Annotated in this window: 41 protein-coding genes and 4 pseudogenes (1 of these 45 running past the window's edge); 23 read left to right on the top strand and 22 right to left on the bottom strand. The window is 64.4% G+C overall.

The window, feature by feature from the left end:
* Both AC1DF3_RS25365 and AC1DF3_RS25360 read left to right on the top strand, forming a co-directional pair.
* Positions 1–296, top strand: a pseudogene (locus AC1DF3_RS25365) (hypothetical protein); the annotation flags it as partial.
* Entirely contained in the window at positions 293–1,288 is a 996-nt protein-coding gene (locus AC1DF3_RS25360) for a tripartite tricarboxylate transporter substrate binding protein (RefSeq protein WP_286537598.1), read from the top strand. The pseudogene AC1DF3_RS25365 and the gene AC1DF3_RS25360, both read left to right, overlap by 4 nt.
* A gap of 15 nt (positions 1,289–1,303) precedes the next feature.
* On the opposite strand, the gene AC1DF3_RS25355 is transcribed toward AC1DF3_RS25360, so the two are convergent.
* Genes AC1DF3_RS25355 through AC1DF3_RS25345 form a run of 3 tightly spaced genes read right to left on the bottom strand, consistent with a single transcriptional unit; the run spans position 1,304 to position 3,759 of the window.
* Positions 1,304–1,996 carry an aromatic-ring-hydroxylating dioxygenase subunit beta gene (locus tag AC1DF3_RS25355; RefSeq protein WP_478141241.1) on the bottom strand — a complete coding sequence of 231 codons (693 nt, stop codon included), beginning with the start codon at positions 1,994–1,996 and terminating at the stop codon, positions 1,304–1,306.
* 15 nt (positions 1,997–2,011) lie between these two features.
* Entirely contained in the window at positions 2,012–3,304 is a 1,293-nt protein-coding gene (locus AC1DF3_RS25350; protein WP_478141240.1) for an aromatic ring-hydroxylating oxygenase subunit alpha, read from the bottom strand.
* Positions 3,301–3,759: a hypothetical protein gene (locus AC1DF3_RS25345; protein WP_478141239.1), complete on the bottom strand. Its 459-nt coding sequence runs from the start codon at positions 3,757–3,759 to the stop codon at positions 3,301–3,303. Before AC1DF3_RS25345 ends, AC1DF3_RS25350 begins: the two co-directional genes overlap by 4 nt.
* 191 nt (positions 3,760–3,950) lie before the next feature.
* Between AC1DF3_RS25345 and AC1DF3_RS25340 the strand changes: the two genes are divergently transcribed.
* Positions 3,951–4,196, top strand: a complete 246-nt coding sequence (locus AC1DF3_RS25340; protein WP_478141238.1) for a hypothetical protein — start codon at positions 3,951–3,953, stop codon at positions 4,194–4,196.
* 956 nt (positions 4,197–5,152) lie between these two features.
* On the opposite strand, the pseudogene AC1DF3_RS25335 reads toward AC1DF3_RS25340, so the two are convergent.
* Positions 5,153–5,428, bottom strand: a pseudogene (locus AC1DF3_RS25335) (helix-turn-helix domain-containing protein); the annotation flags it as partial.
* Positions 5,429–5,580: 152 nt separating this feature from the next.
* Here AC1DF3_RS25335 and AC1DF3_RS25330 point away from each other — a divergent pair.
* Positions 5,581–5,787 (top strand): hypothetical protein, encoded by a 207-nt coding sequence (locus tag AC1DF3_RS25330; RefSeq protein ID WP_478141237.1) that lies wholly within the window; start codon positions 5,581–5,583, stop codon positions 5,785–5,787.
* Here the strand turns inward: AC1DF3_RS25330 and AC1DF3_RS25325 are convergent.
* A complete protein-coding gene (locus AC1DF3_RS25325; RefSeq protein ID WP_478141236.1) occupies positions 5,784–6,191 on the bottom strand; it encodes a hypothetical protein in 408 nt (135 codons plus the stop codon). The two genes, AC1DF3_RS25330 and AC1DF3_RS25325, sit on opposite strands and share 4 nt — an antisense overlap.
* A gap of 436 nt (positions 6,192–6,627) precedes the next feature.
* On the opposite strand from AC1DF3_RS25325, the gene AC1DF3_RS25320 reads away from it, so the two are divergent.
* Positions 6,628–8,508, top strand: coding sequence for a GMC family oxidoreductase (locus tag AC1DF3_RS25320; RefSeq protein ID WP_478141235.1), 1,881 nt, complete (start codon positions 6,628–6,630; stop codon positions 8,506–8,508).
* Here AC1DF3_RS25320 and AC1DF3_RS25315 read toward each other — a convergent pair.
* Positions 8,495–10,291: a flavin-containing monooxygenase gene (locus AC1DF3_RS25315; protein WP_478141234.1), complete on the bottom strand. Its 1,797-nt coding sequence runs from the start codon at positions 10,289–10,291 to the stop codon at positions 8,495–8,497. The two genes, AC1DF3_RS25320 and AC1DF3_RS25315, sit on opposite strands and share 14 nt — an antisense overlap.
* Before the next feature lie 289 nt (positions 10,292–10,580).
* Between AC1DF3_RS25315 and AC1DF3_RS25310 the strand changes: the two genes are divergently transcribed.
* The 3 genes from AC1DF3_RS25310 to AC1DF3_RS25300 are packed head-to-tail and all read left to right on the top strand — an operon-like array spanning position 10,581 to position 13,376.
* A complete protein-coding gene (locus AC1DF3_RS25310; RefSeq protein ID WP_286529211.1) occupies positions 10,581–11,573 on the top strand; it encodes a substrate-binding domain-containing protein in 993 nt (330 codons plus the stop codon).
* Between the two features lie 4 nt (positions 11,574–11,577).
* Positions 11,578–12,318, top strand: coding sequence for an ATP-binding cassette domain-containing protein (locus AC1DF3_RS25305; RefSeq protein ID WP_286529210.1), 741 nt, complete (start codon positions 11,578–11,580; stop codon positions 12,316–12,318).
* Positions 12,319–12,350: 32 nt separating this feature from the next.
* Entirely contained in the window at positions 12,351–13,376 is a 1,026-nt protein-coding gene (locus AC1DF3_RS25300) for an ABC transporter permease (RefSeq protein ID WP_286529209.1), read from the top strand.
* A gap of 31 nt (positions 13,377–13,407) precedes the next feature.
* Here the strand turns inward: AC1DF3_RS25300 and AC1DF3_RS25295 are convergent, their stop codons facing one another.
* Positions 13,408–14,439 carry an aldo/keto reductase gene (locus AC1DF3_RS25295; protein ID WP_478141233.1) on the bottom strand — a complete coding sequence of 344 codons (1,032 nt, stop codon included), beginning with the start codon at positions 14,437–14,439 and terminating at the stop codon, positions 13,408–13,410.
* Here AC1DF3_RS25295 and AC1DF3_RS25290 point away from each other — a divergent pair.
* From AC1DF3_RS25290 to AC1DF3_RS25280, 3 genes are all read left to right on the top strand, one after another.
* Positions 14,430–15,083: a methyltransferase family protein gene (locus tag AC1DF3_RS25290; RefSeq protein WP_286537614.1), complete on the top strand. Its 654-nt coding sequence runs from the start codon at positions 14,430–14,432 to the stop codon at positions 15,081–15,083. The genes AC1DF3_RS25295 and AC1DF3_RS25290 overlap by 10 nt on opposite strands.
* A 126-nt stretch (positions 15,084–15,209) precedes the next feature.
* Positions 15,210–15,725: a hypothetical protein gene (locus tag AC1DF3_RS25285; protein ID WP_478141232.1), complete on the top strand. Its 516-nt coding sequence runs from the start codon at positions 15,210–15,212 to the stop codon at positions 15,723–15,725.
* Between the two features lie 144 nt (positions 15,726–15,869).
* Complete coding sequence (locus AC1DF3_RS25280) at positions 15,870–17,063, top strand: alpha/beta hydrolase family protein (RefSeq protein WP_478141231.1); 1,194 nt, start codon at positions 15,870–15,872, stop codon at positions 17,061–17,063.
* On the opposite strand, the pseudogene AC1DF3_RS25275 reads toward AC1DF3_RS25280, so the two are convergent.
* From AC1DF3_RS25275 to AC1DF3_RS25255, 5 genes and pseudogenes are all read right to left on the bottom strand, one after another.
* A pseudogene (locus AC1DF3_RS25275) lies at positions 17,050–17,159 on the bottom strand (acyl-CoA thioesterase); the annotation flags it as partial. The gene AC1DF3_RS25280 and the pseudogene AC1DF3_RS25275 overlap by 14 nt on opposite strands.
* A 316-nt stretch (positions 17,160–17,475) precedes the next feature.
* Positions 17,476–20,256 (bottom strand): aconitate hydratase AcnA, encoded by a 2,781-nt coding sequence (gene acnA / locus AC1DF3_RS25270; protein WP_478141230.1) that lies wholly within the window; start codon positions 20,254–20,256, stop codon positions 17,476–17,478.
* Between the two features lie 59 nt (positions 20,257–20,315).
* On the bottom strand, positions 20,316–21,314 hold the full coding sequence (locus AC1DF3_RS25265) for a tripartite tricarboxylate transporter substrate binding protein (RefSeq protein WP_478141229.1): 999 nt from the start codon (positions 21,312–21,314) through the stop codon (positions 20,316–20,318).
* 209 nt (positions 21,315–21,523) lie between these two features.
* Positions 21,524–22,450: a GntR family transcriptional regulator gene (locus AC1DF3_RS25260; protein WP_286537622.1), complete on the bottom strand. Its 927-nt coding sequence runs from the start codon at positions 22,448–22,450 to the stop codon at positions 21,524–21,526.
* Positions 22,451–22,499: 49 nt separating this feature from the next.
* Positions 22,500–23,483, bottom strand: coding sequence for a Bug family tripartite tricarboxylate transporter substrate binding protein (locus AC1DF3_RS25255; RefSeq protein WP_478141228.1), 984 nt, complete (start codon positions 23,481–23,483; stop codon positions 22,500–22,502).
* A 94-nt stretch (positions 23,484–23,577) separates the two neighbouring features.
* Between AC1DF3_RS25255 and AC1DF3_RS25250 the strand changes: the two genes are divergently transcribed.
* Both AC1DF3_RS25250 and prpF read left to right on the top strand, forming a co-directional pair.
* Entirely contained in the window at positions 23,578–24,663 is a 1,086-nt protein-coding gene (locus AC1DF3_RS25250; RefSeq protein ID WP_478141227.1) for a lactonase family protein, read from the top strand.
* Complete coding sequence (prpF, locus tag AC1DF3_RS25245) at positions 24,660–25,847, top strand: 2-methylaconitate cis-trans isomerase PrpF (protein WP_478141226.1); 1,188 nt, start codon at positions 24,660–24,662, stop codon at positions 25,845–25,847. Before AC1DF3_RS25250 ends, prpF begins: the two co-directional genes overlap by 4 nt.
* A 158-nt stretch (positions 25,848–26,005) precedes the next feature.
* Here prpF and AC1DF3_RS25240 read toward each other — a convergent pair whose 3' ends face one another.
* The 5 genes from AC1DF3_RS25240 to AC1DF3_RS25220 form a co-directional block, all read right to left on the bottom strand.
* Positions 26,006–27,442, bottom strand: a complete 1,437-nt coding sequence (locus tag AC1DF3_RS25240) for an FAD-binding oxidoreductase (RefSeq protein ID WP_478141225.1) — start codon at positions 27,440–27,442, stop codon at positions 26,006–26,008.
* Entirely contained in the window at positions 27,439–28,506 is a 1,068-nt protein-coding gene (locus tag AC1DF3_RS25235; protein ID WP_286537631.1) for a hydroxyacid dehydrogenase, read from the bottom strand. The genes AC1DF3_RS25240 and AC1DF3_RS25235 overlap by 4 nt, the downstream gene beginning before the upstream one ends.
* A 93-nt stretch (positions 28,507–28,599) precedes the next feature.
* Positions 28,600–29,277: an RraA family protein gene (locus tag AC1DF3_RS25230; RefSeq protein ID WP_478141224.1), complete on the bottom strand. Its 678-nt coding sequence runs from the start codon at positions 29,275–29,277 to the stop codon at positions 28,600–28,602.
* Positions 29,278–29,302: 25 nt separating this feature from the next.
* Positions 29,303–30,271 (bottom strand): Bug family tripartite tricarboxylate transporter substrate binding protein, encoded by a 969-nt coding sequence (locus AC1DF3_RS25225; protein ID WP_478141223.1) that lies wholly within the window; start codon positions 30,269–30,271, stop codon positions 29,303–29,305.
* 31 nt (positions 30,272–30,302) lie between these two features.
* Positions 30,303–30,710, bottom strand: coding sequence for a DUF1932 domain-containing protein (locus tag AC1DF3_RS25220; protein ID WP_478141222.1), 408 nt, complete (start codon positions 30,708–30,710; stop codon positions 30,303–30,305).
* A 490-nt stretch (positions 30,711–31,200) separates the two neighbouring features.
* On the opposite strand from AC1DF3_RS25220, the gene AC1DF3_RS25215 reads away from it, so the two are divergent.
* Positions 31,201–31,872, top strand: a complete 672-nt coding sequence (locus AC1DF3_RS25215; protein WP_478141221.1) for a GntR family transcriptional regulator — start codon at positions 31,201–31,203, stop codon at positions 31,870–31,872.
* 70 nt (positions 31,873–31,942) lie between these two features.
* On the opposite strand, the gene AC1DF3_RS25210 is transcribed toward AC1DF3_RS25215, so the two are convergent.
* Positions 31,943–32,332 carry a hypothetical protein gene (locus AC1DF3_RS25210; protein WP_286537636.1) on the bottom strand — a complete coding sequence of 130 codons (390 nt, stop codon included), beginning with the start codon at positions 32,330–32,332 and terminating at the stop codon, positions 31,943–31,945.
* Between the two features lie 640 nt (positions 32,333–32,972).
* Between AC1DF3_RS25210 and AC1DF3_RS25205 the strand changes: the two genes are divergently transcribed.
* The gene (locus AC1DF3_RS25205; RefSeq protein WP_286537638.1) at positions 32,973–33,557 is read left to right on the top strand and encodes a hypothetical protein; all 585 of its coding nucleotides are present in this window, start codon (positions 32,973–32,975) and stop codon (positions 33,555–33,557) included.
* 287 nt (positions 33,558–33,844) lie between these two features.
* On the opposite strand, the gene AC1DF3_RS25200 is transcribed toward AC1DF3_RS25205, so the two are convergent.
* Positions 33,845–34,543, bottom strand: a complete 699-nt coding sequence (locus tag AC1DF3_RS25200; protein ID WP_478141220.1) for a hypothetical protein — start codon at positions 34,541–34,543, stop codon at positions 33,845–33,847.
* Between the two features lie 199 nt (positions 34,544–34,742).
* Between AC1DF3_RS25200 and AC1DF3_RS25195 the strand changes: the two genes are divergently transcribed.
* From AC1DF3_RS25195 to AC1DF3_RS25185, 3 genes are all read left to right on the top strand, one after another.
* Positions 34,743–35,315: a hypothetical protein gene (locus AC1DF3_RS25195; protein WP_478141219.1), complete on the top strand. Its 573-nt coding sequence runs from the start codon at positions 34,743–34,745 to the stop codon at positions 35,313–35,315.
* A 90-nt stretch (positions 35,316–35,405) separates the two neighbouring features.
* Entirely contained in the window at positions 35,406–36,614 is a 1,209-nt protein-coding gene (locus tag AC1DF3_RS25190; protein WP_478141218.1) for a sugar transferase, read from the top strand.
* Between the two features lie 113 nt (positions 36,615–36,727).
* Complete coding sequence (locus AC1DF3_RS25185; RefSeq protein WP_286537642.1) at positions 36,728–37,048, top strand: hypothetical protein; 321 nt, start codon at positions 36,728–36,730, stop codon at positions 37,046–37,048.
* 58 nt (positions 37,049–37,106) lie between these two features.
* Here AC1DF3_RS25185 and AC1DF3_RS25180 read toward each other — a convergent pair whose 3' ends face one another.
* A complete protein-coding gene (locus tag AC1DF3_RS25180) occupies positions 37,107–37,334 on the bottom strand; it encodes a hypothetical protein (protein WP_478141217.1) in 228 nt (75 codons plus the stop codon).
* A gap of 135 nt (positions 37,335–37,469) precedes the next feature.
* Between AC1DF3_RS25180 and AC1DF3_RS25175 the strand changes: the two genes are divergently transcribed.
* Entirely contained in the window at positions 37,470–37,877 is a 408-nt protein-coding gene (locus AC1DF3_RS25175; protein WP_478141216.1) for a hypothetical protein, read from the top strand.
* Positions 37,878–38,439: 562 nt separating this feature from the next.
* Here AC1DF3_RS25175 and AC1DF3_RS25170 read toward each other — a convergent pair.
* A pseudogene (locus AC1DF3_RS25170) lies at positions 38,440–38,624 on the bottom strand (DUF3606 domain-containing protein).
* Positions 38,625–39,103: 479 nt separating this feature from the next.
* On the opposite strand from AC1DF3_RS25170, the gene AC1DF3_RS25165 reads away from it, so the two are divergent.
* Together AC1DF3_RS25165 and AC1DF3_RS25160 are read left to right on the top strand one after the other, a co-directional pair.
* Positions 39,104–40,183: an IS110 family RNA-guided transposase gene (locus AC1DF3_RS25165; RefSeq protein WP_478141242.1), complete on the top strand. Its 1,080-nt coding sequence runs from the start codon at positions 39,104–39,106 to the stop codon at positions 40,181–40,183.
* Positions 40,184–40,491: 308 nt separating this feature from the next.
* Positions 40,492–40,740 (top strand): hypothetical protein, encoded by a 249-nt coding sequence (locus AC1DF3_RS25160; RefSeq protein WP_478141215.1) that lies wholly within the window; start codon positions 40,492–40,494, stop codon positions 40,738–40,740.
* A gap of 263 nt (positions 40,741–41,003) precedes the next feature.
* Here AC1DF3_RS25160 and AC1DF3_RS25155 read toward each other — a convergent pair whose 3' ends face one another.
* Positions 41,004–41,312, bottom strand: a complete 309-nt coding sequence (locus AC1DF3_RS25155; protein WP_286537649.1) for a polyhydroxyalkanoic acid system family protein — start codon at positions 41,310–41,312, stop codon at positions 41,004–41,006.
* 243 nt (positions 41,313–41,555) lie between these two features.
* Here AC1DF3_RS25155 and AC1DF3_RS25150 point away from each other — a divergent pair, with 243 nt between their 5' ends.
* Positions 41,556–43,061 carry an ATPase domain-containing protein gene (locus AC1DF3_RS25150; protein ID WP_478141214.1) on the top strand — a complete coding sequence of 502 codons (1,506 nt, stop codon included), beginning with the start codon at positions 41,556–41,558 and terminating at the stop codon, positions 43,059–43,061.
* Positions 43,058–43,244: the 5' end (the start) of a hybrid sensor histidine kinase/response regulator gene (locus AC1DF3_RS25145; RefSeq protein ID WP_478141213.1), read on the top strand. 1,358 nt of this gene lie beyond the right edge of the window; the window shows 187 of its 1,545 coding nt (coding positions 1–187); the start codon lies at positions 43,058–43,060; its stop codon lies beyond the right edge, outside the window. Before AC1DF3_RS25150 ends, AC1DF3_RS25145 begins: the two co-directional genes overlap by 4 nt.

Below are 43,244 nucleotides of genomic sequence, written 5' to 3'. Positions count from 1 at the left end.
CCGGCAAGCAGGCCGACCTCGTGATGTTCGACTGCCGCGGCATGAACATCTTCCCCGCGCTGCCGGGCGGCAATGCCGCCCACATCGTCGTCATGTACGCCGAGACCTCGGACATCGAGAATGTCATCGTGGCAGGCAGGTTCGCCAAGAGAAACGGACAGCTGAATTTCGATGCGGCCCGGCTGGCCCGCCTCCACGATGAACTTCTGGCCTCGCGCCTGCGCATGTTCGAGCAAGGCCAGTTCAAGTCAGTGCCCGTCGAACGCGGGCCCCAACCGGAGCACTTCGTCCTATGACCCTGCCTGTCTTCCGACACGTCCTGACCGCCGGCGCGCTGCTGCTGGCCGCGGCATCCGCCCTGGCGCAAGCCACGGCGCCGGCGGCCCCCTGGCCGACCAAGCCGGTGCGCATCATCCACGGCTTCACATCGGGCGGGCCGGTCGACAACCTGGCGCGCCTGCTGGCGGCGCAGTTCCCCGAGGCCTTCGGCCAGCAGGCGATCGTCGAGGGCAAGCCCGGCGCCGGCGGCACCATCGGCGCCAACTACGTCGCCAAGGCCGAGCCCGACGGCTACACGCTGTTCCTGATGGCCTCGGGCCACTCGGCGGCACCGGGGCTGTACAAGTCGCTGCCCTTCGACGCCGTGTCCGACTTCACGATGGTGTCGATGGTGGCGCGCAGTCCGTTCGCGATCATCGCGGGACCGGGCTCGACCGCCGGCAGCCTCCAGGAACTGGTGGCGGCCGCGAAGGCCCAGCCGGGCAAGATCGACTACGGCTCGGGCGGCACCGGCAGCGGCATGCACCTGGCGGCCGTGCTGTTCCAGGCACGCGCCGGGGTCCAGTTCACGCACGTGCCCTACAAGGGCGGCAGCGCGCCGGCGCTGGCCGTCATGAGCGGCGAGGTGCCGATCATCTTCACCTCGCTGGCGGGCATGTCCAGTCAGATCGAAAGCGGCAAGGTGAGGCCGCTGGCGGTCACCTCGCGCACGCGCTTCCCGGGGTTCCCGGACATCCCGACCGTGGCCGAGACCGTGCTGCCGGATTTCGACGTCAGCGCCTGGTACGCCCTGGCGGGTCCGAAGAACCTGCCGCCCGCGATCGTGGCCCGGCTCAACCAGATGGTGCAGGCCACGCTGCGCCGTCCCGAGATCGTCCAGAACCTGAAGCTGCAGGCGGCCGAGCCCTGGCCGACCAGCGCGCGCGAGGCCCAGGCCTTCCTGGCCACCGACGTCGCGCGCTGGACCCAGGTGGTGAAGGACGAGAACATTTCGCCGCCGCCGAACTGACGGGCACCTCGGCAGCTAGACCCAGATCTGCAGCACGTAGTCGAACGGCGCCTGCCCGTTGAAGAGGTCGACCCGCTGCAGCACGATGCGCAGCGCGCCGCCCGCGTCGCGCGCCAGCGTGTGCCGGTAGGTGCCGCCGAAATGCCGCACCGTGTCGCGGCGCAGCTCCATCAGATGGAAGCGCGAGCGAACATGGACGGTCGCGCCGTCCACCGACTCGATCGCGACATTGCCGACGATGTGATTGGTCTCCCACATCGGTGCCTGCGACCATGCGTTGGGGTGCGAGACGCGGCCCTTGCGGATCTCCATCATCAGCTTGTCCTCGGCAAAGATCGAGGGCGAGCCCTCCCACTCGGTCTGCTCGAGCGTGACCGGCATCCAGTAGACGCCGCGGTCGTCGAACAAGTCCATCCACGCCTGCCACAGCTTGCGGTCGAGCAGCTCGGCCTGCAGGTAGAGCAGTTGCTCGATCTCGCGCTGCAGGTCGCTGTCCACGACCAGGCCGGCACGCGGCGCGGCCTGCGCGGCAGGCGCGGCGCCGAGCTGCGGTGCGCGCGGCGAGTGGTCGGGTGCGATCACCTGCGCGCCGGTGGGCGCATCGCCGGGCGCGGCCTCGATCACCACGTCCTGCGCGAGCAGGTGCTCGAAGTCGGGTCCGGCGTTCGGGATGGCGGCGCTCGGGCTGTCGGAAGATGGCTGGCTCATGACGTGGTTCCTGCACTATGAAGCCATGTAGGTCGACCAGGCGCGAAACTGGCTTCGCATCACCGCCTCGGAAGTGCCGTGGCTGGAATAGGTCACGCCGCCCTCCTCGCGGTCGTCGCCGAAGTAGCGATGGAAGCTGACCCAGTCGCCGCCATTCGACTGCAGACCCCACTGCCCCTTGGTCCAGTTCTCGAGGTCGTCGGCATTGATCATCGTGGCTGGAGAATTCACGAGGTTGTAGTACCAGAGGCTGCGGCGATAGATGGCCTCGGGCGCACCCTTGAGGCGGAAGTGCCAGATCTCCGACAGCGTCTTGTCGGGCGCGATCGGCCGAAGGCAGCGCAGCTGCTGCAAGGGTGACTGCACCGACAGATAGGGATAGATCAGCACGTGATGAATGCTGCGCGACAGGTATTCCTCGGCGCGTTGCTCGCCGTAGGCCTGTTTCAGCAATGCCTCGTGCGCGAGCGTGTCGGGGTCCTGCGGGCGCAGCCCCAAGTAGGCCTTCAGGATGCCGTGTCCGCGCGGGAAATTGATGGTCTGCACCGAGTCCCACTGCTCGAAGCTCGACGCGAAGGCCGAGAGGTAGTGGTAGTACAGCGGCACCTTCTCCTGCTGCGCCTTCAGCCGCTTCTCGACCCGCCCGGCCGCGATGCCGGTCGACTGGTGAGTGACCGAGGGATGCAGCGCGTCGAGCTGGTTCTCCATGAAGAACTTCCAGTTCGAATGCTGGATCACGCGATGGCAGATCGGCACCACCTCCACCTCGCCGACCGGCGAGCGGTCGCACATGTCGTCGAAGGCGACGCGCGCTTCGCCGAGGAATTCCTTCAACGAAGGGCCGTGGTGCGAGAGGCTGGCGAAGACGAAGCCCCGATAGCTCTCCACGCGCGCCGCGCGCTTGACGCCGCAGTCGGGGTTGTCGCGCGTCATGCGCGTGCCTTCATAGCCCTGGGCCAGCGGGATTGCACGCACGCTGCCGTCCAGGTGGAAGCTCCACGCGTGGTAGGAGCAGACGATGCTGTGCCCCGTGTTGCCCTTCAGGTTTCCCACGAGCTGCACGCCACGGTGCGGGCAGCGGTTGTGCAGCACCTGCACCGAGCCGTCGGCCTGCCGCACCATGAACATCGGCTGGCGGCCGATGGTGACGGCGTGGTAGTCGCCGGGATTCGGCACCTGCGACAGGTGGCCGCAGTAGACCCATATGCGCTCCCAGATCTTCTCCATCTCGGCATCGAAGATCGCGGCATCGGTGTAGACGGTCTTGTGAACGCGGTCGGGCTCGACCAGCGCATCGAGGTTCATCATCGACTGCCCCCTTGTTGCCTAACGCCCGGCGGCACCACCACCGGGTCCGCCACCCGCACCACCGGCCCCGCCCGCGCCACCACCGGCGCCGCCCCCGGGGCCAGCCCCCGCTCCGCCACCCCCGCCGGGGCCACCGGGGCCACCGGGGCCGCCTCCAGGACCGGCTCCGGCTCCAGGTCCGGCGCCGGCGCCAGGTCCGCCCCCAGGTCCGGCGCCTGCTCCTGCTCCTGCTCCCGCTCCTGCTCCCGCTCCTGCTCCTGCTCCTGCTCCGGCACCAGCGCCAGCACCAGCGCCGGCTCCCCCGCCAGCGCCACCACCCGCTCCCGCTCCGCCACCCGCTCCAGCACCGGCCCCTCCACCACCACCAGCGCCCCCACCACCTCCCGCACCTGCACCCGCGCCTGCGCCTCCACCTCCACCTCCACCGCCCGAGCCACCGCCGCCTGCTCCGCCACCGTCAGCCTGGCTCGCAGCCCCACCGCTCGCCACGGCCGTGCCACGCAGCCAGCCCGTTCCGCGGCTGCCGGCGAGCGATGTTCCGGTGGCCGCCGATGGCTGCGTCCCCGGGCCAGCCGACTGGGTCGTGCTGGCGCACACGGCCTCGCCGAAGGGGTTGTAGCGATCACAGGGCAGATTGCCTACGGCCTTGGACGCGATTCCCGAGCGAAGCGTCTGCGAGGTCTCGGGCGTCCTCGCCAGCACCGGCGCAGCCTCAGCGGCCGCTGATGGGAGAGGCGCGAGCGGCGCCCGGGGAACGCTCTCGAACGTGGTCGCCGCCGCGCGTCGCTTCGGCGCCGAGGCGACGACCTGGACGCGGCGCCGGGGGCTCGACAACGGCTTGGCGACAGGGCCATCCGGGCTGGCCGACACCTCGTCCTCGGTCGTCTCCTGACTCGCGGCCTCCACCGGTGGGCCCGCGTGAGCAGCCGGTTGCGGCTCCGGACCCGGCAGCGACGCCTCCTCGACCGTCGGCGCAGCGACGGGGCTCCGCGGCGCCTCCTCGGGCGTGGATGCAGGCGGCTTCTGCAAGGACACGGGCGTCGAGTTCGGGACTGTCGACGCCGGGTCCGGCACCGCGACCGCGACCGCGTCCAGAGTCTCAGGCGCCGTCTGAAGGAGGCGCTGCGGCGAACTCGGGACCGGCGCCTCACGGACCGCCCGGGTCGAGTACCAATACACGAAACCCGCAACAGACACCAAGAGCACGAACAACAGCGACAGCAGTGGGACGGCGGCCCGCGGAGGCGGCGCGAGCCGTGGGCCTCGCTTTGGCACGGACATGGTCTTTCGAAGCGGTGCGCGCACGTCCACCCGGTCCAGCGGTCTGGGCGTTGGCATGGCTCCCGCCGTGCGCGCATCCGGCAACGTCGGAAGGAAGGCCCCAGCGTCGAAGCGCAGACCTGAGAACTTGCCCGCGCAGCCACGGCAATATCTGGCGCGGTCCTTGTTGGCCGTGTGGCACGAGTCGCAGTACTTCGTCATTTCCGGGCTCCTGCGGTACTTCGTGCGCAGTCACGGCGCCGAGGAGAGGAGAGCCGCCGAGACCGGCATCCCGTCAGGGCTGAAGACAGCCGGTGCGTCGAAACACCGCGACCTTCGCGCTCGCCCCCCGCCATGCCGCGCACGGAACGGCGCTGGGCTTGAATCCCGAGTCACACAGTTGGCTGTTGGCGCCGCAGTTACCCTGGACATCGCGCTCCCCCAGTGAATTGTGATCAGCTCACATTGAACGCCTTTCTCGCAAAATGAGGGGCCGTTCTCGCGAGCGAGGGCCTTGGACATTTGGTAACCAAGCGTTACGAAACCTCGATCTCCGGCGACTGGAACAGGGCCAAGACAAGACGCTGACTACGTTTGCCAAGAACAATCTCGACGAGGCGATGACTCTGACCAAGCGTGCCGCGCCTCGGTCCGATTCGCTCGCCGGATCACCTGCGGCGGCTGTCCGTACGCGCGAAGAAATGCCCGACGCATGCGGTCGGGATCACCGAAGCCCGCATCCCTTGCGACGGTCTCGATGGGCAAATGCTGGGACTCGATCATGAGCCGTGCTGCCTCGGTTCGCAGACGTTCGATGATGGCCTTGGCCGGGGTCTGCCCAGTCTCCTCCCTGATCCGGCGCGACCGCCGCGCTGACTTGCGCAGGAAGGCCAGCAACGCAGGCGAACCCTCCGTCACCACCGTATCGCCCACTCGAACACAGAGACGACGGCCAGCGTGAGCAGCTGGAACCCGGGATAGACCACGACACCCACACGAATAATTGGATTGGCTCTATGAGCGGGACCGCGACGAACATCGCCCTCTCGCGGGTGCTGGACAAGACCAATCCGACGAAGGTGATGCTGCGGGTGCTGGTCGTGGAGGCGCTCGACATGGCGTTCCTGCGCTGGACGAGCGCATCGCTGTGGTCGGCGGTGCCGGCCGTCGCGGTATGCATGGCGGGCAGGCGCATCGAGGGTTACCGCACTGGCTTGCGCTAGTTCGAACCCTTCGAACACTCCACCTTCATCTCCGAGCAAAACAAAAGGATGCGTTCGAGGATCAGCGATGAGACGTTCTGGTCGCCCGTGTGGGCAGACGTGATCAGGATTTGAGAGAGTTTGTCCGATAGTGCGTTGACCTGCAGCCCCGCGATCTGTACGTTGTTCGTGAACTGGATGGCGCGCGCTTGTTGGTCTTGGCCGGTGATCCGCAACTGAGGCTGGGCACTGAGGTTGCGAAGTGCGACGGCGTAGACTTTCTCGGCGGGAACCTCAACCACCACGGCGGCGGTGTCGTACGCCACGCCGCCGTTGCCTTGCTGTTGAGACATCTGCTCCACCCGACCGATGACGTGCCGAGCGATGAAAGCAATTTGCGCGTGGACGTGCGTGGTCCATGCCATGGCAGCAATCGTTGCAATCCAAAGAACAGGTCTTGCCCAATACATCTGAAACTTCATTTGAGCTGGTGACTGGCGACAGGCACTTTTGCCATTGGGGGACGGCTCTCGACTCGAATGTGCTGCATGGATTGTGGCCACTGTGATCCGCGCTGTCCATATGCGTGCACGACGAGCGCATGGCAGCGAGAACACCGGGCGAACTCGGCGTGCAGATGGGTTCCCAGAGTTGCCGGCACCTCCCCTCATTTGAGGAGATGGCCTGTGGCGGCCCCGCCGCCCATGGTCCATCGCACTGCCGGCGTGTTGCCTCGGCAGATGCGGACCCAATTTTCGCTACGGCAGATGGAGGGCCCCCAAGGGGTTACACCAGCAGTAGAGCAATCGAGTTCGGTTCAACATGGCACCCCGGCCACAGCTTCGCGGAAAGGACATCGTCATGTCAGACACCTTTGACTTCATCGTAGTGGGAGCAGGCTCAGCAGGAGCAGTGATTGCGGCTCGCTTGTCCGAAGACCCGTCCTGTCGGGTTGCGCTGCTGGAAGCGGGCGGCCGCCCGCCCGTCGAAGAGTTGATTCCCGCCGCGTGCTCCGCGATGCAACAGAATCCGCAGACGGACTGGATGTACACCGCGGATGCCGGCAAGTGCGGGCTCGGACTGAAGGGAGCGCGCATGATGATGCCGCGGGGCAAGATGCTCGGGGGGTCGTCCGGGATCAACTACATGGCGTACGTGCGCGGCCATCCTGGCGATTTCGACGCCTGGGCCGAGGGCGGCGCCAGCGGATGGAGCTACCGCGACGTGCTGCCGTACTTCAAGAAGAGCGAGGGCCTCTCGCCGAGCGACGACATCTCGATCGATGCGCCAGCGCACAACACTGCCGGTCCTCTTGGCGTGTCCGTGCGTGCGCCGGTGCTCGCGGGCGCGCGTGAGTTCGTGGATGCCGCCGTCGCCGCGGGTATTCCGCGCGGCGACTACAACGGACGAGACCGTGGTGGGCCCGGCGGCGTCGCATCGCTCTTCCAGACCTCGACGCGAAGCGGCAAGCGCTCCAGCACCTTTCACGCCTTCATCGAAGGCGACACCGAAAAGCGTTCGAACCTCACCATCATCACCGGGGCGCAAGTCACGCGCGTGCTTCTGGACGGCGCGACGGGGCACTTGGCCGCGACGGGGGTCGAGTACCGCGTCGGCAGTGCTGAAACGCGTACCGCGTTCGCCACCAAGGAAGTCATATTGAGTGGGGGCGCCATCGGGTCGCCGCACCTTTTGATGCTCTCGGGCATCGGGCCCCGGGCAGAGCTCGAAGCGGCAGGCATCACATGTCGGGTCGACTCGCCGCACGTTGGGAAGCATCTGAAGGACCACCTCCACGTGGGCCTCTTCTTTCCTGCACCGGGGGTTGGCATACCGGTGAACGAACTTGGCGTCTCGTTCGGCCCCTCGGCCCTGCGCGCTCCGGCGGGACCCCTGCCCGCGAACCCCGATGACGACGCACAGATGCCCCCCGAACTGCAGGGGCTGAAGCAAGAAGCAGAACGACGCATCACCGAGTGGGCGACGACCGGCCATGGCCTGATCTCTTCGTCCCTCTACGATGCGGCCGCCTGGTACTCCACCGGCCTTGGCGACAACCACAGTCACGATGCACAAATCGCCTTCTTCGCCTGTGGCTACAACGACGACCTCTGGCAGCGCTGCCTGTGTGTCGACGTGAATCAGTACTTTGACGATGCGTCGAAGCGTCTCGCAGGCGAAGCGCAGAGCATGATCGTGCTCGCCAACCCTGTGCAACCGCACAGCGAGGGAGAGATCGTGCTCGCGAGCGCAAACCCTGCGGACCACCCGACGATCCGCATGAATTACTACGGCGACCCGCACGACATGAAGGTGATGGTCGCAGTGCTGCGTCGGGCGCTGGACATCGTTGATCACTGGCCGGCACACCGGAAGATCGGGCCGCTGCTCATCCCGCCATTCCTTGCCAGCAAGCACGGTCACATCGAGGGCGCCATGCCAAGTGACGCCCTGCTTGAGGACCTCGCGCTCCACTATTCCTTTACCGTCTACCACGTCACGTCGACGTGCCGGATCGGGAGTGTCGTGGATCCACGTCTGAAGGTGATGGCAGTGGAGAGATTGCGTGTTGCGGACGCGAGCGTTATGCCGAACGTGGTCAGCGGCAACACCAACGCGGCGTCGATCATGATCGGCGAGAAGGCGGCGGAAATGCTGGCCGCCGATCACAGTGTGAAGCTCTCCGAATTCGTAGCCGAGCATCCATCAGTCGGTGCTGCTGCGGATGTCAATCCGGCATGAGCGCTATTGCCTTCTTCTGGCCCTCTGGACCGCCCAGTGAGAAGCCCTCGTAGCCCCGATCGGCCACGGCCTTGCACCTTTCCGCGTAGGCTGGGAATCCGCCGGCCAGGGGCATGAATACGCGCGGCTTGCCCGGGATGTTGGCGCCCAGGTACCAGGAGTTGCAGCTCAGGAAGACCGTTTGCGCAGCGACCGCATTGACATGTGCGACCCAGGCGCTTTCGGCCTCGTCGGTGGCCTCGATCGTGGCGTGACCCTGCGAGTCGAGCCAGGCGATGCATTCGGCGATCCAGTCCACGTGATGCTCTATTGAGAGAATCACGCTCGTGAAGGCTGCGGCACTGCCCGCGCCCGCGATGTTGAACAGATTCGGGAAGCCGGCCACCGTCAAGCCCAGGTAGTTCAGAGGCCCGCTACGCCACTTGTCCTGAATGCGCAGGCCGCCTCGGCCGCGCAGGTCCAGTCGCATCAGCGTGCCGGTGACGGCGTCAAAACCGGTGGCCAACACCAGCGTGTCGAAGGTGTGCTCGCGCCCGCCGGTCCGCAGGCCGCCTGGCGTGATGGCCTCGATCGGTTGTTTGCTGACGTCCACCAGATGCACGTTCGGCCGATTGAAGGTCTCGTAGTAGTCGTCGGCCACGCACAACCGCTTGCAGCCAATGGGCTGGTGCGGCGAAAGCAGCGCTGCCGTCGCGGGGTCATGCACCGCCCGGCGAATCTTGCCGCGCACGAACTCGGCCACCAGGGCGTTGCTTCGCAAGTCCGTCATCAGGTCACCGAAAGTCCAGAGCAGGGGGAATCCGCCGGCGTCCCATCGGGCCTCGAACGCGGCGTCCCGCTCCTCGGGGCTCGTGGTCAGCGCCGAGCTCGGGTTCATTGGCAGATCGCAGCCGAAGCCGGTGCGCATTTGTCGATTGCGTGCCCGAAAGCCTTGGTAGTCGGCCTTCACGCGGGCCTCCTGCGCCGGATCGAGCGGGCCGTTGTGCGCGGGCACCACGTAGGCGGCAGTACGCTGAAACACCGTTACCGACGCCGCTGCCTGCTGCGCGATGCGCGGGATCACCTGGACCGCCGAGGAACCGGTGCCGATGACGCCCACATGGCGACCGTCGAAATCAACTGGCGCATGCGGCCAGGCGGCCGTGTGCAAGACCGGCCCGGCGAAAGTCTCCAGGCCTGGAAAGGCCGGCGTGTTCGGCGTCGACAGCGGCCCGCAGGCCAGCACGACGAAGCGCGCGCGCCAGATCTGCGCCTCGCCGTCCTCGCCTGTGCTGCCGACCTCCCAGCGCTGATCGGCATCGTCGAAGCAGGCCGTCGTCACGCGGGTGTTCAGGCTGATGCCGCTGCGCAGGTCGAATCGGTCAGCCACGTGGTTGGCATAACGCAGCAGTTCGGGTTGCGAGGCATAGCGCTCAGTCCACTGCCATTCCTGTTGCAGGGTCTCGCTGAACGAGAAGGAGTACTCCAGACTCTGGATGTCTACGCGGGCGCCCGGGTAGCGGTTGGCATACCAGGTGCCCCCCACGCTGGGAGAGGCTTCGAGCACTCGCGCCGACAGGCCCATCGCGCGCGCCTTTTTCAGCATGCAAAGGCCGCCGAATCCGGCTCCTACTATCAGCAGGTCCAGCTGGTCTATCGCGCTTGTCCCATCGGGCGTCATGCGGCGTCGCGCTCGAAGCGCCCCCGCGGCACAGGAGATATGTTGAAGCGTCGCGTCATGCGCATCTCCCAGATTCTGAAGTCGATGGCGAGCACGGTGTTGGCACACGAACCGACGCCTCATGCGGCGATGGCCGAGGCGCAGTATGCGCTGTGGTCGGGTGACTGTCGATGGGGGCCGTACTGCTGCTGGGGCCGCACGGTCGACGACCGCGTGCCGCAGGACCGGCGCGGGCCAGTCCAAAAGGCCCGCCACCTGCTTGCGGTTCGGGTCTACACGCTCGACAGCGCCCAGCCCCGGTCCTATAGTCCGACTTCTCTTGGGTCCCGAACAGCCGCAGGAGAGATCCGCGGCTTGCCGGCGGTGCAAGAGATTTCGACAGTTGTGCATATCCAATAATCCAGGAGACGCAATGAACAAGTCGCTTCTCAAGTTTGTCGGCGCAGCATTGGCGGCGCTTCTCGTCGCCGCACCGGCGATGGCCCAGAAGAAGACCCTGGCGGTCGTGGTCAAGGGTCTGGACAACCCCTTCTTCACCGTGCTCGGCGACGGCTGCGCGCTCTGGAACAAGGAAAACCCAAGCTCCGAATACACCTGCCTGTACACCGGGCCGGCATCGAGCGCGGACGAGGCCGGCGAAGTGCAGATCGTCGAAGACCTCATCAACAAGGGCGTGGCGGGCATCGCCATTTCGCCCTCCAACGCGCCGGCCATGGCCACCATGCTCAAGGCCAAGGCACCGAAGATGCCGATCATGACCATCGATGCCGATCTTGCCGCGGCCGACCGGTCGCTGCGCAAGACCTACCTGGGCACCAACAACTACGACATGGGCGTGCTGATGGCGAAGCACCTCAAGCAGCTCAATCCCAAGGGCGGCACGGTGTGCATGCAACTGGGCAACGTGGCCGCCGACAACATCAATGCCCGTGCAGCCGGCTTTCGCGACACCATTGCCGGCAAGAAGGGGGTCGACCGGCTGAAGGGTGACGGCGGCTGGACCGAGATCGACGGCTGTCCGCTCTTCACCAATGACCAGATCGACCTGGCCAACCAGCAGATGTCGGACGTGTTCACCAAGAATCCGAAGCTCAATGCCTTCATCCTCGTGGGGGGCTGGGCGCAGTTCGGTCCGTCCGCGTATGCACAGGTGACGGACCAGGTGATGGCCAAGCTGAAGTCCAAGGAGCTGATCATCATCGCCGGTGACACGTTGCCGCCGCAGCTCGACGCGCTGAAGAATGGCCGCAGCCATGCGCAGATCGGCCAACGCCCCTTCGAAATGGGGCATCGCGCGCCCGCCGTGCTGATCGACCTCATTGGTGGCAAGAAGGTCGCCGACCCGCTCTACACCGGGCTGGACGAGTGCGTGCCGACCAATCTGGACAAGTGCCCGGCGAAGTAGTCGCATGGCTGTTCTGGAGCTCGCCCGGGTCTCCAAGCATTTCGGCGCCATCCAGGCGCTCATCGACGTCTCGCTGCGCATCGAGCCCGGCGAGGTCGTCGGCCTGATGGGCGACAACGGCGCCGGCAAGTCGACGCTGGTGAAGATCGTCGCGGGCAACTACCCGCCCAGCGACGGCACGGTGATGATGGAAGGCCGCACGGTGGCCTTCCACAAGCCGGCCGACGCGCGCGGCGAAGGCATCGAGATCGTCTACCAGGACCTCGCGCTGTGCGACAACCTGACGGCGGCCGAGAACGTCTACCTCGGGCGCGAACTCACGCGCGGCTTCGGCCCCGTCAAGGTGCTGGACTATCGCGCCATGTTCAAGCGCGCGGCCGAACTCTTTGCCGAGTTGAAGTCGGAGACACGGCCGCGCGACCTGGTGCGCCGGATGTCCGGCGGGCAGCGGCAGGCGGTGGCCATCGCGCGCACACGCCTGGCCGATCCGAAGATCGTGCTGATGGACGAGCCCACGGCCGCCATCAGCGTGCGCCAGATCGCCGAGGTGCTGAACCTGATCCGGCGCCTGCGAGAGCACGGCATCGCGGTGGTGCTCATCAGCCATCGCATGCCGGACGTGTTTGCGGTGGCGGACCGCATCGTCGTGCTGCGCCGCGGCGTGAAGGTGGCCGACAAGCCCATCGCCCACAGTTCCCCGGAGGAGGTCACCGGCCTCATCACCGGCGCCATCGAAACCGCATGATCACACCCGACCCAACGACAAGGCAGTCCGACATGGCCGCAAGTCTCGAGGACAGCATCGACCGGCGCGTGCATGGCAACTGGCTGAGCTGGCTCGTCAGCCAGCAGACCTTCTGGGTTTCGGTGGCGGCCGTTGTCGCGTTCGTGGTGCTTACCTTCGCGAGCGATGTCTTTGCGACGCAGCAGAACCTCTTCAACGTCACTCGCAACTTCGCCTTCGTCGCGATCATTGCGATCGGAATGACGGCCGTCATCGTCACCGGAGGCATCGACTTGTCGGTGGGCGCGGTGCTCGTGCTGTCGGGCATGGTGGTCGGGATGACGATGCACACGGGCACATCGATCTGGGTGGCGATTCCGCTGGCACTGGGCGCATCGTTGCTGGCGGGTGCGATCAATGGCTTCATGATCGCCTACATCGGCGTGCCGCCGTTCGTGGTCACGCTGGGCATGCTTTCCATCGTGCGCAGCCTCGCGATGGTGCTGTCGAACAACCGCATGGTCTACGAGTTCGGGCCGGACCAGCCGAAACTGCTCGCGCTGGGTGGCGGCTTCGTCAGCGTGTCACTGCCATTCGTCGACCCCATCCGGGTGCCAAGCCCGGTGCTCTTCCTGATCGTTCTGCTCCTGATCGCGAGCTTTCTGTTTCGCTGGACGCGCTGGGGCCGGCACCTGTATGCCATCGGCGGCAATGAACGTGCGGCGACGATGACGGGTGTGCCGGTGAAGTTGGTGAAGGTGAGCGTCTACATGTTCTGCGCGCTGTGCGCGGGCATTGCGGGCGTGCTCGAAGTCGGCTGGCTCGGCACTGTGACGACCAGCCTGGGACAGGGCATGGAGTTGTCGGTGATCGCGGCGTCCGTCATCGGCGGAACCAACCTGGCGGGCGGCATCGGCACGGCCTTCGGCGCCGTGGTGGGCGCGGCCTTGATCGAGGTGATTCGCAACAGCCTGATCCTTCTGGGCATCAGTACCTTCTGGCAGGGCACTTTCGTCGGAGGATTCATCATCGTGGCGGTGCTCTTCGACAGACTACGGGCGCGCAGCGCGAACGAGTGACACGTTGGGCCACGCGCGCCCGCAAAGGTGCTCAGCCGATCGGTGCGGCCGGACTCAGCAGGCCGGCGGACTGAAGGTCGCTCCACAGTGCGGCCGGCACGGGCTGATCGGCATCGGTGGAGTTGGCCTGGACCTCCTGTGGTGTCACGCCGCCGAGCAGCACCGTCACGACCGCGGGATGCGCCATCGCGAACTGCAGCGCCGCGCGGCGCAACGGTGTGGCATGCGCTGCGCAGATCGCCTCGATCTTGCGCACGCGCTCCATGATGTTCTCGGGCGCCGGCCCATACTCGAACTTGGCGCCCGGCACGGCCCCGGTTGCGAGGATGCCGGAATTGAACACACCGGCCAGCATCACGCCGATGTTCTTCTCGAGCGCCAGCGGCAGAAATTCGTCCACCGCGTTCTGGATCAGCAGCGAGTAGCGGCCCGCCAGTATCGCCACGTCGAAATCGCCGGCCTTCGCGAACTTCACCGCGATGTCGGACTCGTTGATGCCGAACCCAATGGCCGCGACGATCCTCTCGCTGCGCAACCTCTCGAGCGCCTTGTAGGCGCCCTCCATCACCTCCTTGAAGCGCACGGGCGCATCGACCGGACCGTGCGTCCACACGTCGCAGTCGTGGATCAGGAGGATGTCCAGGCGATCCAGGCCGGTGCGCAGCAAAGACTGTTCGACCGAACGCATCGTGCCGTCGTAGGAATAGTCAAAGCGCGGCGCATGCGGATGGCCGCCGGCAAAGCCCGGCGAAAAAACATCGGGGTTCTTCGGCGCTGGCTTGGCAAAGGCATCCATGACTCGCCCGATCTTGGTCGAGACGATCACGTCCTTGCGCGGCAGATGGCGCAGGCCTGCCCCCACGCGCGCTTCGGCCAAACCGTTGCCGTAGTGCGGCGAGGTGTCGAACACGCGCACCCCGCTGGCGTATGCCTGTTCGATGGTGACGATGCAGGTTTTCTCGTCCAGCAGTTCGTACAGGTCGCCCAGGGGGGCCGTACCCAGACCGAGGGCCGAGAAGGCGAGCTCCGTTCCATTGCGAGTCGTGAAGCGGCGTGACCTCATTGCGTTTCTCCTCGTCGGGTTGCGGGTGGAAGGCCCGCGCAAAGCATAGCGCGCGCGCCGGGGAAATTTCGGACATCGCGCAGGACATCGCCGAAGCCAGCGCTCGCCCGATCCGCGCGATCCGCGGCGGCGCTGAGTATGATCCGATCGTGCAGCGCGCCGCCGCAATCATCGGTTCCGCAATCTTCCTGGTCATCGCTCCGGGCACGCTCGCCGTGTACGTCCCTTGGTACCTCACGCACTGGCACTTCGCACCTCCGCTGTTCCCGATCGCGCGCGTGCTCGGCGCCGCCCTGATCGTCGCCGGGTTGCCCATCTTGCTCGATTCGTTCGCTCGCTTCGCGTTGCAGGGCCTTGGCACACCGGCGCCCGTGATGCCTCCCAAGCGCCTCGTCGTCACCGGACTCTATCGCTACGTCCGCAATCCGATATACGTCGCAGTCACGGCGTTGATCGCCGGCCAGGGCCTCCTGTTCGGGAGCGTCACGGTGCTGGCGTACGGCGCGATCGTGTGGGCCGGATTCTTCTTGTTCGTTGTCGCCTACGAAGAGCCTGCGCTGGGCGAGCAGTTCGGCGACGAATACCAGCGCTATCGGGCGAACGTGAGGCGATGGTTGCCGCGCATCACCCCATGGCGCGGGTAGGTGGGGTGCGCCAATATAGGAGTGCTTGTCCATGAACCTGAGCCAAGGTAGTAACAAGCTTGAGACGTCTTGAAAGAAACACGAGGAAGGTTTGAAATTCGGCGACCCAACTCGAGGAGTCTGCTCATGACCAAGCCCGGTGCCCTCCGTACATTCACCCGTGTGAGCGTTTCAGTCGCTTCAGCGATGCTGCTGATCCACGGCAACGCCTTCGCCTCCGATGACGATCGTCAAAGGGAAAAGGGAGAAAAGGGCCCGGAGGCCATCGTCGGGGTTTGGGAGTCGACGGCGACAGTGAGAGACTGCAATAACGGCGTCGCGCTTGGCGGCTTCAAGGGATTGTCCACGTTCAACGTGGGAGGAACGGCGTCATATGGAAGTAATTCCCCTCCCGGCTTGACAAGCGCTTCAATGGGAACCTGGAAGCGCGAGTCCCATCGGACCTACACCATTACGCTGGTGTTCTATCGTTTCAACCCCGATGGGTCGCTCCTCGGCTTGCAGAAGTCAAAGGGAACGCGCATTTTGTCCGCGGATGAAAACAGTTTCACAGGCGCGGTAGATGGTCAGATCACCGATGCCGCGGGAAATATTCTTGCGCATACCTGCCTGACCGATACCGGCTCCCGCGTTAGTTGGTAGCCGCTGCAGCGGAGGCCTCGTGCTGGGGATGCTGGCTCGGAACTTCGAACTCTTGGAGGTCGAGGGCCCCCGGCGGCGGCGTCCCTGAAGAAGTCATGACCTTCACGATGCATCCTGTCGGCCTGCGCATGCGTCTGAAGAAGCATGCTGTCAGCGCCTAGAGTCGACTCGGTACCCAACGTCGCTATCGATCAAGAACCCGTCAATACAGGAGTGATGCGGATGCAGCTGCATTTCGACGACGAGGCCTTCGACGGTCAATTGCAGCGCACGGTGGGCAAGTGCGACGCCGGCATGGCCAACGTCGGGGAGTGCTTGTACATCGCGTCGCGGATCACCGAGGGCGACCGCGACAGCTGGTACGCCGCGTGGTCGACGTTCGCAGACGGCCTCGTGGCGCAGGCAGCGGCGGCCGCGCAGACCGGTCACGCCACGAGCGCTGCCAGCCTGCGGCTGCGGGCGGCCGAATACTACCGGCAAGCGTTCTTCTGGCATCGAGATGACCTCGACGGCAAGGAGCTGACCACGGCCTACCGGGCCAGCGTCGACGCCTTCCGCAGCGCCCTTCCCGGCCTGCTGGGGCGCGGCCGCCTGATCGAGGGCGACACGCCGGGCTACCTGTTCGCGCCGCCCGGCAGCGGCCCCTTCCCCACAATCCTGCACATCGGCGGCTACGACAACACAGCCGAGGAGCTGTACGCATCGGTGTACCCGGCCCTCGACCGGGGATGGGCGTTCGTGGGCCTCGACGGCCCGGGCCAGGGCAGCGTTCTCTACGACCGCCGCGTGCCGCAGCGCCCCGACTGGGAGCACGTCGTGCCTGGCATGTTTGACCTGGTCGCAGGCCAGCCAGAAGTAGACGCCCGCCGGATCGTGCTCGTCGGCCGCTCGTTCGGCGGCCTGCTCGCCCCGCGCGGCGCCGCGGGAGCGCCACAGCTTGCCGCCTTGGTCGTCGACCCGGGCCAGTACGATATGGCGGCCGGCGTCGCCGCTCGCCTGGGCGGGCTCTGGGAACACGTCGACGACCCCACCGCCAAGCCGCGGTTCGACGCGCTGCTCGAGATCCCGGCCCTGCGGACGCTGCTCGGGCCGCGCATGGTGACGAACGGCGTCGCCGACCCGCAGACCTACTTCCAGGACATGCGCCGCTACACGAGCGCCAACCTGGCACCTTCGATCACCTGCCCGTGCCGAGGGCGCCGAGGGGCACTGCGAAGGCATGGCATCCATCGTGTTCTGGACAGCGGCATTCGATTGGCTCGACACCATGGTGCGCTGACCCCGCCGTCGCATCCGCGAGCGCCGACGTTTGGCGATCGCACCTCGCAACCACCTTGATGCCGACCTCCATCGATTCGCCGTGTGATTGATGGAAGCGAGGAACGTGACTGGCTCACCAACATAGATGGGCTGCCGGAAGACCACTTGGTCGACGCCTCCGCGAGGATTGGAACAACGCCAAAGTAGAACGCATCGTTCGACAGGAAGAAGGTCATCGGGGCGCTCAGTAGCGCGGTGATGAGGGGCAGGAAGTGGCCGGCAGAGCCCGGGATGGACGACACGAGGTTCTGTGCAATCGCATCGGTCATCGTCGTTCCAGACAGGATGCCGGTGAACACGCCCATGAAGAGCAACGGCAACGGCAACGGCAGACGCTGGCAGCACAGGTCCCTCCCGTGCCGCCAGGCAGGCAGCGCAGGATTGCTTCGAGAGAGGGAGGAGAAGAAGGCTTCTGGGCCTTCCCTCAAGGTCAGCCTAGGGCCGCGCCTTGACTGGCACTGGGCACTTCGCTGCCCGGCATTGCGTCGGGTAGTTCATGTTGAGGACCTCCGACCTCCGACTGCACACGCTTCGCCGAATGCGAGACGTGCTCTTCGGACTTGCCGGAGACATAGTCGCGCCAAACCAGCGGCAGGATGCCGCCATGGCGCCAGTAGTCGACATCCTCTTCGGTATCAAGACGGATGATGAGCGGAACGGCCGTCGAGGTCCCATCGGTGCGATGCACGATGGCTTCAATTTGCCCTGAAACCTCGAGGTGTTGGGCAAGCGCGGGGACGTCTATGGTTTCGCTGCCGTCCAAGTTCAGAGATTCCGCCGTCGTGCCTGGCTCGAACTGCAGCGGCAACACGCCCATGCCCACGAGGTTGGTCCGGTGGATGCGCTCGAAACTCTCGGCAATCACGGCCTTGACGCCAAGCAGTGCCACCCCTTTGGCTGCCCAGTCGCGGGACGACCCGCAACCGTAGTTCTTGCCAGCAATGACGGCGAGCGGCACATCGCGCCGCAGGTATTCCTCCGCCGCCTCGAAGACCCGCATCTGCTTACCGTCCGGCATGAGCTTGGTCTCGCCCCCTTCGACACCGGGAACGATGCGGTTACGCAAGCGGATGTTCGCGAAAGTAGCGCGGACCGCCACGTCGTGGTTTCCGCGCCGCGTCGTGTAGTTGTTGAAGTCACGCCGCTCGACGCCTTTGGCAAGGAGGAAGTCCGCTGCGGGGGTGCCCAGGCTGATAGCCCCGGAGGGAGAGATGTGGTCAGTCGTCACGGAGTCGCCGAGGATGACCAGCGGGCGCATGCCGACGATGTCCTGGACCGCGGCAGCCTCGCGCGAGAGGCCTTCGAAATACGGGGGCTGGCGAACATACGTGCTCGCGTCGTCCCAGGGAAATCGCTCGCTGCGCTCACCGGCCAGAGCGTCCCAGGGCTCGCCGCCTTCGAACAGGTCCGAATACTTTTCTCGGAAGATTGCCGGCTCGTAGGCGCCCTCGACTGCCTTGGAAATCTCGACCGAGGTCGGCCAGATGTCGCGCAGGTAGACGGGCTGGCCGTTGCTGCCAATCCCGATGGGCTCCTTGGTCACGTCGACCGACAGGGTGCCGGTAAGCGCATAGACCACCACGAGCGCGGGCGACCCCAGGTAGGCTGCGCGAATGTTCGGATGGATGCGGCCCTCGAAGTTTCGGTTGCCGGAGAGCACTGCGGTACCAACCAGCTTCTCTGCCTCAATGGCCTCGACCAAAGCGTCGGGCAGCGGACCGGAACCACCATTGCAGGTGGTGCAGCCAAAGCCGGCGATATGGAACCCGAGGGCGTCGAGCGACTCCTGCAGGCCGGCCGTCTCGAGAACCGCAGCAGTGACATGGCTTCCCGGAACCAGGGAGGTCTTGACCCAAGGCTTGGTCTTCAGGCCTAGCGCGACCGCCTTCCGCGCGACCAGGCCGGCGGCCATCATGTTGACGGGGTTTGCAGTGTTGGTGCAGCTGGTGATGGCTGCGATGAGCACGTCACCGTCATGCAGGGAGAACTGCTCGCCCTTCACAGGAGCGGCATGCTCGGGGTCGAGTGGCCTGCCGGCAATTTCCTGGTAGTGCTTCACGAATGCGCTGGGCACTGTCTCCAGGGGCAGATGGTCCTCGGGGTTGCGAGGGCCGGCCAGGCACGGCCGGATTTCATCGAGGTCGATGGTCACCACGGTGTCGAAACGGGGAGCCGGCGTGTCGGCGCCGCGCCAGAGCTTCTGGGCCTTCGCGTACAGCTCTACCAGCTCGACTTGCGCGTCTTCGCGGCCAGTCATGCGCAGATAGTCCAACGTGCGCTCATCGATTGGGAAGTAGACGGCGGTGGCTCCGTATTCGGGCGCCATGTTGGCAATCATCCCGCGGTCGCCAAGGGACAGGGCTTCCAGGCCGGTGCCGAAGAACTCGACAAACTTGCCAACGACGCCGAGGGCGCGCATGCGCTGCGTGATGGCGAGGACCAGGTCGGTCGGGAGCACGCCTTCGCGCAATTTGCCTTTGACTTCAATGCCGACCACTTCCGGAAGGGCCAGTGCGACGGGCTTGCCGACCATGACGGCCTCTGCCTCGATGCCGCCGACTCCCCAGCCCAGCACGCCGAGACCGTTGATCATGGGCGTGTGGCTGTCGGTTCCGACGCAGGTGTCAGGAATCGCGAGTTCGCCCTGACCGTCCTTGTCGGTCCAAACCACCTTGCCGATGTACTCGAGGTGTATCTGGTGCATGATGCCCTTGCCTGGGGGAACGATGCGTACGCCCTCGAAGCTGCTGCTGCACCACCGCAAGAAGGCGAAGCGCTCGGCGTTGCGCTCGTACTCGCGCTCCAAGTTCACCTTGCGCGCAATTGGCGACGCCCAGCTGTCCACCTGAAGCGAGTGATCGATGATGACATCGACCGGCACCTTGGGACCAACTTGCGAGACGTCGCCACCCGCTTCCGCAACGGCGTCGCGCATGCCGGCCATATCCACCAACATCACTTGGCCAAGAATGTCCTGGCCGTACACGCGCGTCGGGTAGAAGCTCAGGCCCGCGCCAATCTTGCGGTCAAGAAGCGCATCAACTTCTGCCTGGGTGTCCACGCCGCGAATCGCCGCTTGACGCAAGAGGTTCTCCAGCAGGATGCGAAGGGAAAAAGGAAGCTGCTCCACGCCGCTCACGTCGGCGATGGAGAGATAGCGCACCGTCCGGTTGGCCATGGGAAGCTGCTTGATTTGGGGGACGGTTTTCATCTGTTTTCCTCTTGGGGGGCGACGGTGGCGGGTTCGTTCAATCAACCTGACGCGGCTTGTTATTCGACCTTGATGTCCCGCTTGGCAACCAGCGCCTGCCAGCGCGCGGTCTCGTCTGTGAGCAACTTGCCGAACTCGGCCGGGGTACCGCCCGCAGGCGTGAGGCCGTCCGAGGACATGCCCTTGGTCATCTCCGAAGCGTGAATCGACTCGTTGATGGCCTTGTTGAGTTTGTCGACGATGTCCCGGGGAATCCCCTTGGGGCCAATGATTCCGTGCCAGTTCGTCACCGAGTAGTTGGGGAAGCCAGCCTCGACGGTCGTCGGGACATCGGGCAATGCAACCAGGCGGTTGGGTGTCGTCACGGCCAAGGCCCGGAGCTTGTCGGCCTTGGCGAACGGGAGGGTGGAAGCAACGGTGCCGAAGACCACCTGGGTTTGACCTGAGATGGTGTCGGTCAGTGCGGGCGCTGTCCCTTTGTATGGCACATGCATCATTGGCGCACCCGTGACATCGAGAAAGTACTCGGTCGCGATGTGGACGATGCTGCCTGTGCCGGCCGATGCATAGCTCAGCTTGGTCGGTTCCTTTTTGGCCAAGGCCACCAGGTCCTTGAGGTTCTTTGCTGGCACGTCGGGGTTCACCGCAATGATGAACGGGCCTCGAGCCAACTGCGCGATGGGAGTGATGTCCTTGATCGGGTCGAACGTGAGCTTGTAGAGCGCAGGGTTCACGGTGTAACTGGCGGCTGCCAGGAACAGGGTGTAGCCGTCCGCTGGCGATTTGAGCGCGGTACTCGCACCCAGGTTGCCACCCGCGCCCGGGCGGTTTTCGACGATGACAGGTTGACCCAGCTTTTCGCCAAGTCTCACTGCCACCAGGCGCGCGATGAAGTCGGAGCCACCGCCCGGCGCGAAGGCCACGACGAGCTTGATAGGACGGGTTGGATACGGTGCCTCGGCCCATGCGGGGGCACAGGCAGCACCGACCAGGGTTGCCGCCAACAGGGCGCGTCGCATCGCACCAAAAAACCGCTTCTTTGTCTCGTTGATTTGCATGAATGTTCCTTCAATGCTTGTGTGGGGTCTGGCGCAACCTGGGCGAAATCATCGATAGCGCCTGAGTTGTATTTTCTAATCAGTTTAGACAATCACAGACAAGGGTAAACCCGCGGGCCGAGTAACGGGTTGTTGGGCGACTGCGCGGCGAGTGGACGCAGCTGAGCCGCCCAAGGCCATAGGGCAACGGTTCAGTGGAATTTCAGCCGCTAGGCCGCTTGGGAAAAGACGCTGGGGTCCAGCAGCTTGCCGCGGCGCGCGCCGTTGAGGTGGGCTCGCATCAGGTTGGCGGCCTGCATGAAATCTTGGCGCTCGATGGCGTCCAAGATGGCCAAATGTTCAGACGCCTGGGTGTGGCGAGGCGTGCGTTTGGAGGCCTGTCGGTACTCCACCAGCCGACGCAGCTGATTGATGCGCCGGATCGACTGGAGGACAAACCGGTTGTGCCCCCACTCTGCAATAGTCTCGTGGAAGTGGCTGTTCGCCTCGAACAGCTCAATGGGCGTCATCGTCTGGAAGCCGCCGTCCACGATGCGCTGTTGCTCACGCCGAATCTGCTTGAGCTCCGCGGGAACGAACATGAAGGACGGTCCCAGGATGGCCCCGGGCTCGATGGATTGCCGGAAGAGGTAGCTCTCCTCATACGCATCCGGAGAATCAATCATCGACAGGAAGCGCCACCCGTGGCCCATGCTCTGCTCAATCCAGCCCTCCTCGGAAATCCGGGACAAGACCTTGCGCAGGGTGCTGCGGGCGACGCCGTAGCGACGCATCAGGTCGGCCTCGGTCACTTCGTCGGGCAAACGGTCAGACTGGCGGTCGTCTGCGATGCGCAGGTACAGAGGGTCGTCGGTCGACAAAAGGCTGGCCACCGAGCCGTCCCAGTCCTTGGCGTCGACGCTGAGGAAAAACCCGCGATTGGCATCCTGCTGGAGGACGCCGAGTTGGGCCAGGTGTCTCAGCGCAGCTTGAATGGGGGACCGCGAGGTGCCGATGTGCTGCGCCAGCTGAATTTCGGGCAGATGGTCCCCGGCGGCGCGGTTGTCTCGACGCACCAGCGCCACGATTTCCCTGGCAACACGCTGCTGCAGGGAGGTCAATTCCGGGGCCGAAGCCGCTTCATTCGCCGAGGACATGCCGCGTAGTCTAGGCCAGCCGCCGGCCTCCCCAACGGACTTGCTCGCGTCAATCAATCTTCATCCCGTATTGCTTGATGAGCTTGGACCAGCGGTCGCTTTCCCGCTGCATCAGCTCGCCAAATTCCTTCGGCCCTGCTCCGACCGGCTCGGTCATCCCGGCCGACAGCTTCTCGGCAACGTCCTTCTCCTTCAGGGCGGCTGAAGCGGCCGCATGGATTTTCTGGATGGCGGCGTCCGGCGTGCCCTTGGGAACAGTCAGCCCCATCCAGGACGAGAACTCGTAGCCGCTCACGCCGCTTTCGGCCACGGTCGGAACGTCCGGCAAAGCCTTCGAACGCTTCTTGCCGGTTACGGCAAGGGCCTTCAGCTTGCCGGCCTTCACGTGGGGGAGCGCAGCCAGCGGGAAGGCGACGACAGTACTGATTTCGCCGCCCAGCAAAGCGACGATGGCCGGGGCTCCGCCTTTGTAGGGCACATGGGTGATGTCCACCTTGGCCATCGACTTGAGCATCTCGCCAGCCAAGTGATTGGCACTGCCATTGCCTGCCGTGCCGTACGTGTATTTGCCCGGCTCCCTCTTGGCCAACTCCAGGAATTCCCTCAGGTTTTTCGCCGGAACGGAGGGATGCGCGACGATGACCAAGTCGATGGAAGTCAGCCAGGTCACCGGGGCAAAGCTGTCGACCTTGTAGCCAGGGTTCGGGTACAGGCTCGGATTGAGGGCCATGGTGCCCTGGTTCACGAAGGTGACCGTGTAGCCGTCCGGGGCTGCCTTGCCACCCAGCGCGGTTCCGATGTTTCCGCCGGCCCCTGCGCGGTTGTCAATGATGACCGACCGACCCAGGACCTCCTGCATCTTGGTCTGGATGCTTCGGCAGACGACGTCTGCATCTCCGCCGGCGGGCTGGGGAACGATGAGCGTGACCGGTTTGCTGGGGAACTTGTCTTGCGAAAAGCTACGACCGGCAAAGCTCAGGGGAAGGGCAACTGCGCCCGCTTGCAGCAGCGCGCGTCGAGAGAGATGGCTCATGGGTTTGTCTCCAAAGAGGTGAGCGGGAAGGCATCGATGAATTGCTTGATTGTCGAAACTAATCATATAATGCAATCTAACGAAGGGTCAAACCATGGAGACATTCCCTCATCTCGAGCAATCCGATGTCGCCCTTCGGGCGTACGTCGGATGCCGAACGACCGCTTTGCGCCGCGCGCGTGGGCGGGGACTGGAGGTCTTCGACGTGTCGAGCGCCGGGAAATGGACTCATCGGTGGACCGTTCCGGCCGGCGACAAGCCCTCTTATCTGCTCGTCGACGAGGCCCGCAGTGCGCTGCATTGCGTGCACGGCGACGGAAGCGAGGTCAGCAGCTTCAAAATTGACGGCGATGGCCGCCTGTTCGGGCTTGGTACCCAAGCGACGGGCGGTACGAATCCCGTGCATCTAGCGCTGAGCGCCAGCGAGCGCTGGGTCTTGGTCGCCAACTACGCCACTGGCAGCGTCGTGAGCCTCCCGGTGCAGGAGGACGGCTCACTTGGGCAAAGGGCTCATCTATTCGAGCTCCCGGCCAAGGCTGGACCTCACAAGACCCAACAACAGGGTGCGCATCCCCATCAAATCGTCGTGAATCCAACAGGCCGATGGCTTCTGGTGCCGGACAAAGGCGCCGACGCCGTCCACACTTTGGCGCTCGACGAGGCAACCGGCGCGCTGCGACTCGTAGCAACACTGGATGTGGCGCCCGGCAGCGGCCCTCGGCATTTGGTGTTTCGTCCGGACGGTGCCATAGCGTGGGTTGTGCTGGAGCTGTCGAGCCAGGTTCTCACGACTCGATTCGACGCTGCGACGGGCCGGCTCGAGCCTTTGCAGCGCACGCCATCAGTCCCCGACTCCTTCATTGGCGAGAGCACTGGCGCAGGCATCGTGCTGGCCAACGACGAGCACCACCTGTTCGTCAGCAATCGCGGACACGGGAGTGTGGTGCGCTACCACGTCGACCCCGTGGACGGGACACTGAGTGGTCCGACCTGGACGCGCGTTCATGGCGCCGTGCCCCGCTTCATTGCATCCCTACCGGGCACCGACTCTCTCTGTGTCGCAAACGAAGACGCGGACTCCATCGTCCTTGTCGCAGGCCTATCCCAGGTTGAACAGCTGGCTCCCACGGGCAGTCCCGTGTGCATCGCCTTCATCCATCCATCGAAAGGAACTACATGAGCAAGCAAATTGGCATCCGCGCGACCTGCATGCGCGGCGGTACGAGCAAGGGTATCTTCTTCGCGTTAGAAGACCTGCCGGAGGCCGCCCGTCAGCCTGGCGCCGCTCGCGACGCGCTGATGCTGCGCGTCACGGGAAGCCCGGACCCGTACGAAAAACAAATTGATGGCATGGGGGGTGCCACTTCCAGCACAAGCAAGGTGGTCATCGTCGGTCCGAGCACACGTGACGGTTGTGACGTTGACTACCTGTTCGGCGCCGTCGCCATCGAGTCGCCAGTCGTTGATTGGAGCGGAAACTGCGGCAATCTCTCTTCGGCCGTCGGCCCCTTCGCCATTGAACGCGGGATGGTTGCCGTATCCGAGAACGGCGTCGCCGTGGTTCGCATCTGGCAGGCAAACATTCAGAGGAAAATCATCGCGTACGTTCCTGTGCGCGATGGACAAGTTCAGGAGACTGGCGATTTCGAACTCGACGGCGTGGCTTTCCCTGCAGCTGAAATCAAGCTGGAGTTCCTGGACCCCGGAGCAGATGAAGACAGCGAAGGCGGCGCGATGTTTCCCACCGGGAACATGATTGACAAGGTGGATGTGCCGGGAGTGGGGGTCGTCGAGGCAACACTCATCAATGCGGGCAACCCGACCATCTTTGTGGATGCTGTCACCCTCGGCCTCAGCGGTTCGGAACTGCAGTCTCGCATCAACACGGACGTGGGTCTTTTAGCGAAAGCCGAGGCCATCCGGGCCAATGCGACCGTTGCCATGGGCCTTGCGGCGACCGCGGCAGAGGCAACCGAAAAGCGTCCGCACACGCCCAAGATTGCCTTCGTCGCACAACCGACTGGGTACACGGCGTCCAGCGGCAAGGCCATCAGCTCTGACGACATGGACTTGTGCGCCCGTATCTTCTCGATGGGGAAGCTCCACCACGCCATGACCGGCACCGGAGCCGTTGCGATTGCTGTTGCCGCGGCAATTCCTGGCACCTTGGTCTCGCGCGTTCTCGGTGGCGGCCGCCACGGCGAAATTCGGTTCGGCCATCCCTCGGGCACCCTGCTAGTGGGAGCCGAAGCCGCAGAGCAGGAAGGGACATGGACAGTGACCAAGGCCCTCATGAGCCGCAGCGCGCGCCGCCTGATGGAGGGTCAAGTTTTCGTCCCTTCCAATTGGCTCTCACAGGAGTGAGGTCCTGGTGGTGCTCTACTCTGCGCATGACGCCGAGGCCCTCGCCCCGACGGGCGTCCTCCGGGCCGCAATCAATCTCGGCAATCCAATACTGGCCCGGCTTCGCTATTTCTGCAAGCTACCCGGAGGTCATGGCCCTTCGACTTGCCAAGCGCGCGTCAGGCGTTTGGCGAACACCAGTAACTGGGCAAAACCTTGCCCGGATTCAAGATGCACCGGGGATCCAGGGAACGCTTGAGCAGCGACATGATCTTGAGTTCCTGAGCGCTCTTGTAGCGCGCCAACTCTTTGACCTTCAGTTGACCGACGCCATGCTCCGCGCTGATGGAGCCCCCGAGGGCGTGCACGCGATCGTGCACCAGCACGTAGATTGCGTCTTGGTTCGCCAGCATTTCCGCATCCCCGAACGCTGGCGAGGTGCCGACGTTGTAGTGAAGATTGCCGTCGCCCAGATGGCCGAACGTCATGTTGACCAGACCGGGGAAGCGCAGCTGTAGTAGCGTATCGGTCTCCTGGACGAATTGCGGTATCTGGGAGATCGGCAGCGACACATCGTGCTTGATGCTCTTGCCAGCTTCTGCCTGAGCCAAGGTGATGCTTTCTCGCAGGTGCCAAAGCGCCTTGCTTTGCGTGATGTTCTCGGCCACCACCGCATCGTCGGCTTCTCCAGCTTCGATCGCTTCTCCGAGCACGACTTCAAAGCGTTCACGTGCGTGCGCTTCGCTTTCGGCGTCCGAGATCTCGAGCAAGGCATACCAGGGCGCGGCGGCCGACGGGCCTTCAAAAGGCAGGCGTTGGGCGGGATAGGTGCGCGTCACCATTTGAAGACAGACCCCTGCCATCAGTTCGAACCCCGTCAACGATGCGGCGAAGCCGGAACGGGCCCTGGCGAGCAGCGTGACGGCCTGATCTGGGCTGGAGAGCGCAAGCAAGGCCGTGCAACGCGCTGCAGGTTGGGGGAACAGTTTGATTGTTGCGGCGGTGATGATGCCAAGGGTGCCCTCGCTACCGACATACAGGTCGCGCAGGTCATAACCGGTGTTGTCTTTCCGTAGTCCGCGCAGCCCGTCCCAAATTTGCCCATCTGCGTCCACCACTTCCAGGCCCAGTGTCAGATCGCGCATGTTGCCGTACCGGAGCACGCCGGTGCCGCCGGCATTGGTCGCAAGGTTGCCACCCATGGTGCAACTTCCCTCCGCGCCGAGCGAGAGCGGAAAGAAGCGACCTTCGGCGGCGGCGCGTTCCTGGACTGCCTGAAGAATGCAGCCTGCCTCCACGGTCATCGTGTCGTTGACCGTGTCGACGGCTCGGACACGATTGAGCCTGGACGTCAGCACTACCACTGCCCGTCCCGAGTCGTCGGGTGTGGCTCCGCCGCACAGACCTGTGTTGCCACCTTGCGGAACCAGGGGAACTCCATGGTCGGCACACGCCCGGACTACATCGGCCACCTGTTGGGTGGTTCCCGGCCGCACCACCGCGATGGCTTGGCCTGTGAACCGGTTGCGCCAGTCGGTCAGGAATGGCGCCGCCTCGGTGCCAGTCAACACGTTGGTCGCTCCGACGATGTCAGAGAGCTTCGCGGTGAAGCTCATGCGATGCTCCGCTCGTTCGCACTTGCAAGTACCGCGTCACGCCGCTTCTCGAAGCGCTCCCATACTTCCGGGTTGACCAGGCGCGGTGCCCTGTGTCCAGCAAGCACTTGAATGATCTGCTCCGCGCTCATGGCCGCGATGTTGGCGCGGCCTTCGTGGGAAACGCCTGCCGTGTGAAAGGTCGCGACCACATTGTCCAAGGCAAGGAGGGGATTGTCGTTGGAGGGCGGCTCCTGCTCCCAGACATCCAGTCCCGCGCCGGCGAGATGGCCGGACTGCAGGGCCTGATGCAGCGCGCCTTCGTCGTGCACGCCGCCGCGGGCAGTGCTGACGAAGAGCGCGCCTTTCTTCATCGCCATGAAGCGGTCGGCATTGAACATCTTGAGGGTGGACGCGTCACGCGGACAGTGCAAGGAAACGATGTCCGCCTCGCGAACCAGCGTATCGAGGTCGACACTTTCCGCCCCTCTCGCCTCGAAGTCAGCCCCCGCAAGCAGCGGGTCATACGCCAGGACGCGCATGCCGAATGCCTTGGCCAGCGCAGCCGTCTTGGTTCCGGCGTATCCCAGGCCCACGATCCCCAGCGTCTTGCCGCCCAGGTCGTGGCCCATCACCGACTCGCGCGAAAAGCCCCGAGTGGCCGAACGCAGCAAGCGGTCCGACTCCACAATGCGGCGCGACACGGCCAACATGAGGCCGATGGCCATCTCCGCGACCGCAGCGGAATTCCCGCCGATCTGGCAGACGACCGCCACGCCCGCGCGCGTACAGGCGTCGACATCGACGGTGTCGTAGCCCGCTCCACCTGCCGAGACGCACAGCAGGTCGGGGCACCGTGACAGCAACTCTTCTTTAGCCCAGAACTGCTTGGGCAATTCGTCCTTGGCAGCGGAGATCTGGTAGACATGGGCGTGCGTCAGCGCCGCCCAGGTCGACGCATCGTCCCCTCTCATAGGAGCGACAGTGAGTTGCACATCATCTTCCTGCGAGAGCCGCTCATCGAAGATGGGATTGATCCACTGATTCAAGCGCACCACGCGCTTGGATTTCGCTTCGGTCGACATGATGAATTCCTTGGTTGATTTGCACACCACCGGGGATAGAGCGGATCGCTTGCGGGACCCCGGCTGCGCCTGGAACGAGTTGCGGTCAGGCAATCACATTTCGATGAAGCAGTTCAGTCGAGCCAGGGTCTCGTCCACCCACGCCCGGTCGAAGCATCCCGCCTCGATGTCTGCGACCATCTTGTCTTCAATGACCTGCTTCTGCCGCGCTGCCGCCAGTAGCCGCTCGACGTCATCAAACGGAACGCACAGCAGTCCATCCTCGTCGCCGATGACAAGGTCGCCCGGCTCGATGACCATGCCATCGATGGCGATCGGAACGTTGATTTCGCCGGGGCCATCCTTGTAGGGTCCGCGATGCGTCACGCCGGCGGCAAACACGGGGAAGGAGCCGGCGCGCAGCGCACCAGCGTCCCGAATCGCGCCATTCATCACGAACCCGCCCAGACCTTGCTTGATGGCGTCGCCCACCATGATTTCACCCACCAGGGCGTTTGTCAGATCGCCGCCGGCATCAACGACGATGACGTCGCCTGGTTTGGCGAGCTGCAGCGCCTTGTGAATCATCAGGTTGTCACCTGGCCGGGTCTTGATCGTCAGCGCTGGACCGGCCATGCGGCCCCCCGCGTGCATCGGACGCAGGCGAGCTCCGCCCGCGATCATTCGCGACATGCAGTCACTGACATTGGCGACGGGTACGTCGAGGAATTGGCGAGCCAGGTCGAGGCTGACAGCACGGCGTCTTTGAAGGATACGAAGTCCGTTGTTCATGATGAGCGTCCGGTTGCGTCGATGTTCAATCGAGTTTGATTTCTGCCGCCTTGACCACGGGGGCCAAGCGTTCGCGATCGGCCTTGTAAAGGTCGGTCATGGATTGGGGTGTGCCGCCGTGCAGTTCCGCGCCCGTCGCAAGAATCTTCTGGCGCACGTCGGGCTGCTTCAGCAATTCGTTGATTGCGACGTTCCATTTCTCGATGATCGGCTTGGGGGTACCGGCCGGCGCCATCACGCCCCAGACGCTCGCGAGCTCCACGCCCCGAATTCCGGTTTCGGTGAACGTCGGCACATTGGGAAGCACGGGCGAGCGTTTAGCTGCCGTCACGGCGATGGGACGGACCTTGCCGCCCTCGATCTGGCTCAGGAGCGTGGGGATGGAACCCATGTAGATGTCGACCTGGCCACCAATGAGGTCGGGCAGGGCCTGGGACATACCGCGGTAGGGCACATGGGTGAACTTGACGCCGGAAGCGTTCTGCCACAGTTGGGTGACCAAGTGCGCGATGGTACCGGTGCCGGGTGTCGCCACCGTCAAGCTACCGGGCTTCGACTTGGCCGCAGCGACGACGTCGGCGAGTGTCTTGTAGGGAGAATCGGCCCGCACGACGAGCACTACCGCACCGCTGGCGACGGAGGACACCGCCTCCAAGTCCTTGACCGGGTCGTACGTCATCTTGCTGTAGAGAAGCGGGTTCAGCACGACGTTATCTGTCTGGGCCATGACGAGTGTGTAGCCGTCCGGCTTCGCCTTGGCCACCGTGTCCAGAGCCAGGTTGCCGCCAGCGCCAGGCTTGTTGTCGACGGTGATGACCCAGTTCAGCTTGCTTGTCAGTGCCGTCGCCAGCAGGCGTGAAAGGCTGTCCGTGCCCCCGCCAGCTGGGAATGGGACAACCATCCGGATGGGCCGTTCTGGATAGTTTTGCGCGACGGCACTGGCAGCACCGATGCAGAGCAGGGCGGCGGTCGAAATTCGCATCAGAGTGCGCATGTGTGTCTCCTGAGATAGCAAGAAAGCGGCTTCAGGCCGCAAAGGGGGGTGAATCGGTGTGGGTAGACAGCAGCCAGTCGAGGGCCTGCTCGACGCTGGGCTCGGCTACTGGGAGCGGATGGGCTGCGAGCGATTCGATGGTCTTGTGGAAGCGCTCTTCGACACCGGGCAAGACGGTGGAGCGCAGCCCCAGCGACGTCAGTTCCCTTTGCGCGTCTTGCACCTCGTGCGCGTGCCGCTTCGCATGGATCACATGCGTGCGGACCATCGAGTCGATGAAGGACCGCAAGGGGATCTTGTCGATGTCGCTCAGCTGGGCGTACAGCTTCTCGCGCACGCCCTGCTTTTCGGCGCTCATGAGCAACTCGACGCTCAACGCTTCCATGCCCTTGGTAAGAACACTGCGCAGGAACTTGAGCGAGATGGCGTCCCCGACCACCCCGTGGCACCCCTGTCAGCGAGATCCCGCCCATGATGGCGGTATCGACGTAGACAACGCCGTGCGCGTGGGCTCGGCCTGGCGCCTGTGACGCACGACAACACCCAATCTGCATCGGCGAGCCAGGTGCCAGGCTTCTCGTGCACCACCACATGAAGGTTCTTCGCCAAGGCCGTGGCGGCAGGCGACATGCGGATCTCGCAAGCGCTGAGCGTGAACGCCGCTGCGTGCAGAGGCGCAGCGTAGCAACGCCCCACCTCTCCCAGCCCGACGAGGGCGATATGCGTGCTCATGAACGTGGCTCCATGCGGCGAGAATACAAAATAAATACAAACGAGGCAACTTAAACAAGGGTAAACACCAGTATTCCCAGCGCGGCTCAGCACCGACGACGAGAGTGAAGTAATAAATGCTTTCATTTTGTACGTTGCGATCGAGCTCAAATTGCATGTGAATACAATCTCGGCAACCAACGAAGGCGGAAGATTTGATGCGTAACGGAAGCGACAACGCCTATGAAGTGCTCAGGGAACGCCTGGTTGGCGGCCACTACAACCCAGGCTTCCAGCTGAAAGAGGAGCCGATTGCGCGTGAACTGGGCTTGAGCCGTACGCCTGTCCGAACGGCGCTCAAGCGACTGGTGGAGGAAGGACTTGCGACGGATGCAGTCGGTCAAGGCATCCACGTGGCCAAGTGGACTGAATGGGATGTCGAGGAAACGTTTCAGCTCCGCATGCTCTTGGAGCCTTACGCTTCCTACCTCGCGGCGACGCGAGGCGGCGCGGACCTGCTGGCGCGCCTCCAGGCCAGCAATCTTGAGATGGAAACCGCCATTCGCATGGGAGGCAACGCGGGAACAGAAGGCGTGCAGGAGGCGAATCGCAAGTTCCATCGAGCGCTGCTTGATGCAGCAGGCTCTTCACGGTTGCGTTCCATGCTCGACACCATCATCGACATGCCAATCGTCGTGAGATCGTTCTACCTCTACACGTCCGCTGAACTGGCGCAGAGCCTTCACCACCACCAAGACCTGACGTTGGCTGTAGCGGCCAAGGACGGGGAGCTCGCACGTCAGGTGATGCAGTTGCATCTGCGCATGTCCCACCATCGATTCATGCAGCACAGAAGCGAGTATGTGAAGGCGCCCCGGCAGGCGGACTGAGGTGGTGCGGTGCTTCTGGCTTCGCATGAGCGGGCCACGGATGCCGCCAGGCCGTGTCGAAGTCCAGTGCCTACGGTTGCACGTGCGTGATCAGCTCGGGGCGCAACTCGCGAATGCGCTTCTCCACGTAATACCCACCGTACTCGGTGTACCGTAGGTACGGTTTCTTGCAGCTTCGGCATTGCCACAGCTCGCATCGGTTGTAAGGGTGAAACTGCAATGCGATCGGCGCTTCAGGAGACCACAGGGAAGAGCTGGCTCCACGAAACTCTTCAACCGTCGGCTCGGTGTGTTCCGGGTCCCAGGTCGAGCCGAGCATGACGAGAGCCTCGTCGGACACGGTCGATGGAAAAGCTTCCCAACCCTTGGACGCGAAGGCATTGCAGTCACCACAAGCCTGCGCCGCCCCATGAGCCCTGGCTAACCGTTCAACGTCTTCGCTCGTAAGCAGCACTGTCATTCGTTGCCTTCTTGATGCATTTTGACCCTGCGGAGGGTGCTTCAAGAACTGATGGTAATGCGAAGGCAAGCACGCGTTCGAGCCTGGACCTCGTCAACGGGACCTACCGGCCAGTTGGCTCCAGGATGTTGGCGCCGGCACTGCGCTGCCCGAGGGCGGGCCGAGGTATTCGCGAAGTCATCAGCAAATGCTCTTGCGATAGAAGACTTCGCCCTGCCCCTTCACCGAACTTGGACGCTCGACGAGATCGCTGCATCGGGCCTCGGCAAGATGGACGATCAGTGCAACAAGTTCAGCGAACTCGCATACCCGTTGAATCCGGCCGGCTTCCTCCGTAGTCGGCCACGAGCGGAACGTCACCGGCGTACGAGACGCCGCTGGAGTGTTGGGAGCCTATCACCTTGAAATTGCGTCGGGAGCGCGTAGCATCACGACAGCTGTCAGCAAGCTTGAACGACGTCAGGCGGCCGCGTCGGTTCGAGGCAGATCGCATCGGCCGCTCATGAGAACCCGAAGGAGATGAAATGATCACCTACGTTGGTTTGATGAGCCTCACCGAAGAGGAAGGCCAATTTGAGCCTTCGCGAGTTGCTGAATGCAGGAAAGTATGGCGTCATGCCGACCGAGCGGAGGTGACATCATGACCGCCGAACTCGTTGGCAATGAGAGCGTTTGCCGCAGCGCGGTCCTGGCTGGTGTCCTCGCTTTGAGCGGCGGCAGCATCGCGTTCGGCCAGGGGACGCTCAACACTTGTCTTTCAGGCTTCGAGGTCTCGCGCGGCACCGATGTGGCCGGCGGCCTGCTGACCAAGGGCGTGACCTTCGCCGGTGTCGACGACCTTGCCAAGGACGGGGGTGTCCCGAACCCTGCTACTTGTCCCTGGACCACGAACGGCAACGGCGGTAGCTGGACCGCGAAGATCGACCGCATTGGCGTTGCCGGTATCGGTGGCAGCGGCGTCACGGTGGTCGGCGGACGCTGGTACTGGCTCGATCGCGACAACAACGTGCAGTTCGGCCGGGTCGAGGGAGGCTTCGTTCGGTGGCCAGGCACAGTCGATCAAGACATCGGCTGCGGCGCAGGCGTGGCGCAATTCGCACTATCGGTGCGAAATCAATTTTCTCCCGGCACCATCGCTGGCTGCCTCGACGACACTCACCTCGACCCGGCGAGACAACCGTTCGTCTTTCCGCCGCACATTTCGGGTGCACTCCGCCTGAACTGAACTGAGCGCCGGCGTTGCAACGGCGACCGCGAAGCGCTTTGCATCCGGTTTCAGCGGTGCCGGCCAGCCATGTGCGGTCATTCGCCAACGTCAGATTGTTGGACGGTCGCCGTCGTTCGGCGCAGCATTTCGATTGGTGGCAACCATGAAGGGTTGTGAGACATCTGCCCGGCATCCGCGCTGCGGTAGAGCGACCGCGACTTAAGGGCAGGTGTCGCACAACCCTTCATGGGATCGGAAGTTGGGCCAATGCTCGCGCACTACCGTCGTCGGCCAGGAACGGAAGTTCAGACAAGTGGGCTCGCATCTTCTTTCGGTGAGCGAGGGACGTCGGAAGATCTACGAACTGATTCGCTTCGCCAAGCGATTTGAAGAAATTGGAGCTGCCATCTCTGTACCGGTGTGCATGTACCCGTTTCGATATTCGCGCAGGCGCTCGAGCGCTCGTGCCATGTACTCTGGCTCCTCCCAGAGGAACGCACAACGACGAAGCACACGTCGTAGTCACCACGCCCTGGCGATGCGAGGCGTTCAACCGCGGACCAAAGCATCGTGAACGCAGTGTTCTGGTTCCACTCGTCCAATGCTCGTGCATACAGCAGCATCGCATCGACAATGTCCGTGGTGTAGTTGCCGTTCTTCAAGCACGCGAGGATGCCTCGGACTTTCCTCTTGAGAGTTGCAGGCGCCCGCCTGGAAGCCCGGCGATCCTGCGGCGGTGCTGTAGTGGCCTCGGTGCGCCCGGCCACGCGCAGTGCACCGCGCCCATACTCGGCACCAACCCCCAGGCTCGCGCCGACCACGGCGGGAAACACCCGACAAGCGGCTAGTTCCTGGACGATGGCCACAGCCAGCGAATGGGCTGCATCAATCAGCGCGCGCATTTTCTCGACGAACTCGGCCTGGGCCTCGGCCGCCATCCGCTGGTACGCGGCGCTGTCGAGTTCGCCTTCGAAGCGCTCCGACGCCAGCTTCCCGTCCGTCAAGCGGGCCGTCCGGAACCGGATCCGAGTCCTGCCCGCCACGCTCGCTATTTCGGTGATGGACCCACGACGCCGTCCTGAGCAATCCTCCACGGGCAATACTTGCCGCAAAAGTTGCCGCCGTACGTCTCTCCTCGCAGCGATCTCGGGGGGACGCCATCGGGCACATCAATTGCTCCACGGCCAGCGGAGAACTCTCACGATGCGCTGGAGCGAATGCTACGGGAAGATCCAGCAGTTGAGTCCGAAGGCCGCCAAGTTGGCCTCCCGGATGCTGTCCAAGGATCCCCGGGTCCCCTCTCACTGGGCCTTTGCCCTCGATGTGGCCCTGGCCGGCCGCGGCAAGTCGGCGGGTGCCTTCACTTCGGCGGATCTGGAAGCCATCGGCGCCAGCCAAAGACAGGAGCGACCGGAGCCCGCGGCCGGCCTCGACCCGGCGCAGCGGGAAGCCTGGACCTTCGCGGCTTCCGTTCGCACGTCGGCCGCCGGCGCCGCAAACAAGGGCGCCCAGGCGCCCAAGCCCGGTCCGGAAGACGCCTTGTGGGATCCACAAACGCCCACGCCGGAAGAAGCGTGGCTGCTCGCCTTTTCGCATGAGTTCCAGCGAATCTCCGACGCCAGCCCGGACGACATCGCCCGTCGTGCCCTTCGCAGTCTCGAGACGGACGGGCACCGAAACCCCTTGGAAGCGGCCAGAGATGAACTCGCCGCAAGTGAGGTCGAGTACGTCGCGCTGGACCGGAACGTCGGCGTTCCCCCGGAAGGCGGCTACTGAAGCCACGTGGACCGTCACGAGCCAGTGACAGTCTGCTCCAGGGTGCGACAGGCGGTCACAACACGAATCTTGACGGCGAGGAATAGGTCGATGTCTGTACCGATCGGGAAGAGGAGAACGTCCAGGCGCGAACGCCAGTCGGCCGTCCATCCGTCGATGGGCCGGCTGCGTCGTGCCTCGGGCGTCTTTCAGGGACGGATCGAATCCGTGGACGGCGTCGTCGGCGTGTCGATCAGTCCGGACGGTCAACCCGTCGACAGCGTGCTGGCCTTCTCCGAAAGGGTGGTCGAGACCATCGACGCCTTGAGCGCCAGAGGGCGGGAACTCGTCGCCGCCGAGGCGCTGGAGACCTACAACGCGGACTGGCGCTTCGGCGAGCGCCCCGCCGGAGAGGGCATCGTGGCGATGTTCGAAGCCCCCGTGAAGTCGAAGGCCGAGTTCTCCGCGGATCTCATGCTGTTCATGGTCCGGGTTACCGGGCTCCGGTCCGTCACCTTGACCTTCGCATGCGCAGAGAGATTCTCGCGGCATGCCGTCAGCGTGACCTCGCTGGACGGACTCGGCTTCAACAGCGTACGTGTCGAACTTCATGAGGCATGCCCCGACATGCTGCACGACGTGCCCGGCTGGTGGTATCCGATCCACCTGCATCCGAAGGCGCCCTCCGCACCCTGCGGCCTCACGCCTCGCCAGCGAGCGCTCAAGCGCTCGGTGGACATCGTGGGAGCGCTGGCCTTCTTCGTGCTCCTCGGCCCGCTCTACCTGCTGATCGCCGCGGCCGTGTTCATCGGCATGGGCGGCCCGGTGCACTATTGGCAGACGCGCCTGGGCCAGGGCGGTCGACCCTTCCGCTGCTACAAGTTCCGCTCGATGGTGACGGGCTCGGACGACATCCTCGCGTATCACCTGGCGCATGACGCCGTCGCGCGCGATCGTTGGGAGCGGTTCCAGAAGCTCGACGACGATCCCCGTGTCACGCCGGTCGGTCGCGTGATCCGCCGGCTGAGCCTCGACGAGCTGCCGCAGTTCTACAACGTGCTGAGGGGCGATATGAGCCTGGTCGGTCCCCGCCCCTGCCTGGTTCGCCAGCGCAGCCTGTACGGCAGCAGCTGGGCCCACTATTGCCAGATACGGCCCGGCATTACCGGCCTCTGGCAGGTCAGCGGGCGCAATCACCTGCCCTACGCCGACCGTGTCGCGCTGGACGTCCGCTATGTAACGCAATGGTCGTTGACTCTCGACGCCAAGATTCTTGTGCGCACCGTCTGGGTAGTTCTGAGCGGCGACGGATCGTCTTGAAAGGAGATCGCACCTGCGCAGGCGAATGCTGACAAGAACCCTCCCGTTTCTCCTGCTTCTGTTCCGTCCCGCCCACGACAAGGTGGATTGGGCAAAGATCAAGGAGTCATCCGATGGCGACACCATGCGAGGCTATTTACTGTTTCGATCGGGCTGCAGTTCGCTTTGCCATATACCCAGAAGGCCTTGAAGGCCCTCGAATCCTCGCGGAGATTTCAGAAGACGCCCTGCGCGATGTGTTCGGCGCGCGCGATGGACCGGACAGCCTGCTCAAGACCTGCGAGGCCAACTTCGAGGCCATAGAAAAGGCTGCGATGGAACTGCAAAGGCGCCGACCCGAAGCACCGATCGAACTGGAAATCATGGATTTCTCCGTTCCTTCCACCCGTCAAGATTTTCTATCTCACCGCGGATCGGGCGTCCTGCCTGGGTGACAAGCGGGGCCAACGCCCAGCGCATCAGGTCTGACGCCCACGAGAGATCCCCACGGCTTCACTCGAGCGCGGCGAACGCGTAGCCTTGCACTTCCACCAGCGCGATGGTCCTGCCCTTCCAGCCCTGGTTGGCCAAGCCGGTCAGTTCGCCCCGCGCATAGCTCACGAACCCGTCGTGGCGCCGGGCATTGCCCTCGATCCATTCCATCGCCGCGAGCAGTGCCTCCCAGATGATGGCGATGAAGTCCATGTCGCCCGTGCGTTCGGCATAGGCCGTCGCCAGCATCACGAACAGCGGGGTGGTGTCGAGAAGTCGAAGGCTCGGGTCCGGACCTACAGCAAGAGGGGATGCGTTCAGACATGGTCGGCTCCGGAAACACCCAAGATGCACTGACCACCAGAGCAGTTTTTGGAGGTCATCATGAGCGACGAAGCGAGCTTCTCGGAAACCCCGAGCGCCACGAGCGGCGTCACAGCTTCTGCATCAACCGTGGCCGCCGGCTTCAAGCCATCGGCGGCCGAGGCAGGACAGGCCGTCAAGGAGGCCGTATCCGAGGTGGCAGGCCAAACCCGCCAGTCCGTGGCGAAGGCCGCCGAGCAGGTCCAGCGCGCCGGGGCGCAAGCTGTCAATGCGACGAAGGCCTACGCCAACGATGCAGTTGACGCGGCCGGCCGCAAGCTGCAGGCCGTCAAGACGCAGTTCGAGACCACCAAGTCGAGCGCTGCCGAATACATCCATGAAAACCCGGTCCGCGCTGTCAAGATGGCGGCCATCGGAGGCGCCGTGCTGTCCGCAGCGCTCGTGCTCTTCACCCGCCGGGCGCGTTGACCGAAGGCGACTGGGCGCGGCCGACGCCGCGCCTCTCACCAAGGGCCGCCAGACGCGGCCTACGCGCATCCGCATGAGGAACTGACGTCGCCAGCGTCGTGTTTTTCAGAAGACAGGGCACGCGAGGGAGTGTCAGGTGGAAAGGAGCGATTTCGCATGTTCAGTGGTGCATTCGAGATGGTCACCCAGCAACGCGCCTGCATCCTGCTTGGCGGAGCGGCAATGGCGTTGTCGATCAGTCTCGTGGCCGCGCAGCCGGTTCCCACGCCCTCCGTACGTCCAGAGTCGGAAAGCCAGCGATCGGGCGCCGACCCGGAGATGGTCGTGAGGCCTACGACGTCGGGCGACTCCAAGATGGCGGAGCCTGCCCCGCGTCACATCGATCCGGGCCTGGTCGAGCGCCCCCCGGCGGACCGACGTCCGGGCGATCGAGCGAAGCCCGGCCTCGATCCTTCGGCACGATCACGTCAGGACGACTGCAGGGGTTCGGCCGTCGACTGCAAACAGACTTCAGCGCGATAGGGGCAAGTCCACGGTCGGCTGAAACGCCCTGCCGGGCCGCCTACTTCTGCGGCTTGCCCAGATGTTGCCGAACGGCGTCGGCACGGACCCCGACAGCCGCCACCGCCTCGCGCAGTTGCGCCTCCGTCACACCCAGTGCCTGGTCCAATACCGGATCTCATGATCCTCGTTCACGTTGATACGGCCGCGATCCTGCGCCCCGCGGTTGTTGGTGTCGTCTGCCATGGTTCTCTCCGTTGTGAAATCCGAAGATCGCCTGGCCAGCAGGCACCAGGTGGCGCCCGCCGCAGGCCCGGGCCGGATCGATTCGCTCGAAGCCGCTGTCGCCTGATCGGCGGGAGCCCCGGCGGGTTCAGCCCGTTGCCGTCGGAAGATTTTGAAGTGCATTGCTGTTGTCCCTTGCCGGCGCATGCGCCTCTCGTCATGGCCCGCGCCGTAGAAACCGACGCTCGCCTACGTTCAAGTGGGCGAACGACGATCGACAGCGAACTGCGGCACGTCCACCCTGTCGTTCTGAACAAGGAGATGTAATGGATGCCTCCCTCCCTACGGGGAAAGAAGAGCAGGAGCACGCAGATGAGTAGCTTGACTGTTCTGGGAGCTCCCCTTGCCGGGCGGGCAAGGTGGACCCCCGAATGGATACGGCATCGAAGTGCCCATGCGTGATAGACCGAGGTCTTCACAAACACCATCGGGAGTCCGAGATGAATCGTAGTGCAGCACAAGGTGCAGGACAAATCATCGGCTTGATCGACGGCCGGCAGGTCGTTGGCCTGGACGTCGCCAAGAGCGTGTTCCAGCTTCACACCGTGGACATGGACTCGGGCGAGATCGTCAGCGTCCAACTCAAGCGTGCCAAGGTGCTCGAGCACTTCATCAATCGCCAGCCCTGCCTGATCGGCATCGAGGCCTGCGGCGGGGCGCACCACTGGGCGCGCCAGTTGACGGGGCTGGGCCACAGCGTGCGGCTGATTCATGCCAAGGCTGTGCGCCCCTTCGTGGCCGGCAACAAAACCGACGCCACTGACGCCCGAGCCATCTGGCTGGCCGTGCAGCAGCCGGGCACGAAGTTCGTAGGCATGAAGACGTTGGAGCAGCAGGCCACGCTGGTCTTGCACCGCCAGCGCGAACTGCTCATGAGGATGAAGGTCATGCAGACCAACGCGCTGCGGGGCCTGCTCTACGAGTTTGGCGCGATCTTCGCGCGGGGCAGGGGTGCGCTGTTCTCTGAGATCGAGGCGACCTTGGAATCGCTGGTCAACGACATCCCCCAGTACGTGGCCGACAGCCTGCGCGAGCAGGCGCATCGGATCAAGAAGATTGCCGAGGACATCAAGGCCATCGAAGTGCGGCTAGCGCAGCGCCTGCGCGCCGATGCTGACATGAAGCGCGTAGCCGCTATCCCCGGGGTCGGGCTGATGACGGCCACGGCCGCGGTTGCCACGATGGGTGAAGCCACGGCCTTCAAGTCGGCCCGCGAGTTCTGCGCTTGGCTGGGCCTGGTGCCGAGCCAGCGCGGCACTGGCGGCAAGGTCAAGCTATTGGGCATCTCCAAGCGGGGTGACACTTACCTGCGCACCTTGCTCATCCACGGGGCGCGCTCGGTACTCACGCATACCAAGGAACCGGGGGTGTGGCTGGAGCAACTCCAGGCCAGACGCCCGGCCAATGTCGTGATCGTGGCGCAGGCAGCCAAGATGGCCAGGACGATCTGGGCTGTCACGGCCAGGCAGCAGGACTACCAACGGGGCTACGTGAGTAGCAGGCCGCAAGTGCGCGCCTGAACACCGTAGCTGAATATCAACCAGCCTGAACAGAAAGGGTATGTGAGCCTTTGAAGGCGATTGGGGCAGCAACACACGACGTGATGTGAAACAGGTCAGACCGAGACGAGCCAAACCTGAATGGCGAACAGGACTTCAACAGTCCGCCAAGGAGATGAGGCGCTCGTCAGCGGATTACATCGGGGCCAGTGGGCAAACGGGGCAACTCAGCACCCACACAACAGGCCGGATACAAGGCAGCAGCCGACTTCTTCACGACACGACGCGGGTAACTACCTATCGCCGGGAGGCATCCATACAAGTTCGCCATGACTGAAATCAAACACCCGACAGCCGTGCCGCCCACCGACGATCATGAAGCCAGGCTCGGCGACCGCGGAGCCAACTCCGGCCAAAACATCCAGCAGAGCCGCGCCATTGGGCAGGATCCACCGACCGAGGGGAGCCGAATGGGCCGCGAGGCGAACAAGAAGTCTGGTTTCCCTGGGACACCGGACATCGGGACCGATGCGGCGCAAACCGAGGAAGCCGCAGGGGACGACGGGGCCAGGCAGTGAGGGCTTTCTACGCCGGGCTGCTCGGCGCAGTTCTCAGCATCGTCGCCGCTGTAGTTGACGCGGGCGCCCGGCGGTAGCTCTGGCTCTCTCGACGTGGTCGCCGGCTTTCGCGCCGGCCACACTGGCGCTGGCGGCAAGTTGCCCCTCGAGTCGCACGCCACAAGCATGGGCAGCGTCAGCGAACTCCCACGGGCCTGTTGCGGCTATGCCGGAATCCGCGGCAGATCCACGGATGGCGGCGAGGAAGCCGGAGACACGCTGCGCTACTTTTTCAGCAGCAACTGCCCCATTTTCTGCAGCCTTCCCTCGACACCCCGCGCGATCATGCCGAGGACACCCGGCATCTGAATCTCCATGGCGACCTCAGCATCAAGCACGTGGATGACTCCTGAGACTGACTGACCCATCGCTGCGACGCTGAAGATGAGCCGGTCCCCGTCCCAGCGCTCGCTGGGGGTTCCGCTGCTGCCGGGCAACAGCCTGATGATCTTCGCGAACCCGGCATCGATGCGGCGACGCGCCTCAGCACGGCCGAGCTGATGTGGAATGCTGATGGTGATCGGCGTCGCCATGCGCATAGGGTGCCGCGAATCTGCGAGCCGGGCAAGCGGCTTGCAATGGAAACACGCGGTGTAACAGACGGGCCGAGCCGATCCAACCCTCTGACCTTGCACGTCACTTCCCGACGCGGTGCATGCCTACAGCCCCATGGGCAACCGGCCGACCCATGATCAGCTGTTGTGCTTGCACCATTCGTGCTCGTTTCCAACTCGCGGGATCCGCCCCAGGTGCTTCGCCCCGTTGCAGGAGAAGGAATGAACACAAGCGTTTTCCCCGAGGTCGCCCATGTGGACCAGCTGGCCCTGTTGCAGATGGGTGTTCCCGGCCTCGACGACATCCTAGGCGGAGGACTCACGCCACATCGCCTCTACCTGCTAGAGGGGACTCCCGGCGCGGGCAAGACTACCGTCGCGGTCCAGTTCCTGCGCGAGGGCGCCGCGCGTGGAGAGTCGGTCTTGTACGTCACGCTGTCGGAAACCAAGTCCGAGTTGGAGGGGGTCGCGCAATCCCATGGCTGGGACCTGCGTGGCGTGGAAGTCCGGGAGATGCTTCCCGCGCAGGATGCCCTGGAACCCGACGAGCAGCACACGATGTTCCACCCCTCGGAAGTTGAACTGAGCGAAACGACGTTGCGCATCCTCGCCGATGTCGACATCATCAAGCCGTCCAGGGTCGTGTTTGACTCGCTGTCCGAGTTGCGCCTGCTGGCAGGCAGCTCCTTGCGCTACCGCCGTCAGATTCTTGCCCTCAAGCAGTTCTTCACGGGCCGCATGTGCACGGTGCTGCTGCTGGACGACCTGACCGCCGCGGACCAGGACCTCCAGGTCCAGAGCATTGCCCATGCAGTCATCCGGCTGGAGCAGCTGAACCCCGACTACGGCGCGTCGCGGCGGCGGATCGTGATCAGCAAGTACCGCGGGAAGCAATTCCGCGGCGGGTTCCATGACTACAAGATCGTGCGCGGGGGATTGCAGGTCTTTCCCCGGCTGGTTGCGGCCGAGCATGTGTCGCCATTGACGCAGACGCGCATTCCCAGCGACCTGCCCGCATTGGACCAACTGCTGGGTGGCGGACTGGAGAAAGGCACCAGCACGCTGTTCGTGGGCGCACCGGGCACGGGCAAGTCGAGCGTGGCAGTGCAATTCGCCATTGCGGCCGCCCAGCGCGGTGAGTGCGCCGCCCTTTTCATCTTCGACGAGAGCATCAACACCTTGCGCACGCGCTGCGAGGGCATGGGGATGGACCTCACCGCGCACATCGATTCCGGTCACATCCGGGTGCGCCAGATCGACCCGGCAGAACTGTCGCCAGGCGAATTCGTCCACGAGATTCGCGACGCGGTGGAGCATCACGACGCGACCGTGGTCATCATCGACAGCCTGAATGGCTACCTCAACGCAATGCCGGACGAGCGCTTCCTGATCGCCCAACTGCATGAACTGCTCACCTATCTGGGCCAGCGCGGGGTGGCGACCATGCTGATCGGCGCGCAGCACGGACTGATCGGTATGCAGATGCAGACCCCCGTCGACGCGAGTTACCTCGCGGACGCGGTGGTACTGCTGCGCTACTACGAACTCGACGGCGAGGTCAGGCAGGCCATCTCCGTGCTGAAGAAGCGTGGCGGTGCCCATGAGCGCACCATCCGGGCCTTCACGTTGACCTCGAACGGCGTGAACGTCGGCGAACCGCTACGCAATTTTCGCGGCATTCTCACGGGCATTCCGGTTCCGATCGACGGTGTCCGTTCAGCACCGTGAGTCAGGCACCTTCCAAGCTGGACTTTCGCGTCCTGCTGCGGACGGCGACCTCGAAGGACGCCCTGGTCGCGAGCGCCGTGCTCGAACGAGCGCAATTCGATCCGCACGTCTGCACCGACATGGCAGAGCTGGTCACGGAGCTTTCGGCTGGTGCCGGCGCCGTGATGCTGGCCGAGGAGGTGA

The sequence above is a fragment of the Variovorax sp. 10N432 genome, from assembly GCF_056394465.1.
Note: the sequence above shows the minus strand (reverse complement) of the source record. Positions and strands in the feature narration are given on the sequence as shown.

Bases quoted from the DNA above. Each gene is read 5' to 3' on its own strand.
- AC1DF3_RS25360 (WP_286537598.1), top strand. From the start codon at position 293: ATGACCCTGCCTGTCTTCCGACACGTCCTGACCGCCGGCGCGCTGCTG.
- AC1DF3_RS25355 (WP_478141241.1), bottom strand. From the start codon at position 1,996: ATGAGCCAGCCATCTTCCGACAGCCCGAGCGCCGCCATCCCGAACGCC.
- AC1DF3_RS25350 (WP_478141240.1), bottom strand. From the start codon at position 3,304: ATGATGAACCTCGATGCGCTGGTCGAGCCCGACCGCGTTCACAAGACC.
- AC1DF3_RS25330 (WP_478141237.1), top strand. From the start codon at position 5,581: ATGAGCGGGACCGCGACGAACATCGCCCTCTCGCGGGTGCTGGACAAG.
- AC1DF3_RS25325 (WP_478141236.1), bottom strand. From the start codon at position 6,191: ATGGCATGGACCACGCACGTCCACGCGCAAATTGCTTTCATCGCTCGG.
- AC1DF3_RS25320 (WP_478141235.1), top strand. From the start codon at position 6,628: ATGTCAGACACCTTTGACTTCATCGTAGTGGGAGCAGGCTCAGCAGGA.
- AC1DF3_RS25315 (WP_478141234.1), bottom strand. From the start codon at position 10,291: ATGAGGCGTCGGTTCGTGTGCCAACACCGTGCTCGCCATCGACTTCAG.
- AC1DF3_RS25310 (WP_286529211.1), top strand. From the start codon at position 10,581: ATGAACAAGTCGCTTCTCAAGTTTGTCGGCGCAGCATTGGCGGCGCTT.
- AC1DF3_RS25305 (WP_286529210.1), top strand. From the start codon at position 11,578: ATGGCTGTTCTGGAGCTCGCCCGGGTCTCCAAGCATTTCGGCGCCATC.
- AC1DF3_RS25300 (WP_286529209.1), top strand. From the start codon at position 12,351: ATGGCCGCAAGTCTCGAGGACAGCATCGACCGGCGCGTGCATGGCAAC.
- AC1DF3_RS25295 (WP_478141233.1), bottom strand. From the start codon at position 14,439: ATGAGGTCACGCCGCTTCACGACTCGCAATGGAACGGAGCTCGCCTTC.
- AC1DF3_RS25285 (WP_478141232.1), top strand. From the start codon at position 15,210: ATGACCAAGCCCGGTGCCCTCCGTACATTCACCCGTGTGAGCGTTTCA.
- AC1DF3_RS25280 (WP_478141231.1), top strand. From the start codon at position 15,870: ATGCTGTCAGCGCCTAGAGTCGACTCGGTACCCAACGTCGCTATCGAT.
- acnA (WP_478141230.1), bottom strand. From the start codon at position 20,256: ATGAAAACCGTCCCCCAAATCAAGCAGCTTCCCATGGCCAACCGGACG.
- AC1DF3_RS25265 (WP_478141229.1), bottom strand. From the start codon at position 21,314: ATGCAAATCAACGAGACAAAGAAGCGGTTTTTTGGTGCGATGCGACGC.
- AC1DF3_RS25260 (WP_286537622.1), bottom strand. From the start codon at position 22,450: ATGTCCTCGGCGAATGAAGCGGCTTCGGCCCCGGAATTGACCTCCCTG.
- AC1DF3_RS25255 (WP_478141228.1), bottom strand. From the start codon at position 23,483: ATGAGCCATCTCTCTCGACGCGCGCTGCTGCAAGCGGGCGCAGTTGCC.
- AC1DF3_RS25250 (WP_478141227.1), top strand. From the start codon at position 23,578: ATGGAGACATTCCCTCATCTCGAGCAATCCGATGTCGCCCTTCGGGCG.
- prpF (WP_478141226.1), top strand. From the start codon at position 24,660: ATGAGCAAGCAAATTGGCATCCGCGCGACCTGCATGCGCGGCGGTACG.
- AC1DF3_RS25240 (WP_478141225.1), bottom strand. From the start codon at position 27,442: ATGAGCTTCACCGCGAAGCTCTCTGACATCGTCGGAGCGACCAACGTG.
- AC1DF3_RS25235 (WP_286537631.1), bottom strand. From the start codon at position 28,506: ATGTCGACCGAAGCGAAATCCAAGCGCGTGGTGCGCTTGAATCAGTGG.
- AC1DF3_RS25230 (WP_478141224.1), bottom strand. From the start codon at position 29,277: ATGAACAACGGACTTCGTATCCTTCAAAGACGCCGTGCTGTCAGCCTC.
- AC1DF3_RS25225 (WP_478141223.1), bottom strand. From the start codon at position 30,271: ATGCGCACTCTGATGCGAATTTCGACCGCCGCCCTGCTCTGCATCGGT.
- AC1DF3_RS25215 (WP_478141221.1), top strand. From the start codon at position 31,201: ATGCGTAACGGAAGCGACAACGCCTATGAAGTGCTCAGGGAACGCCTG.
- AC1DF3_RS25210 (WP_286537636.1), bottom strand. From the start codon at position 32,332: ATGACAGTGCTGCTTACGAGCGAAGACGTTGAACGGTTAGCCAGGGCT.
- AC1DF3_RS25205 (WP_286537638.1), top strand. From the start codon at position 32,973: ATGACCGCCGAACTCGTTGGCAATGAGAGCGTTTGCCGCAGCGCGGTC.
- AC1DF3_RS25195 (WP_478141219.1), top strand. From the start codon at position 34,743: ATGCGCTGGAGCGAATGCTACGGGAAGATCCAGCAGTTGAGTCCGAAG.
- AC1DF3_RS25190 (WP_478141218.1), top strand. From the start codon at position 35,406: ATGTCTGTACCGATCGGGAAGAGGAGAACGTCCAGGCGCGAACGCCAG.
- AC1DF3_RS25185 (WP_286537642.1), top strand. From the start codon at position 36,728: ATGGCGACACCATGCGAGGCTATTTACTGTTTCGATCGGGCTGCAGTT.
- AC1DF3_RS25180 (WP_478141217.1), bottom strand. From the start codon at position 37,334: ATGCTGGCGACGGCCTATGCCGAACGCACGGGCGACATGGACTTCATC.
- AC1DF3_RS25175 (WP_478141216.1), top strand. From the start codon at position 37,470: ATGAGCGACGAAGCGAGCTTCTCGGAAACCCCGAGCGCCACGAGCGGC.
- AC1DF3_RS25165 (WP_478141242.1), top strand. From the start codon at position 39,104: ATGAATCGTAGTGCAGCACAAGGTGCAGGACAAATCATCGGCTTGATC.
- AC1DF3_RS25160 (WP_478141215.1), top strand. From the start codon at position 40,492: ATGACTGAAATCAAACACCCGACAGCCGTGCCGCCCACCGACGATCAT.
- AC1DF3_RS25155 (WP_286537649.1), bottom strand. From the start codon at position 41,312: ATGGCGACGCCGATCACCATCAGCATTCCACATCAGCTCGGCCGTGCT.
- AC1DF3_RS25150 (WP_478141214.1), top strand. From the start codon at position 41,556: ATGAACACAAGCGTTTTCCCCGAGGTCGCCCATGTGGACCAGCTGGCC.